This is a genomic window from Coriobacteriia bacterium, from assembly GCA_034370385.1.
GTDB lineage: Bacteria > Actinomycetota > Coriobacteriia > Anaerosomatales > PHET01 > JAXMKZ01.
The window spans coordinates 1-46071 of record JAXMKZ010000056.1; the positions used below are offsets into that span (position 1 = coordinate 1).

The following is a 46071-nucleotide window of genomic DNA, read 5'->3' on the forward strand; positions in this document are numbered from 1 at the left end:
GCCGGTACCTACGCGGTGAGCGAGGACGCCTCGGCCGCGTACACCGCGACGTTCAGCGGCGATGGTGACGCGAACGGCAACATCACGCTGGCTCCGGGCGACAACAAGACCGTGATCATCACGAACAACGACGTTGCGGCGCTCCCGGCACAGCCGGTACTCGCGGTCGCCAAGACGGCCGACCCTCCTGGTGGGGACCCTGTCTCGCCGGGCCAGACGATCGAGTACCGCATCACCTATGCGAACAGCACTGCGACGACCGTGCCGGCGGCTGCCTTGGTCGACACCCTCGGCCCTGAGGTGACCCTCCAGCCCGGAACGCTCGTTCTCAACGGAACACCGATTCCGGACTCGGGCAACTACAACGCCGCTACGCGAGCGATCAACGTCGCGCTAGGGGCCGTACCACCGGGCGCGAGCGGTGCGCTCGTATTCAGAGTGACCGTTGGGACTCTGGCCGTATCCGGTGCAGGTATCGAGAACCGGGCGTCTTGGACCGAGAGCGGGATTCTCGCGGGAACGACCCCACTGGTGAGTCACGATGTCGTCTCACTCGACATCACCAAGAGCGTCCGCAACACCTCGGGCACCACGGTCCGCACGGGCAGCGTCCTGGAGTGGACCATCATGGTCACGAACAGCGGCCTGTTGCCCGTGACCAATGTGGTGGCTACCGACACGGTTCCCTCGGGGACAACGTATGTAAGGGGCAGCATCACGGGCCCTGGCAGCGATGACAGCAGGGCACCTTCGCTGAGGTGGAACATCGGGACATTGGCCGCAGGCGAGAGTGTCGAACTGACCCTCAGGTCGTCGGTCAACAGCAGCGTCTCGAATGGCACGACGGTTCGCAACCGGGCATGGGTGCGCTCCGACCAGACTCCGGTCGAGGCTGCGACGGCCGCGGTGGTTGTTCGCGATACGCCGACGTACGCTGTGCGCACGAGCGGTTCGGAGGACATCACCCTCGGTCTGATCGGCCTCCTCGCGATGCTCTCTCTCGGGTTCGCTTGGAGCGGCCGTTCGCGCAATCCGATGGGGCACGCTCGCAACCGACACATCACCTCCGCGCTGCTGTTCAGTGCGGTGATGATCATCGGGGGAATGGAAGTGGGCGCCTCGTACGGCCTGCCTCTGCCGTCCCCTGGTGAGGCGATCTCGTCCGCGATACGGCCCGCTGAGGCGAGTGACAGCTCGCTCAAGGCGCGCGCCGTTGCGAGCCGCAGGATCTCCAGCAGCGTCAGTATTCCCGCTATCGGCTTGAACGTCCGGCTCGTCGAGGGCAGCTCCATGAGCGCGCTGGCGAACGGAGTTTGGCGCCAGCCGACGTCGGCCAAGCTCGGCACGGCAGGTGCCTCCGTGATCGCCGGTCACCGAATTTCGAGCCAGTTCCGCCGTCTGCCCCAGCTTCGAGTGGGCGACAAGGTTCGAGTGAAGGTGGGCGGACGTACGTACACCTACCGAGTGGCATCCGTATCCACGCAGAAGGCCGCTGGCAACAAGCTCAGATTCCGCGTGGGCTCAAAGGCAAAGCTCATCCTGTACACCTGCGTGCCCAAGTGGCAGGGGGACAATCGTACCGTCGTGGTGTGTTATCCCGTGAAGAAGTAGAGCCGGGAGACGGCTGACCAAACACGTGATCTAACGAAGGGTCCTCTGCGGGGGGCCCTTCGGGAATACACCCACCTATGAAGTCCACGTCCAGAAGCCGGCAAGGCTCGGCGCCCGAAGCGCATCGTCCGGCGCATGGTCCGAGCGGGTCTGAGCACGCTCCCCACGATCGACCCCTCTCGGCGTTGCCAGCCACTCTGGGGCGCGGGCGCCGCTGGCTGCCGGGCATCGAGACGCTTCTGACCTACCGTCGCGAGTATCTGCCGGGTGACGTCTCGGCCGGGTTCGTGCTCGTTGCCCTGATGGTGCCGGTGGGGCTGGCCTACGCGCAGGTTGCAGGGTTGCCGCCGATCTACGGCCTCTACGCGTCGCTCGTGCCGTTGATCGCCTACTGGCTCACCGGCCCCTCGCCCGTGCTTGTCTACGGCCCTGACTCGTCGATCGCGCCGCTTGTGGCAGTGGCCGTGCTCCCGCTTGCGGCCGGAGACACGGCGACGGCGGTAGCGACGGCAGGGCTGCTGGCGGTGATGGTGGGGGCGATGAGCTTGGCCGCCGGTGCGCTTCGGCTGGGCCGGCTCACGGACCTGATCTCGCGCCCGATTCGTTACGGCTACCTGAACGGCATCGCTATCGTCGTCATCGTGAGCCAGCTTCCACGGCTGTTGGGCTTCTCCGTCGATGGTGACGCGATCTGGGAGCGGGCGGGAGCCATCGTCGCGGGGTTTGCGCAGACCAACGTTTGGGCGCTCGCAACAGGGTTGGGCGCCCTCGCCGTGATTGCCGGGTTCGACCGACTTGGACCGCGCTTCCCGGGCATGCTCGTGGGCGTGGTGGCGTCGATTGCCGCGTCGGTGGCCCTCGACCTGCCCGCGCACGGGGTCGCTGTCGTCGGCGCCATTCCTCAGGGACTTCCCGCGTTCACGTGGCCTGCGACGGTACCCCTCGACCGGACTATGTGGATGGCCGCGCTGGGCATCACGCTCGTGTCCATCGCCGACACGAGCGTGCTGTCACGTTCGCTCGCCGTTCGGCGCCGCGAGGATATCGATCCCGGCCGCGAGATTCTCGCACTCGGCGTGGTGAACCTGGCGACCGGCTTGTTCTCGGGCTTCCCCGTCTCGTCCAGCTCCTCGCGCACGCCCGCGGCAGAGGCCTCAGGTGCTCGCACGCAGGTCGCGGGACTCGTAGCAGCTGCAGGCATCGCACTCGTGCTGGTCGTCGGAACCGGGCTCTTCGCGGAGTTGCCCCAGCCTGCGCTCGCCGCAGTGGTGATCGCGGCTGTCGGCAAGTTGTTCGGGCCCAAACAGCTACGCGTGTTGCTGCGCGCAGATCGCTCGGAGTTCTGGCTGGCGATCGCGGCACTTCTTGGCGTGGTGCTTCTGGGCGTGCTCGAGGGCATCGGCTTGGCGATTGCGCTTTCGATCCTGGACTTCGTGCGCCGCGGCTGGCAGCCGAGAACTGCCGTGCTGGGCCGCGTCGATCAGTTGAAGGGCTACCACGACACGCAGCGGCACCCGGAGGCCAATCTGGTCCCGGGGCTCGTGATCGTGCGCTTCGACGCCCCGCTGTTCTTTGCCAACGCGAACCTGTTTCGCGAGCGGGTGCGCGGCGCCATCGAGGACGCACCCTACGATGTGCGTCGTGTCATGATCGCCGCTGAGCCGATCACCGAGATCGACTCGACCGCAGCAGAGGTACTGTGCGAGATGGCCGACGAGCTCGGGGACGCCGGGGTGGAGTGGACGTTTGCCGAGATGAAAGGTCCGGTGCGCGACAAGCTGGACCGTTTCGGGCTGGTCGAGCGTATCGGGCGCGATCGGTTCTTCCCGACGGTTGGCTCGGGCGTCACAGACTATCTGCGCACACAAAATGTCGACTACTCCGATTGGGAGGACGACGAGTCCGGTGCGTGAGAAAGGCCGCCGTGTCCGGGCGATCCGGCGCACGACGGCCTTTTGGCGGCGCGCTGCGATCCGCTACGGGAGGATGATCCCCGAGGGTCCGGCGACGATCTCGACAAGCTCGATCTCGAACGTCAGCTGCTCGCCGGCAAGCGGGTGGTTGAAGTCGAGCGTGACCATCTCGTCGCCCACGTCCTTGATGATGGCCGCCATATGCGATCCGTCCGGGGCCTGCAGTTCAACGGTCCAGCCCACCTCAGGCACCTGGTCGCCGAAGGCCTCACGCGGGAACTCCTGAACAGCCTCCTCCGCGCGCTCGCCGTATGCGTTGTCGGGCTCGATGTTGACGGTGGCGCTGCCGCCGATTTCGAGGTCAGCAACCGCCTCGTCGAAGCCCGGTATCACCTGACCTGCGCCCACTTCGAACTCGAGGGGCTCGCGTCCGGCGCTCGAATCGAACTCCGAGCCGTCCGCCAGAGTGCCGCGGTAGTGAACGCGTACCGTGTCGCCGGGTTTGGGTGCCATGGTTGAAGCCTCCTTCGGGCGGGGATGCCCGGTTTCGGGCTCGCTGGTCACTCTACCCGTTCAGGGCGTCCCGTGCTCGGCCTAGACACAGATGAGGGAGCCCCGATCGGGGCTCCCTCAGACGGTGCTATCTTCGCAAGGTGCTACTTCATCAGGGACTTCAGGGTTCCGGCCATCAGATCCATGAACCGAGCGAAGAACTCCTCGAAGCGGCCGATCTCGTCGGTCGTCCCATCGGGCGTGAAGTGGGCGCCGAAGTCGCCTCCGGCGACGCGTACCGAGATGTCCTGGATGCTCGTCATCATGCGCTCGAGGCGCCTGAACACGAGAGCATTCAGCATGAGCGCGATCACGATCGTGCCGGCGAGCAGTCCGCCGATGATAACGGCTCCGGTGTTCACCATCGTCACGCGGGCGGAGTCAGCTTGGGGGCTGATGTCCTCTATTGCGTAGACGACGCCCACCGGCTTACCCGAATCGTCATCCACCGGGAACACGACGTGTCCACGGCTCTTGTCGTCCTTGCTCCACCGCACGCCCCAGAAGTCGCCCTCACCGCCGACCTCGCCGTGACACATCAGTGAACAGGCACCGTTCTCGACGCCGACGATCTTGCCGATCTCGGGAATCGTATCCGGGGAGGCCTGGAGCTGCATCTCTTCGGAGATCGCCCCATCGGTGGTCGCGATCAAGACGTACGTCTCGCGCTCGTCCCAGTCGTTTGCGAGGCCGGCCTCTTCGGCGGCCTTCGCGTACTCCTCTTGGTTGAGTAGGGTCTTGTCGAGCATTAGGCCGTACTCGGCGCCCGTGATCAGCTTCAGTGACTCTACGTGCTTCTGCGCGCCCTCACGCGTAGTGAGGGGCCCGAACTCGTCGGCCCCTATCTCGCTGACTACGTTCCAGGCGGACACGCCCAGCGTCGCTGACTTCTGCTCGGTGACGTCGAGGCCTCCCGAGTACGACTCGTGCAGGTAGACCATCACTACCATCATCCCGATGAGGTTGACCGCGGCGACGCCGAGCAGAATCCTCGTTCTGATTGACCAGTTCTTCATCGAATCCCCCTTCGCCCGACCAAGGTCGGCGCATCATCATGCTGCCACTCTACCCCATCGGCATATCGCTGCTGCATCTTCACTTCCTGCATTCTATCGGCGAACGGTCGTCACGTTGCTGCGTACGATGGCAAGCGGGCGCGGCGCCCAGCGTGCGCGGTAGCTTGTCGAGCGCACCGGCTTGACGGCGTATGCGAACGAACCACCGTCTCCGGCGGTCGTGGAGCCGACAACCGCCCACCTGCTCGTCCCTGCGGGTGCCGCCTCGATGGCGATGGTCTCGCCCTTGGCGCCCGAGCCGTCTCCGAACTTGAGTGTACCGAAGACAAGCGAGGTTCTCCCGCCGCCCGCGTAGCCCGTCGATCCGAACGCGGTGAAGCGTGCGCCCACGCCCTTGGCGTACACGCTCGCCTTGGCAAGTCCTGCGGTCGCATACGGGTAGTTGTGGACGCCGTTGCTGCCGTCGCCCTTGACCAGAGATACATTCTTGTTCGCGGCGGACAGGAGCGTCTTGCCAGCGGTCGTCGAGGCGGCCCGGCGCTTCTTCGCAGCGGCGATGGCCGATTCAGCCCGGGCGACACGCGCCTCGGTAGCCTCCTGCCATGTATCGATCTCTTCCTGCAGCTCCTCGAGCGTCTGGCCGTGATGGCACGGCGAACAGGAGTCCACATCCCCGGGCTCATCGAACTGATCTTCCCACTTCGCGGCGTCGCCGGGCATCATGATCTTGAGGCGGTGGCTTCGGTTACCTGCGGTGCGAGGCATGTGGCATTCGTAGCATTCGGCCCCCGGCATCCACTTGCCGGTATCGCTGACGCCGAGCAGGCCCTTACCGCTTCGGATCTCCGCGGTGCCCTGAACGTGACACTTCATGCACAGCTCGTCCGCCTCGAGACGCAGTTTCGTGCTCGTGCCGGACTTCGGGTGAACTGCGTGGCATACGCCACACTCGATGTTGAGCGTGTCGCTTGCGATGCTGGAGCGGTGCAGCCCGATGTCGTTCGGTCCGTCGGCGCCGTATCCGATGCTCTGAAGGAACCCTTCGCCTGAGTGGCACGGCAGACACTCGTCTTGCAGGAAGGGTATGTAGAGCTGACCGTTCTGCGTCCGCAGCGAGTGCGAGTGCGCGGAGAGCTGCCACTCGTTGTACAGCCCGTCGCCGTGGCCGCCGGCTTTGAGATGCCCGGTGGGGAAGAAGGTCGGGTCAGTGGCGGGTATCGAAGGCTCGGGGTCCCCTAGCGACTTCTTGACCCACTGCGAGCCGAGGACCGTCCCGAAATCGGACAGCTTCTGATCGGGGGTGAACCCGTTGGGGCTCGACCACGATCCGTTCGTGGCGTTGCGCTGCTTCGACGTGAACTTCACGTGGCACTGGCCGCAGGTCTGGCTGCTGAGAGCTGTCGGGGTCCGCGAAACCGGCACGCCGGTGTTCCAGTGCTTGTCGCCGCCGTTCGCGGCGTGGCACGACTCGCAGCGGATGCTGTACTCGCTGAAGCTCGTGGGGGTGTCCGGCGCCATCTTGCTGCCGTTGGGCAGCGTGTAGCTTTGAGCCGCAGGGCGGTTCACGCCGGTGAAGTGGCACGGGCCGCAGTTCTGCAAGACCAGTCGCGGGCCAATGGCACCGGGGTTCCAGTAGCCCTCGTGCGACAGGTAGCGCCCGTTGAACAGGACGAGATCGTCCTTCGGCCCTGCCGTGGTGGGCTGGGTGTAGCCGGTAGAGAGCGTGTTGGCCTTGTCGTTACCGTACTTCGAGATGAAGCGCGTGGTATGCGAGTCATGTCCACCTAGCTGGTATGCGACGTCGGCGGGAGCGAACCGGAACGTGCCGCCAGCGAAGAGCGGCGAAGGCCACGCCGATGTGTTCGGGGCGGGGAAGATGCTGTCCACGCCGCCGATCTCGGCGACAGTCCGGACGTTGATGCTGTGCAGGGTGTTGACGTACGACCCCACCTGCCATCGCCCCGTGGTTCTGCCGTGACACTCGAGGCACTTCGAGCTCCCGGCGTACCCGATGCCGTTCGCCGTCGCCCCGAGCGCCTGGGCGGGTGCGGCGACGGCGATGACCGCCAGCCCCAGCACGAGTCCCGTGACCCATCTGCTCCGTCTCATCTTGGCTCCTTCGTTCTCTCGTGCCCCTTGTAATCCCGCGGTCACTTCCTCGTGCAGCCAGACGCGGATACCGTGCCTGGCAGAGCTTCTAGGGCCAGTACGTCGCCGTCGGCACGTCCGACGGCTCTGGGTGGTTGGTATCGGAGTGGTAGCCGTGGCAGCCTCCGGTCACGCAGCTCGCCTTCGTGAGGTCGGTAGGACGGTCGTACGTGCGCAAGAGCACTCCCGCCAGTCCGTCGTGGTTTTTCGCGATGTATGGATAGGTATCGGCAGGTCTGTCCGGACTGCTGACCGTGCGCACAAGAAGCCTCGGACTTAATGACGCGTGCGGTATGCGGATATGACAGTCGACGCACTTCTCGCCGTACCGCAGCGGGTGCCAGACCGGCGCACCGATGTGTTTGGCGTGCTGCGCATGGACGGGATTCCCCCCGGGATCGTCACTGCCCTCGACTGAGCCGAACGAGAGGCGGTGGCACTTCATGCAGATGACGCGGTCGGTTCCCGTGGCGGCGAACTGCGATTCAAGGCCCCGTGTCGGATTGGCGTACTGGGTCTGGCTGTACGCCGGGTCTATCCGGACCTTGACGGCGGACCCGTGCGGTCCCGTGGGCTCGACGTCGAACACATGGCAGTCGTCACACGCGATCTTCGCGTGGCGAATCTCATCCTCGGTTCGTAGCTCCTGACCGTTGATGGGTTTGAGCCACGCGGTGTCACCGGTGTTGGGGGGGAGCGCCCAGCGGTAGACAGTGCCGCGCGTGGAGTACTCCACCATGGGGAAGTTCTTGTCGGCGTTCGCGCCCACCGTCGCGGCAGCAACGACGTTGTGCCCGCCGCCGACCGGTGCGTTCAGAGCACCTCTCCATGCGGCGAATGGATTGGACCAGACGAAGCCGGCGGGGCGCGGGTCTTGCGTCGTGAAGCGCTTGTGGGGTGAAGCCGCGTGGCCGTTGCCGGGCGTGGCCGAACCGCTGTCGTGGCAGGAGATACAGCGCGTGTCGCGGCGGGCGATGGCGCTCTTCACCGCGTCGAGTCCCGCGTAGCGCCCGTTGCCGGGGTCGCGGCTGTCGGTGTGGCAGACCCGGCAGCTGGTGGCGCCGCCGCCGGCGATCGGTGCGCCGCTTGTGCCGGTGTGCGCAGTCACGAGGTCGGCGGAGTGGCAGCCGAAGCATCCGGTGTTCTCGCCGGCGGTGTAGGTGATGCCGTTGACCGTGCCGCTGCGGTTCGCGTTGTGGTCGGCGAAGTGCTGCGTGGATGTGTATCCGGTGTGACAGGGCTCAGCGTCCGGGCCCCCGCACGAAAGGTTGGAGGGTCTGGTACCGGCGACGTGACAGCCGTCGATCTCGCACCCCCCGGTGTGGAGTTCGGCGAGGTCGTTGGAGACGTGACAGCCGGATCGCACGCAGGAGCCCGGGTCGGGCTGGCCGGACGCGTTCATCTCCACGGCGTCATGCATGCCGGAAACACTCTTGTGGTTCGCAAACGACGAGTACCCTACGTGGCATCCGAGATCTGAGTCATTGCCGCCGCAACTCAGGAGTCCGGAGCCGTTGATCGAACCACCGATGCCGTGACAGCCGGTGATCGTGCAGCCGATCTCGGCGTGTAGCTCGCGCACATCAGTGGCCTCATGGCAGACGTCGCCGGAGCAGCTGTCGGCCGGCGTGCCGTCATCGTCGAGTGGCTGGCCCTCATGCGAGGAGTCGAGCGCTCCATGCGGAGCAGGAATGCCCGGTCGACCGTGGCAGTCGAGGCACGCGCCAGCCGTCGCACGTCGTGGCCAATCCGCAGCGACGGCCGCCGCTGTGACCCGGTTGTATCCGTGGCAGGCGCGGCAGACGTCGCCGCCGAGCGCCGAGCTGGGCCTGGAGTGCTCATCGGTCAGCTCGATCAGATGGCAGCTGCCGCACGACGTGCTGACCGAGGTGAGAGGGTCGACAAGCTGAGCGAGCGCCAGCGCCAGTCCTGCGCGGTGCAAGCGGGCATCCTCGTCGTGGGAGTACTCGTCGGACTCGTAGGTGATGTGACACCCGTCGTCACCATCGCCGCACCGGTACTCCTCAGGTACGTGCGCTTGGGCCTTGAGGTTGTGACAGATGGGTTCGTCGTCGTCACCCGCGCCGGAGCAGTCCTTGGGGCGGTCCGGATGAAGTGCGTGGAGATCGACCGACTGGTGGCACCCGGGGCCGGTCGACCCGCAGCCGGCGGCATCCGTCGCCTCCACGCTGGGCGCCAGCGATGCTGAGTGCATCGGCGAAGAGGATTCCTTCGCGTGGCACACCTCACAGGAGCGATCCTCCCAGTCGGCCAGTACCTGCTCGAGACCGCCGGAGCGCGCGTCGTTGTGGCACTCACCGCATCCGATGCTGTCGCCGTACGGGCTCCCCTTCGTCTCCGGTACCTTCTGATGAGACTTATAGAGGTCTCGATCGTGGCATGCTCGGCATTCGGCACCGGCCTTGCCGCGCTTCGTAGCCCTCATCACCACGGAGAAGTCAGTACCGATCGCCGTGTGCGTGGTCTCGCGGTAGTGACCGCGCGGGTAGGGATCGGTGATCCGCTCCTGGTCGCCCGCCTTCTCATCCGTGCCATCGTGGCATGACTGGCACTCATGCCCCTTGGAGCTGTGGCAGGGGATGCAGCCCACGCCCTCGTGCTCGTGACAGGTTCCGCACTCGGTGTCGGGGTGGTACGCGTTGAAGTCGGTGTACTCGGTCTCGTCGCCGTGACACCCTTCGCCGGAGTTGGTGCAGCCGCTGTCGCGAGACGCCTTGTAGTCGCTCGCCGTGGTGAAGGAATGCGCGGTGTCGGAGGGAGGATTCCAGGCCATGGTCATGGCGAGGAACGCGACCGCCCCCACAGAATAGAGCCCCACGCGCAGATTCTTTGCACGCGCGGCTGCGGCCCGTACTTTCGGGTCGGTGAGGGAGGCGAAGCTCGAAGCTTCGGAGAGGCGGTGCAAGTCGTCTTCGCGGGGCACGGAGAGACTCCTCGGTGGGGGTGTTGCGCCTAGCGGAGCTCGAGTCCGAAAACCTCGCTGGCCGCCTGTCGAAGGGCCTCTATCTTCTGCGGGTCATCCGGCTCGTCGGGGCCGACAAGCGACACGAGGAAACCACAGCGCAGAGCAAGCTCTCCCCGTGACTTGAAGACATCCAGATTGTTGCTGTCGATGTGCCGCTGAATCTGCTGGCAGTGGTCGTACAGTTTTCCCATGAGCTGCTCCTAGACAACGCCGGCGCCCCCGCGCGAATCTCTGTCTCACAATGTACACTAACCGGGCGTCCTTGCGTAAGAACCGTGCGCCCTCAACGCGGCCGAAAGGTCCGAAGCATACGTCGATCGTAACGAGTACAGGCGGTGGCTCGATGGGGGATTCCTACGCGCCGATCAAGGGCAAGTGCACGTGGTGGCGGGAGATGCCGGTAGAAGAGGACGCGTGGGACACGCGGCTCAAAGAGCACGAGAAACGCGTTCAGTGTTCGTGCTTCATCGAGGGGACCGGCTGGACGTCCACGAGAGGGGATGTCCCGAGCGACTGCCCTGAGAATCGGCGCTGCAGGTACTACATCAAGCACATCTGAGCGGTGCGCTTGCACGGCCCGCGTTGCGATACACGTCTTGAAGGAGTCAAAAACCTCCATGCAACTGAGAGCTCTCCCGCACGGCCAGAAGATGGCGGTGTTCGGCGGCGTGCTGCTGGCGCTGCTTCTCGGTGCGCTCGATCAGACGATCGTCGGGCCCGCGATACCTCAGATCGTGCGCGAGCTGGGCGGCATGGAGATGCTGGCCTGGCTGTTCACGATCTACTCGCTGACATCAACGATCGCCGTGCCGCTCGTGGGCAAACTGTCCGACCTCTACGGGCGCAAGTGGTTCTACATCGGCGGCATCTCGCTGTTCATGGCGGGCTCGGTGGCGTGCGGGCTTGCCGGTACTGATGCCGTGAACCAGGTGCTTGTGCCGCTGGGCATCACGCCGATGATGCAGCTCATCATCGCACGGGGAATCCAGGGTCTGGGCGGCGGCGCGATGATGGCCAACGGCATGGCCGTCGTGGGCGACCTGTTCGAGCCTCGCGAGCGCGGCAAGTATCAGGGCTTCACGGGAGCGATCTTCGGCCTGGCCTCGGTCGTGGGCCCGGCAGTCGGCGGATGGATCACCGACGTGGCCACGTGGCGCTGGATCTTCCTCGTGAACATCCCGCTCGGGCTGCTCGCCATAGGCGTGCTGTTGTTCTCGATGCCGCGACCCGTGCACGGGCAGCAGCATTCCATCGACTGGTGGGGAGCCATCGCGCTCGTCGTCGGCCTGGTGCCGCTGCTGCTCGCCTTGAACTGGGGTGGCGGGTACTACGAGTGGGTCTCTGCGGCCATCCTCGGGCTGTTTGCCGTGGCGGCCTTCGCTCTGATCGTGTTCGTGCAGATCGAACGCCGCGCATCCGAACCGATCCTCGACATGGTGCTGTTCAAGGACCGGGCGTTCTCCATGAGCATGCTGGCGCTGTTCTTCTCGGGCGTGGGCATGTTCGGATCGATCATGTTCTTGCCGCTGTTCATGCAGGTGGTTCAGGGTGCGAGCGCCGCATCTTCGGGGCAGCTGCTGATTCCCATGATGCTGTCCATGGTGGCCGGATCGATCGTGTGCGGACAGATCATCTCCCGGACGGGTCACTACAAGTGGCTCGGCGTGGGGGGCCTGACCGTGGCGACGGGCGGCATGCTCCTGCTCTCAGGCCTCGAGGTGGACACCACGCGAACGAGCTTGGTTCTTGCGATGATTCTCGTCGGAGCTGGAGTTGGCGTGACGATGCCGCTCTTCGCGATATCGCTGCAGTCGCAGTTCCAGACCCGGATAGGCGAAGTCACCGCCGCAGTCCAGTTCTTCCGCTCGATCGGCGGCACCGTCGGTGTCGCGCTTCTCGGTGGGGTCATGAACGCCGCCTTCGCGACGAACCTCGAGGCGCTGGTTGCGCGGGATGCGGTGAAGTTCGGTGCCCTGACGCCCGCCCTCACCAAGCTTGCGGCAGAGCCCGCGAAGCTGCTGAACGCCGGTGCCGTCGAGACGATCTCGCAGCAGATGCCGGCGGGTACGGAGCGCATCATGGCCGTCTTCCTCGTCGATCTGCAGCTGGCTTTGTCTGACGCGATCGCGCAGACGTTCCTCATCGGGGCCGGCATGATGCTCATCTCCGTGGTGGCCATGGTGTTCCTGCGCGAGGTGCCCTTGGCCGCCAAGGTGAAGGCGCCGCTGTCGGGCGAGGAGATCGGTGGCGAGCTGATCGTCTCGGAGAGCGTGCAACCCGCGGAGCATGAGCCGGTACTCGTGGAAGTCGAAGATGACAGCGACGTCGAGCGCTGATCCTCGCCGGCTGGCGGACTTCGTCGAACTGGTCGTTGCCAGCGGGCGCGAACACTATCGCGACTTCGCTTGGCGGCACACGAGCGATCCCTACCAGGTGCTGGTGAGTGAGGTCATGCTCCAGCAGACACAGGCAGCGCGCGTGGTGCGCTTCTACGAAGAGTGGCTCGGTGCGTTCCCCTCACTAGAGGCCCTGGCCGCCGCACCGCTTGAGGCGGTGCTGCGGGCCTGGCAGGGGCTCGGCTACAACCGCCGCGCGGTTGCGCTCAAGCGGCTGGCCGATCAGGTCGTGGATGACCGCGTCGCACGCGGTTGGACAGGGGCGGCCGAACTTCCCGCTGACGAGGAGGCGCTGCGCGCGCTGCCCGGCGTCGGCCCCGCCACAGCAGCCGGGGTGCTCGCCTTCGCGTACGACCGCCACGCCACGTACCTTGAGACGAACGTGCGCGCCGTCGTGCTGCACGAGCTGCTGGCGGACCGCGACGGGGTGCCTGATCGCGAGATCAGTGCGCTGGTGTCGCAGGCCGCGCAGGCGGCAGAAGCGGCCGGAATCACCGCGCGCACGTGGAACTACGCGCTGCTCGACCACGGTGCACACCTGAAACGCACGCTGCCGAACCCGTCGCGGCGCAGCGCGCACCACGCGCGACAGTCACCGTTTCAGGGCTCCCGGCGACAGAAGCGCGCGCGGCTGCTGAAGGCGGTCCTGGCGCAGCCCGGAGGCGATGAAGCGCAGTTGGCCGAGGAGACAGGCGTGAGCGTGGACGAGACGCGAGAACTGCTCACGGCCCTTGAGGCGGATGGCTTCTTGTGCCGACGCAGCGACGGCTGGAGCGTCGCCTGACGGCTACTCGGCGTACTGCTCCTCGACGAACCGTGCGGCCGCTTCGGGCCCACGGACGTGGCACAGCTCGCAGTACTCGGCTTGGTGGCAGTCGAAGCACGGGTTCGCGCCCTCGGCGATCACGGTCTGGCGATGGTTCTTCATCCACGGGGTGCCGGGCGTGCTGCTCGGGTGGTGGCAGGAGTTGCAGAAGTTGGTTCCTGCGGCCTCTGCGGCGTTGCGAGCGTGGCACGTGCCACACGCCTTCGAGTTCCTGATGCCCTCGCGGCCATGGTTCTTCGTGAAGCCCTCCGGGTGCGGCATGGGCACCTGATGGCAGTCGCCGCAAAATGAGGTCTTGTGACAGGTGTAGCACGAGTTGATCTCAGAAGAGGGAGTGAGCACCGGTCCCTTGGCATGTGCCGGATCCAGCGGCTCATGCTCGCTGTTGTACTGGGCAGCGGCCGCTACGGACGCGGACTCCTCTTTGGCGCTCTCAGCGTGGAGCGTCGACGACCCGTACCGCGTGTACCAACCCTTCAGGCGGTGGCTTGCGGGTTCGAGCGGGAAGCCTTTCGGGTGGCATGCCTCACAGGCGCCCGGCGCCTTCGGGTCGCTCTCGAGGCTGTGGCAGCGGAAGCACGCATCCATCGTCATCCAGTTGTCGTGCTTTCGGGTGCCTAAGACGAGGTCGATATCCTCCTCGGGGTGAGCCACACGGTTGTGACAGGTGGCGCAGGTCACCGCGTTCTCGGTGTGCATGGTGTGGTCGATGATGATGCCATCGGAGGGCGTGGGCTTGCGCGTCGCAAGGTTGTGACACTGCGTGCACTGCTCGTCGGGGGTCTCCATCGCTACGTGGCTTGCCGGGTTCACGGGGATCTCGTAGTTGTTGAAGATGGTCGCGGGAAGGTCCGGAAGCACCTTGATCTTCATCAGCGTCATGGTGAGAGGATCGGCGTTGACCGGCTCGTGGCACGCGATACAGGAGACGTTCGTGTGCGTCGAGGCCCGGTAGGCGAGCGTGTTGTCGTCGTGCACCTTGTGACACGGCGTGGTGCAGAACCACTCGTACGAAGTCCCGATGATCCCGCCGGCCCAGAAGACCACGAAGCCCATGACCGCCACGGTCAGCCAGACGATGATGCGGGGTCTCTTGCGGGGGTCTCTGAACGCAGCGATCGGCTTGAACTGCATCTGTCGTGCCTTTCGGACGCGCGGAGCATCTGTGGGTTTGGCACCACAGTATGCACCATAAGTGACTCTCGATTGCGACGCCGGAATCAGGCGCCGGAGGCGCCGCCAGCAGGCTCGCCATCGCTTTGCACGTCCAGGGCGTCGTGGGCTGCGTTGGACAGCTCGCGCTCCATCTGGTCGAAGCTGCGGCCGGTGGCGCGGGCGAGGCGCGTGACGTCATCGGCTTCCGGGCGAAGGCGACCGGCGCCGGACTTCACTCGGATGGGGCCATGAGCGGTCTCGACTTCGATCACCGTGCGCTCAACCGTGCTGCGAGTCAGTTCGAGCCGTCGCACACCCAGGGTTCCGGTCAGCGCGTGGATCGCTTCGGCGAGGCGGTCGGCATCGTCCCCACGGCAGAGCACTGACAGCACAACTCCCAGCCGCTGCTTCTTCATGGTGGCGCCCGAAGTCCAGACGTCGAGAGCCCCTGACCGGGCAAGCTCCACGGCAGCGTGGGCGACCGCTTCGGGACTGAGGTGGTCGAGGTTACTCTCGAGCAGGACGACGGACTCGACGCCGTGGCCCGACGATGCCCGCATGGCATCACCGATGATCAGGCGTGCGATGTTGGGCGCCTCGGCCAATTCACGCGAGCCGGCGCCATGACCGGTAGCGCGCGGTACCAGGGGAGGCAGCGGGCCGAAGACATCGGCAAGGACGGCCACGAGAGCGGCCCCGGTAGGAGTGGTGAGCTCACCGGTCGAGGGGCCCGGCACTACCGGAACACCCTCCAGCAGGAGCGCGGTGGCCGGTGCGGGAATCGGCAGAATACCGTGCGCGGTGTGGACGGTTCCTGAGCCGACGGCGACCGGGGACACGACCAGGCGCTCGATCGCGAGCCGCTCGAGGCCGAGTGCCACGCCCACGACGTCGACGATCGAATCGATGGCTCCGACTTCGTGGAAGTGGACATCGTCGGGTGCCACGCCGTGAACTCGGCCTTCTGCCTGGGCGAGCCTCTCGAAGACGGCCAGTGCGCGCTGGCGGGCACGTTCGGGCACGGCAGCCTCTGCGAGCAGCTCTCGGATGTCGCTCCACGTGCGGTGGGCGGCATCACCGGACGCCTCGACCGAGACAGTCACGCCCTCGACGCCTCGGCGGCTTGCTCGTCCGATGCTGATGGCTATCTCGGGCGCCATGCTTGCCACCGCAGCTGCTAGATCGTCCACGGTGAAGGCCGGCGATGATGCGTCGGTGTGGGCACCGATGTCGAGCAGCGCGCCGAGGAACTTGTCGCCCGATACGCCCGTCGATGCGTCGAGATGGGCTATCACGGCGCCGCCTCTTCGGTATCGGGATTCGCCGCCATGAGTTCCGCCCAACCGGGTCGGTTGATGCGCGTCGCCAGCACCGCGGCACCGAATCCGTTGTCTATGTTGACGACGCCGATGCCACCCGCGCACGAGTTGAGCATGGTGAGCAGCGCGGAGACGCCACCGAAGTTCGCGCCGTAGCCGACGCTTGTCGGGACGGCCACCACCGGGACGGCGACCAGGCCGGCGATGAGCGATGGCAGCGCACCCTCCATGCCCGCGACGGCGATGACGACGCGGGCGTCCCGGAGCAGGTCGATGTGCGCGAGCGCTCGGTGCACGCCCGCGACCCCGACGTCGTAGAGGCGCGTGACGCGGCTGCCCATGACCTCGGCGGTGACCGCGGCCTCCTCCGCGACGGGCGTGTCCGCGGTTCCCGCGCTGGCAACCACGATGTGGCCCATGGGCGTGAGTTCGCGGCGACGATCGACGAGGACCATGCGGGGCTGTTCGAGCCACTGCATGTCCGGGCACGCGTGGGAGAGGGCTTCTGCATGTGCTGCGGAGGCCCGGGTGCCCAGCACCACATCGGAGCGCTCGAGCAGTGCGCACGCTATCGATGCCACCTGGTCGGGCGTCTTGCGCTCGCAGAAGATGACTTCGGGGAAGCCGCACCGATCGGTACGGTGGTGATCGACGCGCGCCTCCACCGCACCGGTGCCACCGGCGACCTCGGAGAAGTAGAGCTCATCGACGCGCGCTGCAGCGTCCTCGGGACGGGTGGATCCGGTGGCTACGGATTTCAGGAGTCTCAGCAGGTGATCGGATTCCATCGGGGCTCCGTGACGACAGGGCAGCCGCATAGGCTGCCGCGTGCGGGGCGGGTCTGAGCGTTCGGTATACTTGTACCATGACGCCGTGGTCCTCAAGCTCACGGCGTGTCATTTCGGCGGGGAGCACCGTGCCACAACACCCTCTACACCTGCGAGTAACACCGGACGAGCGTCTCTACGCTCGTGCGCGGTGGGCATTCGTCGTTGCACTCGCGTTGCTGCCTCTGGTCGGTTTGACCGTGCCGGGGGGCCGACGCGAATTCTGGCCGTACTTCGGTTTCCTGTGCGTGCTTGCCATCAACAGTGCCGTGCTCTCTTGGTACTCCCGCACCGATGGACCGAGTCTTCGCACGGCGATGATGCGGGTGCTGGGTCCTGATCTGGTCGTCGTCGCAGGGTTCACCTACCTCCTCTACGATGTGGAGATCGGCTTCTACCCCGCCGCGGTCGTGTTGCCCGCCGTCTATGCGCTCGTGATGTCGCGACGCGAGGCATGGATCGCAGGATTCGGGGCTGCTCTGGCCTACGTCGTCGGGCACGCGTTCGCGCACATCACTTCGCTGGAACCCGGCCCTCTGGTAGTGCACGCGCTTGGGGCTGCGGCTATTCCGCTGCTGACGGGGATGGTTGCGGTCTCGGTGGAGCGCAGACGCCAGCGCGAAGAGGAAACCGTGATGGCGGTCGGGCAGCGCGAGGTGGCGCTCGAGCAGATCAACCGGCGCGTCTCCGAGCTCAAGGCGATCTCGCAGATCACCGAGATCGTTCACTCATCCCTCGACTTCAGTCGCGTGGGCCCGCTCGTTCTCGAGGTCATCGCCAAGGTCCTCGGTATCGGAACGTGCTGCTTGTTCGTCATCGACAAGGAACGATCAGAGACGCTGTTCTCAGCCAGCATCGGCTCCCTTGCGGGTGTTTCGCCGATCGACTCGTCGGGACAGATGCGCTACGGCGCTCTGGAGGATCACTTCTCATGCACGGCGGCGTTCGACCACGCGCAGATGATGGTCCTCTTCTGCGCGAGCGCTGAAGAGCTTGACGGGCTGTCGAAGGAGGACCGCCTCGTTCTGTCCGCGGTCGCCAGCGAACTCGTGGTCGCGGCGGAGAACTCGCGGCTCTACACCCTGACGAAGAAGCTCGCGAGCACCGACGAACTCACCGGGCTCGCCAACTACCGCCACCTCCAGATGACGCTCGACGAGGAGATCAGCCGGGCGCAGCGCTACTCGAAGCAGTTCTCGCTCCTGATGCTCGATGTCGACGATTTCAAGGGCTTCAACGACTCGCATGGGCACATCGCCGGCGATGTCGCGCTGGGCGATCTGGCTCGGGCGATCGAGGATGCCGTTCGTGAGGTGGACCTTGTCGCCCGTTACGGTGGCGAGGAGTTCTCGGTGGTGCTGCCTGAGACCGATGCCTCCGGAGCGTACGTCGTCGCGGAGAAGGTTCGCGAGTCGGTCGCACAGGCGCGATTCGCCGACGCGGACGGCAACCGCGATCATCACCTCACGGTCTCCATAGGCCTGGCGACGTTCCCCGTTCACGGGGAGGATAGGGAGTCTATTCTGCGCGAGGCCGACGACGCGCTGTATCGGGCGAAGAGTGGCGGGAAGAACCGGGTGCGGACTCCCCAGCCCCGGGTGCGCGAATCTGCGGGTTCGGATTCGAGCGGAGACGTACCCGAGCCCGCCGCACTCGACGACGAGGCAACCTCAGGAGCGTGATCTCGATGGTCAAGTACGCCTTTCTTGGTCCTGCGGGCACCTTCACCGAGGAGGCGCTGCTCTCGCTTGGCGTGCCTGACGTGGAGCCGGTGCCGTGCGTTTCCCTAGAGGAAGTGTTTGAGGCCGTCGCACGGGGTCAGGCTGACGCGGGTGTGGTGCCCATAGAGAACTCGGTGGAGGGCAGCGTGAACGCGACGCTCGACTCCCTGGCGTTCGATACCCAGTTGGAGATCCAGTCAGAGTTGGTGCTCGACATCCATCACGCCCTGATCACGGCGCCCGGTGTAGATCTTGCGGCTGTTGCGACGGTGGTCTCCCACCCGCAGGCCACGGGGCAGTGCCGGCGCTGGCTTGCCCGCAACCTTCCCGGCCGGACGGTCGTGGCCGCCAACTCGACAGCGGAGGCCGTGCAGAGGGCGGTGGGCGACCCGACGGTTGCCGCGGTGGGAACCCGGTTGGCGGCCGACCTTCACGGCGGCGAAGTGCGCGAGCCTGCGATCGAGGACTACGCCGGCAACCAGACGAGATTCGTGGTCATCGGGCGCGGCCTCAGGGAGCGTACGGGAGACGACAAGACCTCGCTCGCGCTCTTTCTCAAGGCGGACAAGGCCGGCGCGCTGCTGATGATCCTGTCGGAGTTCGCTTACGCTGAGATCAGTCTGACGAAGATCCAGTCGCGCCCGACGAAGCGCCAGCTGGGCGACTACATGTTCTTCGTCGACTTCCACGGGCATGTCGAGGATGCGCACGTCCGTACCGCGCTCGACTGCCTACGGCTCAAGTTGCGCGAGGTGAAGGTGCTCGGCAGCTACCCGTGCGCAGCGAGCCAGGTCTGAGAAGCCCGGCTCAGCGCTCGAAGACTCGGCCTGCGTCGTTGACGCCCGCCGTACGCTTGATGGCTGCGATGACCTTCGCCTCGCTGCCGCGTCCGGTCTCCACGACGTAGCGCCCGTCTCCCATGTCGAGGATGTTCGTCGACCGGACCTCGGCGGCCGCCAGCACTTCGTTGATGTCCGCGTCCTGCGTGATCCAGATCGAGATGACCCCGTCCACCGGCTCCAGACCGGAGACGCGTACGATGACCTTGTCGCCGTCATCGCTCGCGCCTGAATCCGCGCCGCCGCAGTCCCTGAGAAGGAGCAGTAGAAGGATGATGGCGATGATTCCGAGGATCGTGAGCACCAGCCCCCAGAGGCTGCGCTTCGGCCGCTGCTCCTCGGCGTCAGGATCTGCGGGGTCGTAGGGCTCGGCTATCGGGTCTGGTGTCTCCGGCGTCATCCGGGCCCCCTCTCAGTCGGCGAAACGTCGAACCGGGCAGCGCCTCGGTCCCCTTGTTCCTCAGTATAGCTGGCGATCAGGCACCCGCGTCACAGGTCAGGACTCCAGATGCGCCAGCGGTGTTCGGGATCCGATTTCGCGGCGTACATCGCCAAGTCGGCCTTGACCACCACGGAGCGCGCGTCGTCTTCCTCGGGATCGAAGATGGCGAAGCCGATCGAAGCATCTACGACACAGTCGGCTCCGCACACGGTCATCGGTGCGCAGATCGCATCGTGCAGGCGCTCGGCGAGCGGACCGAGCTCCTCGCGTGATTGAAGGCGCGGGAGCACGACGACGAACTCGTCACCACCGAGCCGTGCGACCAGATCCTGTTCTCGAATGAGCGACTGGATGCGCCGACCGACCTCTATGAGCACCTGGTCGCCGGTCTCATGGCCGTGAGCATCGTTGATCGGCTTGAACTTGTCCAAGTCCAGATAGGCAAGGGCGAGCACGTCGTGGTGTCGATGAACTCCGGCTATGGCGATTCGCAGACGATCCTCGAAGGCCGGGCGGTTGGGAAGACCGGTAAGCGAGTCGTGATAGGCGAGGTGCACCAGTCGGCTCCGCGCCGCTTCAAGTTCGCGCATGTCGTGTATCACGGAGAGGATGGCCGGCCCGAGGGGCGTCTCGACCCTGCGCGCTCTCACCCGCGTGGGCAGCACCGTTCCATCCTTGCGCAGTAGGCCCGAGTCGAAGTCGAGCCCGCCGTCGTGAAGGATGGCCTCGAGGCGCCCTGCGGCGCCTCGGATCGAGTCCGGATCCACCCAGCCGAACGGTTTGAGGGCGCGCATCTCCTCGTCGGTGTACCCCAGTGCGCTCAGGGCGCCGGACGAGTAGTAAGACAGCTCGCCGTCGGGCCCGTGCACCAACACCGGATCGGGAGACGCATCGAACAGCGCGTGCCACATCTCGACCCGCTGCTCAGGGGTCAGCTCCGCGTCGAGGCTGGTCTTGTGTCGGTCGGTATCGCTCATGTGCGTAGCATACCCGCCTAAGCGTAGGGAGTCGTCGCCCGCGGGTCTGTCGCCTAACGGGGACTGGACTTGCGGGAGCGATACATCGCGAGGTCGGCGCGGGTGAGCAGCGACTCGGCGTTCTCTCCCGGCTGCCGTATGGCGGAGCCCAAGCTGGCGCTCACCGTGATGGTTGTCGATCCGAGGTCCATCGGACGCGCGATCTCCGCTGCGAGCTTCGCGGCTATCGTCGTCAGTTCGGAGTCGGTGGTGAGCCGGGGCACGAGGACCACGAACTCATCGCCGCCCGGGCGCGCCACCGTATCGCTCTCTCGGATCGCTCCGGCGAGGCGGTTGGCTACCTCGCGTAGGACGTCGTCGCCGACCGCATGCCCGTACGTGTCGTTCACCGGCTTGAAGTCGTTCAAGTCAAGGAAGATGACGCCCACCTTATCTCCGTATCGATCCGAAAGCGCTAGGGCGTGCGCCAGCTCGCTTTCCAGCAGCACTCGGTTCGCGAGTCCGGTCAGCGTGTCGTGATAGGCGAGGTAGCGCATCGCCTCCTCGTTCTCCATGCGCTCGCTGACGTCGCGCACCGATGAGATCACGATCTGCTGGCCGGCGCTTTCGATGATGACCGAGTGGATCTCGAGGTGCGCCTCCGCACCTGAGGGGCCGTGTCCATGACTCTCGAATCGCAGCTCCCCCTCGGCGATCATGCTCTTCATGAGCTCGGCAAGGACCGGCCGCTGTTCGTCCGATACCCATCCGAACGGGCCCAGGGCTCGAGCTTCATCGAGGGAGCTGACCCCCCACGGAACCATCGCCGTACGGTTGGCGAAGAGGAGTTCGCCATCGAGGGTGTGGCAGACGATGCCATCCGTGACGTAGTTCAGCATGAGAGTGCGCAGCGTCAGGTCGCCCTCCAGCGTCTCCGATTCCTGCGCCTCGCGTACCAGAAGCACGACGCATTCGTCCGGATCGTGGCACGCCTTGGCCGTGAACTCGCCGACGAAGCCACCGCCGTGCGCGCGCAGCTGCAAGGCCCGGAACGCACGCGGCTGGCCGTTACACGAAGCGAGCTCACCGGACATCACGTCGCGCTCGAACTCCGGGCACAAAGCGGCGAAGGGCACGCCGATCATCTCGGTTCTCGGTCGGCCGTACAGGGCAAGGGCGAGCTCGTTTGCGGCCGTCACCTCGCCCCCGCGGCTCACAATGACGCAGGCGTCACCCAGCGAGTTGATGAAGCGGTCGGTCATCTCAGCGTCGGTCAGGATCATGAGCGCTTCACCTCCTGCCGGGGAGCGCGTGAGCTTGTAGGGACGTCGGCGTCAGTACCTCTTCTTCGGAAGGTTAACGAACCTACATGAGCATTTCAGGGTGAATCGGCGACGAGCGGTATGAAATATACCCCAAACGGTATTTTCTCAACGGTCAGCGCGGGGGATTCGGCCGATATCGCTTGAGCGCGACGCCTGGGGCGGCGTAGTATCTGCGCAGGGGGAGCGGCCACGATCGTGCAGGCCGACCGGGATGCCAGGGGAGGCACTCGATGCCAGTGGACGGAAGCATCGCCTCGCAGTGGTACTTCAAGCGAGTCGCCGACGCGAGCGACGCAAGGGGCGGTCCCTACACGTGGGACCAGATGACGGGCTTCGCAGCTTCGGGGCTCTTCACGCCGGATGACCTCGTCTGGCACGCGACGTTGCCGGGATGGGTGCCGGCACGCGATGTCGCGGGGTTGTTCGTCGGCGCGGGCGACGCGCTGCCGACGGCGGCATCAGCCGCTCAACCACAGGCAGTGCCGCTTGGCGTGGTCCAGCAGGCACCTGTTGCTCAGCCGATGCCCTCGCCGACACGCTCGCCGCGTCGCTCGCGCGTCGGTCTCGTCGTCGGGCTTCTCGCGATCGCTGTCCTGCTCGTTGCGGCAATCGGCGGCGGCGCGTGGTGGTTCCTTGGCGGGCGGGATGGTGGGCTGGCCGGTGACGGTCCCGACATGGGCGAAGCCACCTACAAGGCACCCGACGCGGCCTCAGTCATCACGTCCAAGCAGTGGGGTACCGTTCCGGCGAATCAGATCGGCATCGTGCTCGCCGAAGGTGGCAAGCGCCGGGATGCGGAGAAGGTCGCCAAGAAGCTGAACGGCTCGCTGGTCGGCGAGATGGAGTTCATCGACCTGTACCAGATCGAGTACCCGGGCACGACCGAAGATGACCTGACAAAGGCGATTGCTACTGCCAAAGCCAACGACAAGGTCGCCCTTGCGTTCCCCAACGAGGAGACCTTCGAGGATGCCGAGATCTGGGGTGTCCGGCAGGAGCCATACCAAGAGCCCATGTACGAGGGTGAGGCCGGAGACGGCTACCGCGCCATCGGCGTCCCCCAGGCATGGAAGTTCGTTCGAGGCGCCGGGCTCGATCTCGAGACGGTGAGGGTCGGCGTCATCGACTCCGGGCTGTGGGCGCCTGGTGAGGGCCGTGAGTCCGAGTTTGGCGGCGAGGTCGAGGTCGACTCCCCGGACGAGGACGGCGGGAAGGCGAGCGCTCCGAGCGTCAACGACGATGGGAGTACGAATCCGGCTGGCACCCACGGCACCGGCGTGATGACCGTCATAGGGGCCGACCCGGGCAACGGCGGCCCCGCGGGAGTAGCAGGCCCGCTCGGCAAGAAGCTCAAGATCACAAGCATCAACCGTAGCTCGCCCAAGTACGCGACCACGACGAGTACCCCCGACCCGAACGACCCGACCAAGGTGACTCTCAGTGGCGGGACGACGTGGGCTCTGGGGGACCTCAAGGCGGTGCAGACCGCCGTCGCCAATAACGCGAAGGTGATCAACTGCTCGTTCGGCAAGACCAACGGCAATCCCGAGGTTGCCGCCGCGTACAAGAAGTTCTTCGAGAAGATGGCCCAAGACCATCCCGGCGTCCTGTTCGTCTGCTCGGCTGGCAACGATCATCAGGTGGTGGACGGCTCTCGGCGGTATCCGAGCGGGCACGCGTTCGACAACATGATCACCGTCGGCGGCATGAACAACGACGGCAACTACTCGTCCTACTCGAACGGAAAGAGCGAGAACTACGAGATCACGCTTGCCGCGCCCGGGACGAAGGCTATCGTCGGTATGGGTCCCGATGGGGAGCCCGTCCGGCAGAACGGAACGAGTTTCGCCACCCCTCATGTCACGGCCGCTGCGGCCATTCTGCTGTCTCTCAACCCGTCGTTGAAGGCCGCCGATATCAAGAGGATTCTGAGCGAGACGGCGCGCAAGGGCTTGACGATCGGTGACCCCGGAGACCCGAAGGCGCATTCGAATCTCATTCCGGACGCTTACGGCGGCCGCGTTCTTGCCGTCGACCTCGCGGTGCTCCAGGTCATCAACGACATGCGCGCGGAGAAGGGCCTCGGGAAGCTCACGCCTGAGATCCTCGAACAGATCGCGGTGGTCGACGCGGTCGCCGTGACAGGCGAACCAGGCGAGTACGCAGTCAAGGGCATCGTGAAGATGACCGGCGACAAGGGCACCGACCTCGCCATCGATGTCAGCGCCGAGAACCACGCGATCGGCGGCAAGTCGAGTCAGCCCGTCGCTGCGAACACGGCCGGTGAAGTGAAGTGGACCGTCACCCTGCCTAAGGACGAGGGAGTGATCACGGTTCGCCGGACGGACAACGATGCGGCGAGCATCATCACCGTCGAGAAGTTCGACATCAACGGCTCGTGGTCGGGTGTCTTCACGATCACCGAGTTCACGATCACCGACCAGAAGGCCGCCGAGGAGGAGGGCTGCAGCGCCGCGATTCTCTCGGCTCTCAAGGGCAAGAAGATCCCGATGACCATGGACATAACCGTCGACGAGAGCGGGCAGGGTTCCGGAACGGGGCTCATCGACGTCGGCTCACTTGATCCTGACGACGACGTGACGAGCAACCCGACGCAGTACGGCATCAGCTATTCGGGGTCGACGATCACCTACGAGCCCCAGAGTGGCGAGGGCGTCAGCAGCATGAAGGCGACCGTCTCCCGCCAGGGCGAGAACCTCGTGCAGAAGGGCACGCTCACTGGAGGCGGCAAGGGCTGGCGGCTCAAGGCGGTCTTCACGCTCAGCAAGCCCGACACGCCCAAGTGATGCGCCCGTGAACCCGGTCCTTCGGATACCGCTGGGGACCGGGACGCTCGAGCTGGGCGTGTACAGCACGTTCTACCTGCTCGCGTGGGCGTGCTGCCCGCTGGTGGCGGCCGTGGTCGCGCGGCGAGGCGGAGCCCCGTTCGCTCGCGCGCTCGGCGTCTATGCCGGGGCGATGGCTGCCGGGGTCATAGGCGCGCGCATCTTCGACTTGGGGATAGCAGGGCGCTTCTACGCTGAGGACCCGTCGCGCGTGTGGAGCCTTCAGTTCCAGGGGTTCTCCCTCTATGGCGGGTTGCTCGTGGCAGCGCTGACTGCGATCGGGCTGGCGCAGTTCACTCGGCTCGACCGGTGGCCGCTTGCTGATGCGGCGGTGCCGGCGCTCGTTCTTGGCGTTGCGCTCATGCGCACCGGCTGCTTCCTGCGGGGCTGCTGCTTCGGAGTGGAGTGCGCTCTACCTTGGGGCGTGGTCTTCCCGTTGGGGAGCCCGGCGTGGGAGCTTCAGGTGGCGAGCGGCCGGCTTGGGTTGCTGAGCGCGCTGGGCGGCGCGGCGGCGATGCCGGTCCATCCCACGCAGCTCTACGAGATCGCTGCTGCCGTCATCCTGGGCGGCGCGGCGTGGGTTCTGGCCCGGCGCGGCGCACCGCGCGGCGTGCCGTTCCTCGCGTTCGCCTTTGGCTTCACGGCGTTTCGCCTGCTCAACGGATACCTGCGTGCGCGGCAGCAGGTCATCACGGCGCCGGTCTGGTTCTACCCGGTCTTCTACGCGGTGGTGCTGGCGATTCTTGCGGTTCTGATCGCCCGGCGGTACCACGCGGCCCGCGCCCAGGCGCAGGAGGCCCTGGCGCGCTACCCCTGATCTGACCACAGCCACAGGCATGCAGCGCTGCGCCACGGCCGCCATCGCTCACCGCGCTGGGCCAGATCCGTGCGACTCATCGGGCCGCCGAGCCCGGTCATGCGCCCGGCACTGCTGCGGAGGCCGAAGTCATCGAGGGCGAGCACATCGGGTCGGCCCAAGGCGAAGACCAGGTACATCTCGGCGGTCCAGCGCCCGACGCCGCGCAGGGGAACAAGGGTGTCGATGACCGCCTCGTCATCGAGCGACTCGAGCGCAACCCAGTCGATCTCGCCGGCCAAGGTGGCGCGTGCGATGTCGGCGACGTATTCGGCCTTACGGTTAGACAGCCCTGCAAAGCGCAGGGACTCGTGGGAGGCCGCGGCAAGCGATTCGGCCGACGACCCGACCTGCTCGGCGAGCTTGCGCCAGATGGTGGCAGCAGCCTTGGCCGACAGCTGTTGCGAGACGATGGCCTCCGCCATGACCTCGAAGCCGCCTCCGGTCACGGCGACCTCGACTGCGCCGATGCGGTCGATGAGGACTCCGAGCTCGGGGTCGGCTTGGGCGAGGTGACGCGATGCTGCGTCGTCGGCGGTGTAGCGCAGTGTGCGAAACATGGGGTCAGTGTAGCGCGGTGGCCCCTGCATCACGGCCTCGAAATTGGCTGACTTGACGATATCTGAGGGATATTCGTATAATATCTGGTCCCGCTAGTGGGGATTCAGGTGGCACATCCCGTCGGAGGTACCGAGTCGGGCAGCCGCATTCCGCGTATCATGCCGCAGCCCTGGAAGAGGTGCCGATGACGTCAAGAAGCTCCGCCGTCGCGTTCGACTCCGAAGACTCCGTAAGGCCGTACCTGAGCCGCATCGGGAAGGTCCCCCTTCTCACGGCTGCGGGCGAGGTCGATCTGGCTGTGAAGATCCAGGCGGGGGTCGAGGCGGAGCATCGCTTGGAGCGGGCTGACGCCGATCGCTCACCGCTGGTTCGGCGCCGGCTGGAGCGAGTAGCCGCGGTCGGAGTGGCGGCGCGGGAGACCCTCACCGTCTCTAACCTGCGTCTGGTCGTGATGAACGCCAAGCGCTACCAAGGCCTCGGACTTCCGCTCGCCGACTTGATCCAAGCGGGCAACATCGGGCTCATGCGTGCGGTTGAGAAGTACGATCACACACGCGGATTCCGGTTCTCGACCTATGCCACCAACTGGATCAAGCAGGGAATCAGGCGCGCCATATCCGACCAGGCGCGCAACGTCCGGCTGCCTGTGCACATGGGCGAGCAGATCCAGCAGGTGAACCGCGTGCGCCGTGGCTTGGTCACCACGCTCGGCCGTGAGCCAAGAAACGAGGAGATCGCCGCCGAGCTCGAGGTGGACGTCGAGCGGGTCGAGATGCTTCTGAGTCTGAGCCACGACACCATATCTCTGGAGACCCCGGTCGGCACCGAAGGTGACTGCAGCCTTGGGGAGTTCGTGGTGGACGACAAGGAGCCGACGGCGTTCGATTCGGCGGTCGTCCAGGCCATGCGCGATGACGTCGCCCATGTCTTGTCCACCCTCACAGACCGGGAGCGCCGAGTCATCGAGCTGCGGTTTGGCCTCGGTGACGACGCGCCCTGCACGCTCGACGAGGTCGGTCGCGAGTTTGGCGTCACGCGCGAGCGCATCCGTCAGATCGAGGGCAAGACGCTCTCACGCTTGCGTAGCTCGTCGCACGTCGCGAGGATGCGCGAGTACATCAACTAGCCGGCACTCGGCGCGCAGACGGGCGCGATATACTGCGACCCAGTCCGATCTGTTCTCTCGCCGGAGGCCCCCATGCTCGACGCGCGCTTGATCCGCGACAACCCCGATGCCGTGCGCACCGCCATGGCCAACCGCAACGCGTCGTGGGATGTCGACGCGTTCCTCTCGCTTGACGAGGAGCGCCGCCGCCTCATCGCAGAAGTCGAGTCCCTCCAGGCCAAACGCAACGAGGCGAGCAAGGCTATCGGCGCTCTGATGAAAGACGGCAAGCGCGACGAGGCGGAGGCCGCCAAGGAAGCCGTGCGCGACGTCAATGACTCGATCGCCGGCCTCGAGGGCGCGATGGCCGAGGTCGACGCGACGGTACGCGACCTGCTCATGACGGCGCCGAACATCCCTGATGCGGTCGTCCCGGTCGGGGCGAGCGAGGACGATAACGTCGAGGTGCGCCGCTGGGGCACACCCCGTGCGTTCGATTTCGAGCCCGTCGCGCACTGGGACCTAGGCCCCGCGCTCGGCATCATCGACTTCGAGCGGGCGGTGAAGCTGGCCAAGAGCCGCTTTGTGCTTCTGGGCGGCATGGGCGCCAAGCTTGAGCGAGCACTCATCAACTTCATGCTCGATACGCACGCCGACGCGGGCTACAAGGAGTGGTGGCCGCCCTTGCTCGCCAACGCTGAGACGCTGACCGGCACGGGCCAGCTGCCGAAGTTCGAGGACGACCTGTTCAAGACCGATGGCGAGGGCACGCCGCTCTATCTGATTCCCACGGCCGAGGTGCAGCTGACGAACATCCATCGCGACGAGGTGCTCGAGGGTGACACGCTCCCGCGGCACTACACCGCGTTCACGTCGTGCTTTCGCGAGGAGGCCGGCAGCGCCGGGCGCGACACGCGCGGCATGATCCGCGTCCACCAGTTCGACAAGGTCGAGCTGGTGAAGTTCGCACGTCCCGAGGAGTCGATGGACGCGCTCGAGGGCATGGTCGCCGACGCCGAGCGCATCCTGCAGCTGCTGGAGTTGCCGTACCGCACCATCGTGCTGTGCACCGGCGACATGGGCTTCGGAGCAGCCAAGACCTACGACATCGAGGTGTGGTTGCCCAGCTATGGCGCGTACAAGGAGATCTCCAGTTGTTCCAACTGCGGGGACTTCCAGGCGAGGCGCGCGGCGATCAAGTATCGCCAGCCCGCGGAGTTCAAGGGGAGTCGCCTCGTGCATACCCTGAACGGCTCCGGCCTCGCGGTCGGCCGCACCTTCGCGGCCATCCTTGAGAACTACCAGCAGGCCGATGGCAGCGTGGTGATTCCCGAGGCCCTGCGCCCGTACCTGCGGGGAGTCGACCGCATCGAGGCCGAGGGGTAGCGCCGAGGGGTAGTGCCATCTGGCCGCCGTCGTGCGGAGGTCGAACTAGGGCGCGACCGGTTCGTAGCCGGTAGCCACGAAGATGAAGACCGGCTCATCCTCGTAGGGCGTGCACGTGGTCAGACATGACGTGCGCAGGCACTGACCGTCAAGCCTCAGAGCCTTGAGGGGCAGATCCAGCACTCGTCCCTCGTTGCTGATGAGGGGCGCGACGCGCTCGTGCATGGCATCGCGAGCGTCCGGGTGGAGCACGTCCATGGCCGATACGCCAACCAGCTCAGCAGGGTCCGTTGCGCCGAGCATGTCGCAGGCGGCCTGATTCACGAAGGTCACCACGCGCGTAGTGACCGTGAGAACAGGCAGGGGCAGCACGTGAAGCGCCCCTCCGATGACACTGCCGGCGCCGAGAGCCTCCGGCGGTGCCGTCCGGGTGGAGAGGGAAGTGCACCGGCGCGAACTCCCCAATTCGACAACCACGCCGTAGCGCATATCGTCAAACGTGAAGCTGGTCGCCACAGTGGTCGCCTGAAAGCTGTTTCCTCTCAGTGACACCAGCTCGATAGCCACAGGCTCGGGCTGCTGATCGAACTGAAACAGCGCACGTCGGCGGCTGTCACTCGCTTCGCGGCTTCCCGGATGAACCAGCTGAGACATCGGCATTCCGCGCAACCGCTCTGAGGAATCCGCCTCAAGCATCGCCCGTGCCCGCGTATTCGACTCGATCACCGAATCGGGCGAATACAGGAGAATCGGTGCAGGGAGCGCTTCAAAGAGCGCCGACAGGAACGCAGTGTCGTTCACGGGATGAACCATGGATGTCTCTCGCGCGGTTTGCAGGCATCGCGACTCTAGCAAAATCCGTACCATCGCCGCAGGTCAGAGCATCAGCAGCCGCCGCGCGTTCGTGCCGAGCATGCTCTCGAGCTCTGCGTCGGTCAGCGGCAGCGAGCGCAGGTGAGCGATCTCGCTTCCGGCGTCCGTCCAGGGGCCGTCGCTGCCGAACAGCACGCGATGGGCACCGTGGGCACGAACCAATGCCACGAACTCATCGTCGGGGAGGTGGCCCGGCGTGTACGAGGTATCGAGCCAGACGTCGCGCCCTGCGAGATGCTCGGCCACGCCCTCCCACTCGCGAAAACCGCCCAAATGGGCGAGCACGACCGTCAGGCGCGGGAAGGAGTCGATGAGCGCGGCAAACGCTTCCGGAGTCCCGTTGACCGTGGGGTGGATCACATCGGCTCCCGCGTGGAAGAGGACGATCATGCCGGCGTCTTGGGTCGCCTCGAAGAGGGCGCGAAGGCGGGGCTCGCTCGGCGAGAACGACTGGTGCTCGGGGTGGAGCTTGAACCCCTTGAGCCCCAAGGCGCGCATGCGCGCGATCTCGCGTGCGGGGTCCTCGAGTTCCGGATGCATGGCGCCGAACGGCACGATGCGCTTGGAAGCCTGAGCCGCGGCCCAGTCGTTGATGGCCCTCACCTGGCCCGGTTTCGTGGCAACCGGCTGGATGACCGAGATGTCCACTCCCGAGCGGTCCATGGCGGCCACCAGCCCGTCGATCGTGCCGTCGTAGTGCGCAGTCAGCTCACCACGGGCGCTCTCGAGGAGCGCCGGAATCGCCCGCGGAGCGATGTCGTCCGCGAACGCGTGCGTGTGAATGTCGACCACGAGGCCCATCTCGAGCATTGTCGCACGGCCATTGCGCCCGCGACGGGTACACACCCCTTGCACGTCCAATCGCGATCGGGGAGTCCGCATGCGAAACGACCTCGCCCCCACCATCCTTGTCGTCTTCGGCGCGACCGGCGACTTGATGGCCCGTAAGGTGGTGCCGTCGTTGTTCTACCTGTACGGCAAGGGTATGTTGCCCGAGCGCCTCTGCGTGGTGGGATTCGGTCGGAGGCCGTGGGAGCATGCGGACCTTCAGAACCACGTACGCGGCATCCTCGCCGAGCGGGTTCCCCACGCGCACCTCGAGGACGTCGACCGGTTCGTCGACTTCTTCCGCTATCAGGAGGGGACCTTCGATGCGGATTCGGCGTACGCCGACACCAAGGCGTATCTGAGCCGGATCGAATCCGGTTGGGGGGTATGCGCCAACAAGCTCTTCTACCTGGCGGTGCCGCCCAGCAACTACGAGAACATCTTCCGCCGACTGGCTGCAAGCGGTCTCACCGACTCGTGCAGCTCCACCGAGGGCTGGACCCGCGTGCTGGTGGAGAAGCCGTTCGGTGACGATCAGCAGACCGCTCGCCAACTGGACACGCTGCTGGGTTCTCTCTTCCGCGAGGAGCAGGTCTACCGCATCGATCACTACCTCGCCAAGGAGATGCTCCAGGGCATCATGAACTTCCGGTTCACCAACAACCTGTTCGAGACGGAGTGGAACCGCAGCGCCATCGAGCGGATCGACATCACCTTGCTTGAGTCGATCGGGGCCGAGAAGCGCGGGGCGTTCTACGACGCCGTGGGCGCGCTCAGGGACGTCGGCCAGAACCACCTGCTGCAAATGCTTGCGCTCGTCACGATGGAGCAACCCGGCTCTTCGAGCCCGGCCGACATCCGGCAGGCGCGCGCGCAGCTCATAGACTCGCTGCCGACGATGACCAGCGGCGAGGTCGCAGACAACACCTTTCGAGCCCAGCACGACGGCTTTCGCGAGATCGTCGGCGTCGGACCCGCCAGCGATACCGAGACGTACTTCAAGATCCGAACCCGTCTGGCCGGACCGCGCTGGGCGGGGGTGCCGGTCACGATGGAGTCGGGCAAGCGGATGGGACCGGCGTGCAAACGCATCGTGGTGACATTTCGTCACCCTGTTGACTGTTTGTGCGAGGAGCACGCACACGTCACAAACAAGGTCGTATTCACGCTCGAGCCCTCCGACCGCATCGAGATCGTCTTCTTCGCCAAGAAGCCCGGCTTCGACACCGAAGTGGAGGAACGCTCCTTCTCGTTCTTCCTGTACGAGAAGTCCGAGAAGGCACAGTACGTCGAGGAGTACGGGAAGCTGCTCTTTGACGCGTTTCGCGGCGACCAGACGCTGTTCGTGTCCACGCGTGAGGTCGATGCCGGCTGGCGCTTCATCGATCCCATCGTGGACGCCTGGCGCAGCGGCGTCGCGCCATTGCACGCCTACGCGCCGGACACTGCAGCCATCGTGACCGAGGCCGACGCGTTCCTCGCGCGCAAGACGGTGCGCGGGCGCGTCGGCGTTGCGGGGCTCGGGAAGATGGGGGCTGGTCTGGCGAGGAACCTCATGCAGCACGGTTGGCGCGTGGTGGGCTGGAACCGTACGCCCGCGGTCGCGCGTTCCATGGCGGTCGACGGGCTGCAGCCTTCGGAGACGCTCATCGACATGGTGGCGGCGCTGCAGCCGCCGCGCGTCATCTGGCTCATGGTGCCGGCTGGTGCGCCTGTCGACGAGCTCTTGTTCGGAGCCAAAGGCGATGACGTCGGCGGCCTGATGAAGCTGCTCGCCCCGGGCGACACGGTCATCGATGGGGGCAACTCGCACTTCAGCGACGCGCCCCGGCGCGCCGAACGCCTCGCCGAAGTCGGCGTGCGCTACGTCGACTGCGGGACGAGCGGTGGTCCTGCGGGCGCCCGACACGGAGCCACGCTGATGGTCGGTGGCGATTCGTCGACCTTTGAGGCCCTCGAGCCGATGCTTGCCGACGTCGCGGCGCCGGGCGGGTACCGCTTCTTCCCGGGCCACGGCGCGGGCCACTTCGTCAAGATGGTTCACAACGGCATCGAGTACGGGATGATGCAGTCGATCGCTGAGGGCTTCGCCGTCTTGCAGGCGTCGCCCTTCGAGCTTGACTTGGAGCAGGTAGCCGACCTCTATCAGCACCGGAGTGTGGTGGAGTCGAGGCTCGTCGGCTGGCTCGAGGACGCCTATGCCGAGTACGGCGACGACCTCGAGGGCGTGAGCGGGGTGGTGGGTCATAGCGGCGAAGGAGAATGGACGATTCGCGCGGGTGAGGAGCTCGGTGTTGCCACGCCGGTGATCAGCGAGTCACTCGACTTCCGCAAGCGCTCCGAGGCGTCGCCCGACTACACCGGGCAGGTACTGACTGCGCTGCGCAACGCCTTCGGCGGGCATGGCCTCGGCCCGGGAGGCGGACCGCGCCGCTAGTCGGCGCCTCCGCCGGAGCGGGGACGTTGTTTGACGCGAAGCGCCCGCAACTCGTCGGGAAACGATATCATACAGCCCACAGATGATACGGTTAATGACTCACTGAGTCGTTCTCTCCCACGTCGCGTCGCGCCCGCCCTTTGTGCACCGGATCTCACCGTTGTCCCTCAGCTCGCCGAGCACCCGGACAATCGTGGGCCGGCTTACTCCCGGACAGGCTCGTTCAATGTCCGCATAGCGGAAGGTCGTTGGGAGGTGCCGGATGCAGTCGATCACCATCTCGCGTTTCGCCCCGCGCCCCGTCCCCATCTGTCCGACTCGTTGCCCGAACTCCAGGTACGCGGCGAGAAGTACTCCATGCGAGTACTGCAGCCACGGCACCAGATCGTGCCGGCCTTCGTGCCAACCTTCAGATGATGCTCCGAGCGCCTCGTAGTACGTCTCCTTCGAATCTTCGATGACTTTTTCGAGACTGATGTAGCGGCCGACGTCGTACCCCGACTGATACAGCAGCATCAGGTTCAGGATGCGCGACAGCCGTCCGTTGCCGTCGGAAAACGGGTGGATGCATAGGAAGTCGAGCACGAAGGCGGGGACCGAGATCAGGAAGTCAACCTGCCCTCCCGACATCACCGAGTGGTAGCCGGCTATCAGGTCGTGCATCGCGGTGTCGACGAGGTGCGGTGCGACCGGGCTGAACCTCAAGCGGTGCGTGCCGTCGGGCAGGACGTCGACGATGTCGTTGGCGGTGCACTTCCACGTCCCGCCCGGAGTGGGTGAGAATTGGTAGAGGTCACGATGCAATTGGAGGACGAGCCCAGTCGACACGTCCATGCCTTGCGCGCTTGCGTGGACGGTCGACAACACGTCGCGATACCCGGCGATCTCCTGTTCTGAGCGATCCCTCGGTGTCGTCTTTTCCGCGGCCAGCTCGGCCACGCGCCCCGAGGCCGCGGTCACGCCCTCGATCCTGTTGGACGACTCGATGCTCTGCACGCGAGCAACCTCGCGAAGAGCTCTCAACGCCTGAGGCGACTGCTTCTCGAAGAGCTGTTGCGTGCCCTTGTACTCGCCAAGCAGACCGATCGAGCGGACCGTGGACATGGGCACGGTGGTCTTTTCGAGGTGACCGGGCCCGAACGAACCGCGCATAGCGCCTCCTCGGAAGAATGAATCGCGGGACACCAAGATGATATCGATAACGCCTCATGATGTCATTCGATGTCTGCGGGGGAGGAGATCTCGGCCCGGGAGGCGGTCCGAGGCGCTAGTCGGCGCCTCCGCCGGAGCGGGCGCGACGCAGGCGCTCCAGCTGTTCCAGGTCGGTCGGGATCAGGTCGTCGGGGATCTCATCGCGCGGCATGTCTGCCATTGCTATGAAGCGGGCGCATCCGGAGTTGGCGACGACACAGAACTCCTCGCGCATGGACTCTTGAAGCTCGGGCGAGTAGCCGACTCGATCGTTGAAGAAGACGCACGTCTCAATGTGGATACAGCGGACCATGGAGTTCGCTCCCGGTGGTGAACGGTGGGTACAACCAGATTCTCGCACACCCTCGCGATTCACGCCTGCCAGCCCCATCCGCCGCCACTATCGACTACTCCATCACCTTGGTCGATTCTGCCAAGTCGAGACGGAAGATGCGGCGGACGGGTGGGATCTCGGACAAGAGCAGGACGGCCAGCATGAGCAGGCAGATCTTTACGATGCTCTCGGGGTAGATGAACGCCTTGAGGGTGTAGGACTCCGTGGTGAACGAAGCGAACAGCGCATCGGTGGCCTTGAGCCCCAGCCAGATGCCCAGAGGCAGCGCCGCCAAGGCCAGCAGGAGATTCTCCAGAGTGATCATGAATGCGAGCCGCACGTTGTCCTCGCCGATCGTTCGCATCGTGGCGATCTCGCGCGTGCGCTCCGTCACGTTGGCCGTGAACGTCGTGAAGACCACCACGAACGCGAGCGCCGCGCCGAACATCAGCAGAACGGACCCAAAGAAGTCCATGAGCTCCAACAGGCTCTTGAGCCGTTCGACGAGTCCGGCTTTGACCTGCACGCTGGCGGCGCCCGGCATGTCGTACAGCTCGTCTTGGATGCGCTCGTCGCGGCGCGGATCGGCATCCAGGTACAGCGCGTTGTACTCGCTCACCTGCGAGCCGATGAGAGCGGCTGCGGCGTCAAAGGACATGAACGCCGGCTGCCCGAGCATCTCGTCGGACAGAGATCCCACCCGCATGAGCACCGGATCGTCGATGAGCGGCGAGTCCACCGATACGCTCGATCCCGGCGCAAGCCCCAGCTGCGTCGCCGTTGACGCCGCAAGCACCAGATCGCCCGCCGCGAGCGCCTTCGCCGGCTCGGCGCCTCCGGCTGGCGTGAAGCCATGGAAGTCGGCATCGGGGCTCATGGCCGTCAAGACGACGTCTTTCTCGACACCGCGCGCGGTGAGCGTTATGGGCACGATGAGCGCCTTCTGCACCCGTTCGACCCCGTCGATGCGGCGCACCTCGGCGACGCGCGCCTCGCCGAACGGCACGCTGAACGCAGCCATGACATCCCACCGCTCCACGTCGGTGAACGCCTTGTCCATGAGGTAATCGATGGAGTCGAACATCGCCACCGTCGTGACCGACAGCACCATGGCAAACGCGATTCCGAGCACCGTGTAGAGACTGCGCCTGCGTGCCCTGAAGAGGTTGCGGATGGGCAGGCGGAACGTGAAGGATCGGGGCAGGATGGGGCTAAGCATCTTCTCCAGCAGGGGGATGCGTCCTCCCGCGAGTGAGCGGTTCGGGTCGGCGTGCATCGCAATGGACGGGGCGAGGCGTGCGGAACTCCAGGCGGGGACGGCGGCAGCCGCAAGACACGAAACGAAGGCGAGTCCGACGGCAACGGCCACGACGTGGGGGTAGAAGCCGCTCGTGAGGAAGGGGAGTCCGAGCAGCGCCACGTAGCTCGCCGCGATGCCCTGGGCGCCCCACAGCCCCAAGCCGACCCCGAGTAGTGAGCCTGCCGCGGCCACCATGGTCGCGACCGTGAGGTAGTGCGTAAGGATCTGGCCGTCGCTGTAGCCGAGCGCTTTCGCCAGACCGATCTCACCCCGCTGCGCCTGCACCAGGCGGGAGAGGGCGATGAACAGCGACATCGAGCTGATGACGAGTACCAGCGCCGGCATCGAGCGAGCCATGATGCGGTTCTGGTCCAGTTCCGTCTGCAGCCCGACGTGTCCCGGCATGTCTTCGCGCAGCGCGGTGGAGATCAGGGCATAGCGCCGTAGCCGATCCTCAACGCGCTCGGCGATGTCATCCACATCGGTGCCCGGGCGCACGCGCACGGCGATGTCGTTGCCCGACCCCGCGCTGCCGAGCAGGTGCTCGACGGTGCGTTCGCCCGTGAACACCAGCGCAAACGAGCCGGGCGAAGGCAGGTCTCCCTCGCTTTGCATGGCGTACAGGTACTCCGGGTCGGTGCCGATGCCGACTACGCGGACCAGGACTCGCTCGCCGCTGATGCGCAGGGTCAGCCGCTCGCCGACCGTCGTTCCGGTGTCGGTGGCGAACTGCGGGCTCAACAGCACCTCGTCGCGGGAGTCAGGCGCCGGAAAGCGGCCCTGCTCGACGTGCGTGGCGTTGACGGTGGCGCTCGGTCCCGGCGTGCTCACGATGCGCGCGGTGGCCTGATCGCCGTTGCTCAGCTCCAGGCCGACATCTCGTACGGTGCGGACGCGCGCCGCGGTGACCCCGGAGATGCGCTCGATCTCCCGAGCGGCCGCAAGGGGCATGCGCTCCACCCGGACGGTCAAGTCGGCGAAGCGCAGCTGCGCGTACGCCTGATCGAGCGAGGCGGCCAGATCGTAGTAGCCGTTCTGGAACGTGACGTAGCTTGTGATCCCGAGCGAGACCAAGACGATGAGCGAGATGAACTGACCCTTGTGGGCCAGGATGTCGCGCCACGCCTTGAGGGTGAGCGTGCTGACGAGCCGGCGTCTCACCAGGTCACGTCCTCCGGGGCGACCGGGTGCTCGTTGATCTCGACCGAGGCGATCTCGCCGTCACGTATCTGCAAGACCCGGTCTGCGATAGCGGCAAGCGGCATGTTGTGCGTGACCAGCACGACCGCAGCGCCTTCCTCGCGGTTGACGTCACGGAGCGCCGAGAGCACGAGCTTGCCGGTGCGAAAGTCCAGGTTGCCGGTGGGCTCATCGCCCAGAATGAGCTTGGGCGCCTTAGCAAGTGCCCGGGCTACAGCGACGCGCTGCTGCTCGCCGCCGGAAAGCTGCTTGGGGAAGTGGCTGACGCGGTCTGCCAGACCGACCTTGGTCAGGAGCGCCTTGGGGTCGCGGTCCGGCGGGACGCCGTCGCGCGATGCGAGATCCACGGCGAAGCGGACGTTCTCTTCGGCGGTGAGCGTGGGGATGAGGTTGAAGAACTGGAAGACGAAGCCGACGTTCTCGCGCCGAAAGAGCGTGAGCTCGCGGTTGGACAGGCCGGAGATGTCCTGACCGTCGAAGAGGATCTGGCCGCTTGTCGGAGCATCGATGCCGCCGATGAGGTTCAGAAGCGTCGTCTTGCCCGATCCCGAAGGTCCGAGGATCGCGACGAACTCGCCGCGCTTGATCGTGAGGTCGCGAACGTGGAGCGCCTGAACCTCGACTTCTCCCATCTTGTAGACCCGCCGCACGTCGCGCAGGACAACGAGATCGTCGGTCACGGTCGTCCTACTTCCTCACGTCGCGGGCCAGTCTCGCGTAACGGCCGCCGCCGCCCTGTGCAAGCACCGGGTGCTCTGGCACTTCATATACCCGAAGCCGGTCGTCGAGGAAGTCGCTGAAGACAAGCACGCTCCCATCGTCAGAGACGTCGAGCGCCGTGCACTGGTTGCCCCCGACGATGCCGTCGAGGGGCTTGGCCGTCTTCGCGTCGATCAGCATGATCGAGCCCCATTCAGGTCCGGGCAGGTAGTACGACACAGCGTTGTTCGCGCCGCGGTTGCTCACGAACAGGACGCGGCCATCGGGTGACAGGTCGATGGTGTTGGGCTTGTGGCCCACGGTGGCGAACCTCTTCGTCTGGTTCGTCTTCATGTCGGTGGCCCATACACAGTCCTTGGCCATGTCGCTTGCGAAGAGCACGCCGCGCTTCTCGTCGGCGACCAGGTGCCGCAGGGCACCGCCGCTGCTGAAGACGCGCTTCACACGGCCGCTTCTCAGGTCCACCCGTTCGAGATCGCCGGTGCCGAATGAAGCGACCCACAGCGTCGCGCCGTCCGCGGAGGGCCACAGCCCGCGTGGTGTGTCGGCCACCGGGATGCGCCGCACGAGCTTGCCGGTGCCGAGGTCGATCTCTGAGACGTCGTCGCCCGACCAGTTAGCGGCATAGAGCGTGGACCCATCGGGTGAGAGCGCCACGACCTTTGTCCAGGCGCTGTCGGTGTCGAGTGAGCGCTGTACCGTGCGCCGCGCCACATCGATCTCGAAGACCTTCGCGGTCTCCATCTGGCTCGCGTAGGCGCGGGTGCCATCCTTCGAGAAGACGACCTCGACGGCTCCGTGCGTGCCCAGATCGACCTCACCGATGCGCCGGCCGGTACGGGGATTGAAGATCTCGATGGATGGCGGCCCGTTGAGGATGGTGGCCCATGCCTCCTGGCCATCGGGGGTAAGGGCCACCCCTTTGGGTGCTCCAGCTGCGGAGATGGTTCCGAGGCCGTGCACGACCTGTCCCTCGGGGTCGAGGCTCACACGCAACGTCGTCGGCCGGTCGAGGAACAGCTCGCGCTCAAAGGTGTTGCAGCCCTTGGCGGTCACCTTCACGCGCACGGCCCCGGCGGGCAAGGTCGTCTCGCAGGAGCCTGTTGCGGTGGATACCGTGCTGCCGCCACTCGTCACCACGACTTTCGCGGTCGGGGGCTTGGCACTGATGACCAGACGCTGGGGTAGAGGATTCAGCTCGATGCGCCGCGACGCGCCACGGAAGCGTCGAGCGGTCACGACCACGGTCCGGGTCTCGAAACCGCTGCGGGCCGCTGTCACGCGGTAGTCACCCGGACGTGTGGCCGGCAGTCGGACGGTGCCCGTGGCGGTGCGGGAGCCGCTGACCGATACGGTGGCGTCGGCAGGCGTCGCGGTGACCGCGAGTGCGACGGGTCGGGACCACGCCCATGCGAAGGCGCCCACCCCCACAACGAGGACGAGCGCCAGCACGGTCGTGACGGTGCGATTCCGACGCCGCCGGGCTGCGGTCGCTGTGGTGGAGAACACGTGGCCGCGGCGGCGGGGCGCCTTGTGGAACGTGTGGACCACAGACTTCGGCGCGGGCCTTGTGCGTGTGCGCGGCAGACCGCTTCGGGGATTCATGCCGTGTGTGCCGAGAGTACGCGCAGGGCGACCTCGATGGCGCTGTCTGCGTCGCGGGCGTCGATGAGGCTGCCGTCATCGTAGTAGCGTGCGAACTCGCTGCCGAGGGGGAAGCCGATGGTGATGACGGTTCGGCCGCTCTTGAGCGCCAGCGCTATCTCGCTGATGGTTCCCGCGCCACCCGGAAGTGAGATGACGAGATGGCTCGACAGCACGTTGATGACGTTGCGTGCGTCACCCATGCCGGTGGCGATAGCGATATCGACGTGAGGTGAGACGCCGGTCGTCGTCTCAGTGGGCAAGACGCCCACGACCAGGCCGCCTCGTTCGTGCGCGCCTTGAGCAGACGCTGCCATGACGCCGGCGTCGCGTCCGCCGTTGAGGAGAACGAAGCCATGCTCGGCGATCAACTGCCCGATTCTGCGGGCCTCGGCCATGACGACTTCGTCTGCAAGGGCCCCGCCCATGACACCGATGACGGTATACATAAGCCTGTTACCTCCTGGCGCCGATGGTACGACACCCAAGGCGTGGCGCACACCCCGTCAAGGGGCGTACTCTTCGCAGTGTCGAAAGGTGGTCCCATGATCGCTCGCCGTGTGCTCGCCTCACTCCTTGCCGTCACGCTGCTTCTCAGTGCCGCTCCCGCTACGGCCGGAGAACGCAAAGACGCTCCGCCTGCGTCATCGAACACCGCATCCGAAGGGTGGGTCGTGGGTCTGGCTGAACCGCTTGATGTGTCCTCTCGTCGCGCGCTCAAGGGCGCCGGCGTACAGGTGAGCAAGGTATCGGACGACCGGACGCGGGTACTCGTCACCGCCGAAACGCAGAGTTCTTCGCTTGCTGATCTTCGCCGCACCAAGGGCGTGGCGTGGGCCGAGCCGGTTCAGCGATTGCGCGCCTCGCGAGTTCCGAGCGATCCGGCGTACGCTCGCCAGTGGGGGTTGCCTGCCGTGGGCGCGCCCACGGCGTGGGATCTGACCCAGGGCGCGCCCTCCGTGGTGATCGCGGTGATCGACACAGGAGTCGACCTGGTCAATGTGGAGTTCGCGGGTCGCCTCGTGGCCGGTAGGGACTTCGTGAACGGGGACTCGTCCGCACAGGACGACGAGGGACACGGCACCCATGTTGCGAGCATCGCCGCAGCCAGCGCCGACAACTCAGTGGGCGGAAGCGGGCTCGCCCCGCTGTGCCGCATCATGCCGGTCAAGGTGCTCGACTCGGAGGGAAGCGGCACGAACTTCGACGTTGCCGAAGGAATCCGCTGGGCAGCCGATCGTGGCGCACGCGTCATCAACCTGAGTCTGGGTTCGCGCCAGTACTCGCAGGCTATCGCCGAGGCGGTCCAGTACGCACTACGCAAAGACGTCGTGGTGGTTGCCGCTGCGGGCAACGACGCCACCAGTGTCGACTACCCGGCCCGGCTGCCGGGCGTGATCGCGGTCTCTGCCGTTGACTCGAACATGCGCCTCGCGTCCTTCTCGAACCGAGGAGCCGAGATCGATATCGCCGCGCCGGGTGTCGACATCCTCGCCACGCTCCCGGGGGGCCGCATGGAGGCGTGGCAGGGCACCTCGATGGCCTCGCCGTTCGTGGCTGCGGCTGCTGCACTGGTGCGTTCCTCCAACCCCCAGCTGACCCAGGCGCAGACGGCCGCTCGCTTGACGTCGAGTGCGCGCGACATCGGCCCGGTGGGCCAGGATTCGTCGTTCGGCGCGGGCATGCTGAATGCTGCGGCGGCGGTGGGGCAGGCGACCTCCGGCGACGACGACATCCCTGGGGTCGAGATTCCCGTCTCGCCGTTCCAAGGCGCGCTGTCCGCTCGCGACGACACGGTCGACGTGTTTCGCGTGAACCTTCAGGCGGGGCAGCGCATAGTCGCCTCGATGACCGCGGATTCCGGCACCGATTTCGACCTGAGTCTCTATGGCCCGAGCGCCGTGAGCATCGGCGGCTCCGTGCGGCCGCTCGCGTTCTCAGCAAACCCGGGGTCGGCGGAGCAGATAGCGTTCGTCGCCCCATCGGCGGGACCCTACTATCTGGTTGCGCAGGCCACGAGTGGCTCCGGTGCGTTCTCGCTGGCCTACACGCTGAGCGCCCCGCTGCCGAGCGATGACGACGTACCGGGAGTCGTGCTGCCGCCGAGTCCTGTCGTCGGCACGCTTGACGAGAACGGCGACACCGACGATGTGTTCCGGGTCACGCTCGGACGCGGTGACCGGCTCCAGGCCAGCCTGACCGGTGCGCCGGGCACCGACTTCGACCTGTATCTGTTCCCGCCCGACGTGCCGACGGTGGACGGGTCGTTTGATCCCGTCGCGTTCTCTGATCTGCCGACGTATCCGGAGAGTCTCAGCTACACCGCGACCAAGGCCGGAGACTACTACCTGAACCCGTACGCCTATGACGGGGCTGGCTCGTACACGCTGACTTGGAGCATCACGCGGGCACCGGGTGACTTTGACGACGACGTGCCCGGGCGGGCGTTGCCTCCATCCCCCTTCGGTGGCACGGTCTCGGTGGTGGACGACGTCGATGACGTCTTCTTCATCGATCTTGTGGCGGGCCAAGAGCTCACCGTCGATCTGATGGCCGGCTTCGGGTCCGACTTCGATTTGTACCTGTTCGGTCCGGGGACCACGACCGTGGACGGGTCGGAGCCATCGGTGGCCAGGGCCAACAGCAGCAGCTACCCGGAGCGTCTCACCTACGTGGCGACCGCTGCGGGACGCTACTACCTCGACGTCTATGCGTACGCCGGTTCGGGTTCCTACAGCCTCTCGTACACGTTGAGCGCGCAGTCTGCCGACAACAATATCCCGGGTGTCACGCCGGGCTCGTCGCCTCTCAACGGCTTGCTCGATGAGCGGACCGACCCCGATGACGTGTATCGCATCACACTTGCACAGGGGCAGCAGCTCACGGCCCGCCTCACGGCACCGGGATCACCTGAGCCCGACTTCGACCTGTACCTTTTCGCTCCGGACGCCACGGATGTAGGCGTCGACGATCCGGTCGCGGTCAGCTACGGCGAGGAGTACCCGGAGCTGATCACCTACGTTGCCCCCGTTGCCGGCACGTACTACCTGGACGTCTATGCGTATGAGGGTTCGGGAGCCTATCGCCTCGAGTACGCAGTGGGGGAGGCAACTGCGCGGGCGACTACGATCACGCTTGAGGCGGATAAGCCCGTGGGACAGACCGCTGTCTCACTCGCGGCAACACTTTCTGCTGCCGGCACGAGGATTCCTGGCGCAGCGGTCACGTTCCAGGCCTTCGTCGCCAACTCATGGCGGCTCGTCGGGTTCGCGCGCACCGATTCGAACGGCGCTGCCACGGCGGTTTCGGATCTGGCGGGTGCTCGGCGCTTCCGCGTTCTGTTCTCGGGCAACGCGGGTCACGTTTCGTCTACCAGTCCGGTCACGGAGATACCCAACCGCGCAGCAGCGGGGATAGCACTCACAGCGTCGCCTGCGACCACGGCGTACGGGGGCCGGACGGTGCTGACGGCGCGAGCGACCGACCTGAGCAGCGGTGCAGCACTGATCGGGACGGTGCGCATAGAGAGGCGTTCCGGCTCGCGATGGATTCCGGTTGCGACGACGCGGGTGGCGCCGGGAACGGTCAGAGCGTCTGCCACGATCCGATCCGCGGCCACCTACCGCGCCGTGTTCGCCGGGACCGAGTCGCACGATCCGGCCCAGGGTGACTCACTCACCGTGAAGCCTCGCGTGGTGCTGAGCGCGCCGTCCTCGCCGTCATCAGCTCGAAGGAGCACGCGGTTCGCCGTCAGTGGCTCGCTCGCGCCGCGGCACACCGCAGGTACGCCTGCTGTGCGCATCGAATGCAGCCGATGGGATGGGTCTCGCTGGGTGCTCAAGCGGACCGTCAGTGCGCGCGTGTCCAACTCAGGGGCCGCTTCGCGCTACACAGCGAGCGTCTCTCTGCCGTTGTCCGGTCGCTGGAAGCTTCGGGCCGTGCATCCCGCTGATGCGGCGCACGCGCTCACGTACGGAGCCTACAGTCGGATCATCACCGTGCGCTGAGTGGCGCGGTAGGCCGAGGGCGACCGCGCCTACGGCAGCAGCGATTCATCGATGACCTCGCGGGCGACTGTCGTAGACCGAGTCGAGTACACGCTGATGCGGTCGACGGCGATGAGTCGGCGGGGTTCCTCGACGGTGAAGTAGAGCACAGACGCACTGTAGGGCAGCGGCCGTCGCCCGGATGCCTCAGCGTCGTAGGGCATGCCGCCGAGCGTTCCCGAGTTGAGTCGCACCGTTCCTTTGGTGACGTAGAGCCGGGCCGAGTGCGTGTGCCCGCTCAGGATCAGCGGCACCAAACCAAGGAAGGGCCGTTCCATCTGCGGGTTGTGAATGGCCACGATGTCAGGCGTCGCTTCACCCGAACGTAGCGACGCGCGCAGCCGAAGGAGCGCCTGCTGTGCCTCGGCCTCGATCCGGCCTCGGTCCGGTTCAACACCGAAGCCCCGGCTGATCGGGTCGGGAACCCCGAAGACGCGTAGGCCGCCCGCCTCGACCGTGCCCGAGGCGAGTACCGTCACTCCAAGACTCTCGAGAGCCGCTACCGAGGCGGGCGAATCGTGGTTGCCGGGGATGTAGAGGCGCGGTACCGACGTGTCGATGAGTGCGGCGAACCCACTCGCCTCAACCGGTGTGCCGAGGATAGGCAGGTCACCGGTATCGATTACGAGAGAGGCCTCGTAGGAGCGTGCCAACGAGCGCGAAAGTGCGGCCCCCACAGGATCGAGGTGCAGGTCGGTGACGTGCAGGACCCGGTAGGTTCCCGGGAGCGCGCCGCCCGATGAGAGTGAGCGCTCGTCGGCGTAGTACGTCGCGAGGTCATTGGCGACTTTGGCGGCTTGCTCCCGTAGACGCTCGATGTCTGCGACCCGGGTGGAGAAGATGTTGACCAGCTGAGGGGCGTACGTGAGGTTGCCTCGAAGGGTGGGTGCGCGAAAGGCCGCTATGTCCCACGTGGCGTAGGCGGTGCCTACCGCAGCAGCTGGCACTGCGACTGATAGCGCTATTGCGAGCGCAACGACGGCTCGACGACGGCGAAAGGCGAGTGCAACGAGGGTCCCACCGAGCCCGGCGGCGAGCAGCCCACCGCCGATCAGTCGCCAGAGCAGTGCAGACAGTCCCCGGAGGGGGAGCCCGCTTGCCGCGTCCGCTCCCATCGTCGTCGGCAGCGACAGCGCGCCGCTCTCGATCATGCGTGTCGTACGCACCACATCGATCTCATCGAGGCGCACGCCTAAGCGCACCGGTCCCCAGTGCGTGGGCGCCTCGACGCTTCCAAACGGCGGGAGCTCGACGACCGTGCGGGGAGCGGTTGCGGCGGAGAGGAAGACCTCGAGCTGCGCCGGTCCAACACCGAGCCGACCGTGCGCGAATGACGAGAAGGCGATGACGCCCACGGCGACCGCCAAGACGACCGCCGTTGCGTCGAGTGCGACGCAACGGACACGGGACCTGGAAAAGATGTCTCGGAGCAGCGGCTTCATTGGTTGAGGGTACCCCTACGGCCGTCCCGACGACGCGGCCGATGGGTTTCGGGTGCGGCTGAACGCCACAGACCTCCCCCGTTTGCGAGCGACAGAATCCGGGCACATGAAGACGTCAGGGGTTCGCGGCGACGCCGCGAAGGCGAGAGGGTAGTCGGGCCGCTATCCGGATATTGGCATCCGGGCAGCGGCCTTTCTTTGTGCGGATGGAGCCCGCGGTCTGCGGCAAGGGAGGTTGATGTGAAGGTCGGCCTTATGGGTTTTGGCAGAGCGGGGAGGCCCGTCGCTTCCGTCCTGCTTGAGTCTGGACTCACCAATCTCCAGTGGGTTGTGAGGGCGTCTACGGTGCTTCAGCACCGCTCGGTGCCTGAGTTCCTCGGAGTTGCCTCGGAGGAGCCGGGCCTCATCTACTCGAAGTCTGAGTTCGATGCCGGGGCGCTTCTGGACGAGCACCCCGTCGACGTCATCGTTGATTTCTCCTCCGAAGAGGGGCTCGACTACTACGGTGACGAGGCGGCGGAGCGCGGAATCACGGTGGTGAGCGCGATATCGAACTACCCCGACCACCAGCTTGAGAAGCTGCACCGAATGGCTGAGCGGACCGCGGTGATGCACTCGCCGAACATCACTCTCGGCATCAACTTCATGATCATCGCCGCGAAGATACTGCAGAACATCTCTCCGCAGGCAGACATTGAGATCATCGAAGAGCATTTCAGCAAGAAGGCTGATGTGTCCGGAACCGCGAAGGTCATTGCTCGCGAGCTTTCGATTCCAGAAGGGGACATCAAGACCATTCGGGCTGGTGGCATCGTCGGTGTTCACCAGATTCTGTTCGGTTACCCGTATCAGACGGTTCGTCTCAAGCACGAGTCCATCAGCCGGGAAGCGTTCGGCAACGGTGTGCTCTTTGCCCTCGAGAATCTTGTCGGCAAGCCGAACGGTCTCTACACGATGGAAGACCTGCTCATTCCCTATTTCAAGTTGGAGGAGCGCGAGGAGGATGTCCTGCGGGACAAGAGGACCCCTTGGTGGCATCTCTGGAGGTGAAGGGCGCATCTGCGCTGTCGGGCAACGAGAAAGGTCGGAGGATGTGCTCCTCCGACCTTTGACTTCGTGGTGCGCCTCGCAGTGTGTGAGTTCACCACATCGTGGACGCATGTGTCGGAACATCGTGGACACCTATCGAAGGGGTGTCTGCGATGGATGTGGCGCGCTATGTGGTGGAGGCCGTGCTCGTGGAGGGGCGGAGCTACCGGGAGGTGGCACG

Annotated in this window: 35 protein-coding genes; 14 read left to right on the forward strand and 21 right to left on the reverse strand. The window is 65.9% G+C overall.

Going from position 1 to position 46071, the window contains the following annotated elements; genetic code table 11:
• On the forward strand, positions 1 to 1611 hold a 1611-nt coding region (locus tag U1E26_11485; GenBank protein ID MDZ4170257.1), incomplete at its 5' end, for a sortase.
• Between the two features lie 185 nt (positions 1612 to 1796).
• On the forward strand, positions 1797 to 3524 hold the full coding sequence (locus U1E26_11490; protein MDZ4170258.1) for a SulP family inorganic anion transporter: 1728 nt from the start codon (positions 1797 to 1799) through the stop codon (positions 3522 to 3524).
• A 63-nt stretch (positions 3525 to 3587) separates the two neighbouring features.
• Here the strand turns inward: U1E26_11490 and U1E26_11495 are convergent, their stop codons facing one another.
• The 5 genes from U1E26_11495 to U1E26_11515 form a co-directional block, all read right to left on the reverse strand.
• The gene (locus U1E26_11495) at positions 3588 to 4037 is read right to left on the reverse strand and encodes a peptidylprolyl isomerase (GenBank protein ID MDZ4170259.1); all 450 of its coding nucleotides are present in this window, start codon (positions 4035 to 4037) and stop codon (positions 3588 to 3590) included.
• 143 nt (positions 4038 to 4180) lie between these two features.
• Positions 4181 to 5092, reverse strand: a complete 912-nt coding sequence (locus tag U1E26_11500) for a hypothetical protein (protein MDZ4170260.1) — start codon at positions 5090 to 5092, stop codon at positions 4181 to 4183.
• Between the two features lie 93 nt (positions 5093 to 5185).
• Entirely contained in the window at positions 5186 to 7201 is a 2016-nt protein-coding gene (locus tag U1E26_11505) for an ammonia-forming cytochrome c nitrite reductase subunit c552 (protein MDZ4170261.1), read from the reverse strand.
• An 88-nt stretch (positions 7202 to 7289) separates the two neighbouring features.
• Positions 7290 to 10184 carry a hypothetical protein gene (locus U1E26_11510; GenBank protein ID MDZ4170262.1) on the reverse strand — a complete coding sequence of 965 codons (2895 nt, stop codon included), beginning with the start codon at positions 10182 to 10184 and terminating at the stop codon, positions 7290 to 7292.
• Positions 10185 to 10213: 29 nt separating this feature from the next.
• Positions 10214 to 10417, reverse strand: a complete 204-nt coding sequence (locus tag U1E26_11515; protein ID MDZ4170263.1) for a hypothetical protein — start codon at positions 10415 to 10417, stop codon at positions 10214 to 10216.
• Between the two features lie 152 nt (positions 10418 to 10569).
• Between U1E26_11515 and U1E26_11520 the strand changes: the two genes are divergently transcribed.
• The 3 genes from U1E26_11520 to U1E26_11530 are packed head-to-tail and all read left to right on the forward strand — an operon-like array spanning position 10570 to position 13406.
• Complete coding sequence (locus U1E26_11520; protein ID MDZ4170264.1) at positions 10570 to 10785, forward strand: hypothetical protein; 216 nt, start codon at positions 10570 to 10572, stop codon at positions 10783 to 10785.
• Positions 10786 to 10843: 58 nt separating this feature from the next.
• On the forward strand, positions 10844 to 12562 hold the full coding sequence (locus tag U1E26_11525; GenBank protein MDZ4170265.1) for an MDR family MFS transporter: 1719 nt from the start codon (positions 10844 to 10846) through the stop codon (positions 12560 to 12562).
• Positions 12540 to 13406 carry an adenine glycosylase gene (locus U1E26_11530; GenBank protein ID MDZ4170266.1) on the forward strand — a complete coding sequence of 289 codons (867 nt, stop codon included), beginning with the start codon at positions 12540 to 12542 and terminating at the stop codon, positions 13404 to 13406. Before U1E26_11525 ends, U1E26_11530 begins: the two co-directional genes overlap by 23 nt.
• A gap of 3 nt (positions 13407 to 13409) precedes the next feature.
• On the opposite strand, the gene U1E26_11535 is transcribed toward U1E26_11530, so the two are convergent.
• The 3 genes from U1E26_11535 to larB form a co-directional block, all read right to left on the reverse strand.
• Positions 13410 to 14582 (reverse strand): cytochrome c3 family protein, encoded by a 1173-nt coding sequence (locus tag U1E26_11535; protein MDZ4170267.1) that lies wholly within the window; start codon positions 14580 to 14582, stop codon positions 13410 to 13412.
• 86 nt (positions 14583 to 14668) lie between these two features.
• Positions 14669 to 15898: a nickel pincer cofactor biosynthesis protein LarC gene (gene larC / locus U1E26_11540; GenBank protein ID MDZ4170268.1), complete on the reverse strand. Its 1230-nt coding sequence runs from the start codon at positions 15896 to 15898 to the stop codon at positions 14669 to 14671.
• Positions 15895 to 16710: a nickel pincer cofactor biosynthesis protein LarB gene (larB, locus tag U1E26_11545; protein MDZ4170269.1), complete on the reverse strand. Its 816-nt coding sequence runs from the start codon at positions 16708 to 16710 to the stop codon at positions 15895 to 15897. The genes larC and larB overlap by 4 nt, the downstream gene beginning before the upstream one ends.
• Positions 16711 to 16838: 128 nt before the next feature.
• Between larB and U1E26_11550 the strand changes: the two genes are divergently transcribed.
• Both U1E26_11550 and pheA read left to right on the forward strand, forming a co-directional pair.
• Positions 16839 to 18431 carry a GGDEF domain-containing protein gene (locus tag U1E26_11550; protein ID MDZ4170270.1) on the forward strand — a complete coding sequence of 531 codons (1593 nt, stop codon included), beginning with the start codon at positions 16839 to 16841 and terminating at the stop codon, positions 18429 to 18431.
• Between the two features lie 5 nt (positions 18432 to 18436).
• Entirely contained in the window at positions 18437 to 19267 is an 831-nt protein-coding gene (pheA, locus tag U1E26_11555) for a prephenate dehydratase (protein MDZ4170271.1), read from the forward strand.
• Positions 19268 to 19277: 10 nt separating this feature from the next.
• Here pheA and U1E26_11560 read toward each other — a convergent pair whose 3' ends face one another.
• The 3 genes from U1E26_11560 to U1E26_11570 form a co-directional block, all read right to left on the reverse strand.
• Positions 19278 to 19709, reverse strand: a complete 432-nt coding sequence (locus tag U1E26_11560) for a hypothetical protein (GenBank protein MDZ4170272.1) — start codon at positions 19707 to 19709, stop codon at positions 19278 to 19280.
• Positions 19710 to 19798: 89 nt separating this feature from the next.
• Positions 19799 to 20728, reverse strand: coding sequence for a sensor domain-containing diguanylate cyclase (locus U1E26_11565; protein ID MDZ4170273.1), 930 nt, complete (start codon positions 20726 to 20728; stop codon positions 19799 to 19801).
• Between the two features lie 53 nt (positions 20729 to 20781).
• Complete coding sequence (locus tag U1E26_11570; GenBank protein MDZ4170274.1) at positions 20782 to 21990, reverse strand: diguanylate cyclase; 1209 nt, start codon at positions 21988 to 21990, stop codon at positions 20782 to 20784.
• 272 nt (positions 21991 to 22262) lie between these two features.
• On the opposite strand from U1E26_11570, the gene U1E26_11575 reads away from it, so the two are divergent.
• Positions 22263 to 24839 (forward strand): S8 family serine peptidase, encoded by a 2577-nt coding sequence (locus U1E26_11575; GenBank protein ID MDZ4170275.1) that lies wholly within the window; start codon positions 22263 to 22265, stop codon positions 24837 to 24839.
• Between the two features lie 7 nt (positions 24840 to 24846).
• On the forward strand, positions 24847 to 25695 hold the full coding sequence (locus tag U1E26_11580) for a prolipoprotein diacylglyceryl transferase family protein (protein ID MDZ4170276.1): 849 nt from the start codon (positions 24847 to 24849) through the stop codon (positions 25693 to 25695).
• Here the strand turns inward: U1E26_11580 and U1E26_11585 are convergent.
• A complete protein-coding gene (locus tag U1E26_11585; GenBank protein MDZ4170277.1) occupies positions 25686 to 26324 on the reverse strand; it encodes a DNA-3-methyladenine glycosylase 2 family protein in 639 nt (212 codons plus the stop codon). The two genes, U1E26_11580 and U1E26_11585, sit on opposite strands and share 10 nt — an antisense overlap.
• Positions 26325 to 26479: 155 nt before the next feature.
• On the opposite strand from U1E26_11585, the gene U1E26_11590 reads away from it, so the two are divergent.
• Both U1E26_11590 and serS read left to right on the forward strand, forming a co-directional pair.
• On the forward strand, positions 26480 to 27421 hold the full coding sequence (locus U1E26_11590; protein ID MDZ4170278.1) for a sigma-70 family RNA polymerase sigma factor: 942 nt from the start codon (positions 26480 to 26482) through the stop codon (positions 27419 to 27421).
• A gap of 72 nt (positions 27422 to 27493) precedes the next feature.
• On the forward strand, positions 27494 to 28786 hold the full coding sequence (gene serS, locus U1E26_11595) for a serine--tRNA ligase (GenBank protein ID MDZ4170279.1): 1293 nt from the start codon (positions 27494 to 27496) through the stop codon (positions 28784 to 28786).
• Between the two features lie 45 nt (positions 28787 to 28831).
• On the opposite strand, the gene U1E26_11600 is transcribed toward serS, so the two are convergent.
• Entirely contained in the window at positions 28832 to 29599 is a 768-nt protein-coding gene (locus U1E26_11600) for a PAS domain-containing protein (protein ID MDZ4170280.1), read from the reverse strand.
• 63 nt (positions 29600 to 29662) lie between these two features.
• Positions 29663 to 30451 carry an amidohydrolase family protein gene (locus tag U1E26_11605; GenBank protein ID MDZ4170281.1) on the reverse strand — a complete coding sequence of 263 codons (789 nt, stop codon included), beginning with the start codon at positions 30449 to 30451 and terminating at the stop codon, positions 29663 to 29665.
• Positions 30452 to 30539: 88 nt separating this feature from the next.
• On the opposite strand from U1E26_11605, the gene zwf reads away from it, so the two are divergent.
• A complete protein-coding gene (zwf, locus tag U1E26_11610; protein ID MDZ4170282.1) occupies positions 30540 to 32924 on the forward strand; it encodes a glucose-6-phosphate dehydrogenase in 2385 nt (794 codons plus the stop codon).
• 99 nt (positions 32925 to 33023) lie between these two features.
• Here the strand turns inward: zwf and U1E26_11615 are convergent, their stop codons facing one another.
• The 6 genes from U1E26_11615 to U1E26_11640 form a co-directional block, all read right to left on the reverse strand.
• Positions 33024 to 34076, reverse strand: a complete 1053-nt coding sequence (locus tag U1E26_11615) for a Fic family protein (protein MDZ4170283.1) — start codon at positions 34074 to 34076, stop codon at positions 33024 to 33026.
• 115 nt (positions 34077 to 34191) lie between these two features.
• Positions 34192 to 34428 (reverse strand): hypothetical protein, encoded by a 237-nt coding sequence (locus tag U1E26_11620; GenBank protein ID MDZ4170284.1) that lies wholly within the window; start codon positions 34426 to 34428, stop codon positions 34192 to 34194.
• Between the two features lie 94 nt (positions 34429 to 34522).
• Complete coding sequence (locus tag U1E26_11625; GenBank protein MDZ4170285.1) at positions 34523 to 36910, reverse strand: FtsX-like permease family protein; 2388 nt, start codon at positions 36908 to 36910, stop codon at positions 34523 to 34525.
• Entirely contained in the window at positions 36907 to 37581 is a 675-nt protein-coding gene (locus U1E26_11630; protein ID MDZ4170286.1) for an ABC transporter ATP-binding protein, read from the reverse strand. Before U1E26_11630 ends, U1E26_11625 begins: the two co-directional genes overlap by 4 nt.
• A 55-nt stretch (positions 37582 to 37636) precedes the next feature.
• Positions 37637 to 39274, reverse strand: coding sequence for a hypothetical protein (locus U1E26_11635; GenBank protein ID MDZ4170287.1), 1638 nt, complete (start codon positions 39272 to 39274; stop codon positions 37637 to 37639).
• The gene (locus tag U1E26_11640; GenBank protein ID MDZ4170288.1) at positions 39271 to 39762 is read right to left on the reverse strand and encodes a TIGR00725 family protein; all 492 of its coding nucleotides are present in this window, start codon (positions 39760 to 39762) and stop codon (positions 39271 to 39273) included. The genes U1E26_11635 and U1E26_11640 overlap by 4 nt, the downstream gene beginning before the upstream one ends.
• A gap of 96 nt (positions 39763 to 39858) precedes the next feature.
• Here U1E26_11640 and U1E26_11645 point away from each other — a divergent pair, with 96 nt between their 5' ends.
• The gene (locus U1E26_11645; GenBank protein MDZ4170289.1) at positions 39859 to 43320 is read left to right on the forward strand and encodes a S8 family serine peptidase; all 3462 of its coding nucleotides are present in this window, start codon (positions 39859 to 39861) and stop codon (positions 43318 to 43320) included.
• 29 nt (positions 43321 to 43349) lie between these two features.
• Here U1E26_11645 and U1E26_11650 read toward each other — a convergent pair whose 3' ends face one another.
• Positions 43350 to 44801, reverse strand: coding sequence for a metallophosphoesterase family protein (locus U1E26_11650; GenBank protein ID MDZ4170290.1), 1452 nt, complete (start codon positions 44799 to 44801; stop codon positions 43350 to 43352).
• A 240-nt stretch (positions 44802 to 45041) separates the two neighbouring features.
• Between U1E26_11650 and U1E26_11655 the strand changes: the two genes are divergently transcribed.
• Positions 45042 to 45851 carry a dihydrodipicolinate reductase C-terminal domain-containing protein gene (locus tag U1E26_11655; protein ID MDZ4170291.1) on the forward strand — a complete coding sequence of 270 codons (810 nt, stop codon included), beginning with the start codon at positions 45042 to 45044 and terminating at the stop codon, positions 45849 to 45851.
• Positions 45852 to 46071 lie beyond the last annotated feature (220 nt).

Coding starts and splice junctions, on each gene's coding strand:
- U1E26_11645 (MDZ4170289.1), top strand. CDS start 39,859: ATGATCGCTCGCCGTGTGCTCGCCTCACTCCTTGCCGTCACGCTGCTT.
- U1E26_11525 (MDZ4170265.1), top strand. CDS start 10,844: ATGCAACTGAGAGCTCTCCCGCACGGCCAGAAGATGGCGGTGTTCGGC.
- U1E26_11520 (MDZ4170264.1), top strand. CDS start 10,570: ATGGGGGATTCCTACGCGCCGATCAAGGGCAAGTGCACGTGGTGGCGG.
- pheA (MDZ4170271.1), top strand. CDS start 18,437: ATGGTCAAGTACGCCTTTCTTGGTCCTGCGGGCACCTTCACCGAGGAG.
- U1E26_11620 (MDZ4170284.1), bottom strand. CDS start 34,428: ATGGTCCGCTGTATCCACATTGAGACGTGCGTCTTCTTCAACGATCGA.
- serS (MDZ4170279.1), top strand. CDS start 27,494: ATGCTCGACGCGCGCTTGATCCGCGACAACCCCGATGCCGTGCGCACC.
- U1E26_11635 (MDZ4170287.1), bottom strand. CDS start 39,274: ATGAATCCCCGAAGCGGTCTGCCGCGCACACGCACAAGGCCCGCGCCG.
- U1E26_11630 (MDZ4170286.1), bottom strand. CDS start 37,581: ATGGGAGAAGTCGAGGTTCAGGCGCTCCACGTTCGCGACCTCACGATC.
- U1E26_11505 (MDZ4170261.1), bottom strand. CDS start 7,201: ATGAGACGGAGCAGATGGGTCACGGGACTCGTGCTGGGGCTGGCGGTC.
- U1E26_11600 (MDZ4170280.1), bottom strand. CDS start 29,599: ATGGTTCATCCCGTGAACGACACTGCGTTCCTGTCGGCGCTCTTTGAA.
- U1E26_11495 (MDZ4170259.1), bottom strand. CDS start 4,037: ATGGCACCCAAACCCGGCGACACGGTACGCGTTCACTACCGCGGCACT.
- U1E26_11500 (MDZ4170260.1), bottom strand. CDS start 5,092: ATGAAGAACTGGTCAATCAGAACGAGGATTCTGCTCGGCGTCGCCGCG.
- U1E26_11650 (MDZ4170290.1), bottom strand. CDS start 44,801: ATGAAGCCGCTGCTCCGAGACATCTTTTCCAGGTCCCGTGTCCGTTGC.
- larB (MDZ4170269.1), bottom strand. CDS start 16,710: ATGGAATCCGATCACCTGCTGAGACTCCTGAAATCCGTAGCCACCGGA.
- U1E26_11530 (MDZ4170266.1), top strand. CDS start 12,540: ATGACAGCGACGTCGAGCGCTGATCCTCGCCGGCTGGCGGACTTCGTC.
- U1E26_11615 (MDZ4170283.1), bottom strand. CDS start 34,076: ATGCGCGGTTCGTTCGGGCCCGGTCACCTCGAAAAGACCACCGTGCCC.
- U1E26_11560 (MDZ4170272.1), bottom strand. CDS start 19,709: ATGACGCCGGAGACACCAGACCCGATAGCCGAGCCCTACGACCCCGCA.
- U1E26_11575 (MDZ4170275.1), top strand. CDS start 22,263: ATGCCAGTGGACGGAAGCATCGCCTCGCAGTGGTACTTCAAGCGAGTC.
- U1E26_11535 (MDZ4170267.1), bottom strand. CDS start 14,582: ATGCAGTTCAAGCCGATCGCTGCGTTCAGAGACCCCCGCAAGAGACCC.
- U1E26_11585 (MDZ4170277.1), bottom strand. CDS start 26,324: ATGCAGGGGCCACCGCGCTACACTGACCCCATGTTTCGCACACTGCGC.
- U1E26_11590 (MDZ4170278.1), top strand. CDS start 26,480: ATGACGTCAAGAAGCTCCGCCGTCGCGTTCGACTCCGAAGACTCCGTA.
- U1E26_11570 (MDZ4170274.1), bottom strand. CDS start 21,990: ATGATCCTGACCGACGCTGAGATGACCGACCGCTTCATCAACTCGCTG.
- U1E26_11515 (MDZ4170263.1), bottom strand. CDS start 10,417: ATGGGAAAACTGTACGACCACTGCCAGCAGATTCAGCGGCACATCGAC.
- U1E26_11565 (MDZ4170273.1), bottom strand. CDS start 20,728: ATGAGCGATACCGACCGACACAAGACCAGCCTCGACGCGGAGCTGACC.
- zwf (MDZ4170282.1), top strand. CDS start 30,540: ATGCGAAACGACCTCGCCCCCACCATCCTTGTCGTCTTCGGCGCGACC.
- U1E26_11640 (MDZ4170288.1), bottom strand. CDS start 39,762: ATGTATACCGTCATCGGTGTCATGGGCGGGGCCCTTGCAGACGAAGTC.